This window comes from Kosakonia oryziphila, from assembly GCF_900094795.1.
Classification (GTDB): Bacteria; Pseudomonadota; Gammaproteobacteria; order Enterobacterales; family Enterobacteriaceae; genus Kosakonia; species Kosakonia oryziphila.
Window position 1 is genome coordinate 1 of record NZ_FMBC01000032.1, and the last position, 56131, is coordinate 56131.

General features: G+C 52.3%; 57 protein-coding genes and 5 pseudogenes. 29 read left to right on the plus strand and 33 right to left on the minus strand.

Translation table 11 applies throughout. From position 1 onward, the window contains the following. Window positions 1–261: transposase domain-containing protein (locus GA0061070_RS15335; RefSeq protein WP_208598149.1), on the minus strand; the 261-nt coding region annotated here is incomplete at its 3' end. A gap of 98 nt (window positions 262–359) precedes the next feature. Here GA0061070_RS15335 and GA0061070_RS15340 point away from each other — a divergent pair. Beyond that, entirely contained in the window at window positions 360–884 is a 525-nt protein-coding gene (locus GA0061070_RS15340) for a LysR substrate-binding domain-containing protein (RefSeq protein ID WP_279616095.1), read from the plus strand. Window positions 885–899: 15 nt separating this feature from the next. On the opposite strand, the pseudogene GA0061070_RS15345 reads toward GA0061070_RS15340, so the two are convergent. From GA0061070_RS15345 to GA0061070_RS15355, 3 genes and pseudogenes are all read right to left on the minus strand, one after another. Beyond that, window positions 900–1106: pseudogene (locus GA0061070_RS15345) on the minus strand (hypothetical protein); the annotation flags it as partial. 7 nt (window positions 1107–1113) lie between these two features. Beyond that, window positions 1114–1209: pseudogene (locus tag GA0061070_RS26000) on the minus strand (DMT family transporter); the annotation flags it as partial. A 131-nt stretch (window positions 1210–1340) separates the two neighbouring features. After that, the gene (locus GA0061070_RS15355) at window positions 1341–1667 is read right to left on the minus strand and encodes a hypothetical protein (RefSeq protein WP_244153142.1); all 327 of its coding nucleotides are present in this window, start codon (window positions 1665–1667) and stop codon (window positions 1341–1343) included. A 505-nt stretch (window positions 1668–2172) separates the two neighbouring features. On the opposite strand from GA0061070_RS15355, the gene GA0061070_RS15360 reads away from it, so the two are divergent. The 4 genes from GA0061070_RS15360 to GA0061070_RS15375 all read left to right on the plus strand — a co-directional run bounded on the left by GA0061070_RS15360 (window position 2173) and on the right by GA0061070_RS15375 (window position 6746). Beyond that, entirely contained in the window at window positions 2173–3255 is a 1083-nt protein-coding gene (locus GA0061070_RS15360; protein WP_090136934.1) for an AI-2E family transporter, read from the plus strand. Between the two features lie 551 nt (window positions 3256–3806). Beyond that, on the plus strand, window positions 3807–4160 hold the full coding sequence (gene mdtJ / locus GA0061070_RS15365) for a multidrug/spermidine efflux SMR transporter subunit MdtJ (RefSeq protein WP_090136935.1): 354 nt from the start codon (window positions 3807–3809) through the stop codon (window positions 4158–4160). Continuing rightward, the gene (mdtI, locus tag GA0061070_RS15370; protein WP_090136936.1) at window positions 4147–4476 is read left to right on the plus strand and encodes a multidrug/spermidine efflux SMR transporter subunit MdtI; all 330 of its coding nucleotides are present in this window, start codon (window positions 4147–4149) and stop codon (window positions 4474–4476) included. Before mdtJ ends, mdtI begins: the two co-directional genes overlap by 14 nt. Before the next feature lie 107 nt (window positions 4477–4583). Then, complete coding sequence (locus tag GA0061070_RS15375; protein ID WP_090136937.1) at window positions 4584–6746, plus strand: putative bifunctional diguanylate cyclase/phosphodiesterase; 2163 nt, start codon at window positions 4584–4586, stop codon at window positions 6744–6746. A 1-nt stretch (window position 6747) separates the two neighbouring features. Here the strand turns inward: GA0061070_RS15375 and GA0061070_RS15380 are convergent, their stop codons facing one another. From GA0061070_RS15380 to GA0061070_RS15395, 4 genes are all read right to left on the minus strand, one after another. Beyond that, window positions 6748–7575 carry a trypsin-like serine peptidase gene (locus GA0061070_RS15380; protein ID WP_090136938.1) on the minus strand — a complete coding sequence of 276 codons (828 nt, stop codon included), beginning with the start codon at window positions 7573–7575 and terminating at the stop codon, window positions 6748–6750. A 94-nt stretch (window positions 7576–7669) separates the two neighbouring features. Further along, complete coding sequence (gene ydgU, locus GA0061070_RS26135) at window positions 7670–7753, minus strand: small membrane protein YdgU (RefSeq protein WP_090136939.1); 84 nt, start codon at window positions 7751–7753, stop codon at window positions 7670–7672. Window positions 7754–7847: 94 nt separating this feature from the next. Continuing rightward, complete coding sequence (gene asr, locus GA0061070_RS15390; protein WP_090136940.1) at window positions 7848–8207, minus strand: acid resistance repetitive basic protein Asr; 360 nt, start codon at window positions 8205–8207, stop codon at window positions 7848–7850. 164 nt (window positions 8208–8371) lie between these two features. After that, the gene (locus GA0061070_RS15395; RefSeq protein ID WP_090136941.1) at window positions 8372–9856 is read right to left on the minus strand and encodes a carboxypeptidase M32; all 1485 of its coding nucleotides are present in this window, start codon (window positions 9854–9856) and stop codon (window positions 8372–8374) included. A 122-nt stretch (window positions 9857–9978) separates the two neighbouring features. On the opposite strand from GA0061070_RS15395, the gene GA0061070_RS25545 reads away from it, so the two are divergent. Beyond that, entirely contained in the window at window positions 9979–10080 is a 102-nt protein-coding gene (locus tag GA0061070_RS25545) for a KPN_01571 family protein (RefSeq protein WP_244153148.1), read from the plus strand. A gap of 60 nt (window positions 10081–10140) precedes the next feature. Here the strand turns inward: GA0061070_RS25545 and GA0061070_RS15400 are convergent, their stop codons facing one another. Further along, window positions 10141–11391, minus strand: a complete 1251-nt coding sequence (locus tag GA0061070_RS15400) for an MFS transporter (RefSeq protein ID WP_090136942.1) — start codon at window positions 11389–11391, stop codon at window positions 10141–10143. 119 nt (window positions 11392–11510) lie between these two features. Between GA0061070_RS15400 and GA0061070_RS15405 the strand changes: the two genes are divergently transcribed. From GA0061070_RS15405 to bioD, 3 genes are all read left to right on the plus strand, one after another. Further along, the gene (locus GA0061070_RS15405; protein ID WP_090136943.1) at window positions 11511–12407 is read left to right on the plus strand and encodes a LysR family transcriptional regulator; all 897 of its coding nucleotides are present in this window, start codon (window positions 11511–11513) and stop codon (window positions 12405–12407) included. Window positions 12408–12536: 129 nt separating this feature from the next. After that, the gene (gene mlc, locus GA0061070_RS15410; RefSeq protein WP_090136944.1) at window positions 12537–13757 is read left to right on the plus strand and encodes a sugar metabolism global transcriptional regulator Mlc; all 1221 of its coding nucleotides are present in this window, start codon (window positions 12537–12539) and stop codon (window positions 13755–13757) included. Window positions 13758–13882: 125 nt separating this feature from the next. After that, window positions 13883–14578 (plus strand): dethiobiotin synthase, encoded by a 696-nt coding sequence (gene bioD / locus GA0061070_RS15415; protein WP_090136945.1) that lies wholly within the window; start codon window positions 13883–13885, stop codon window positions 14576–14578. A gap of 270 nt (window positions 14579–14848) precedes the next feature. Here the strand turns inward: bioD and dmsD are convergent, their stop codons facing one another. The 5 genes from dmsD to GA0061070_RS15440 form a co-directional block, all read right to left on the minus strand. Continuing rightward, on the minus strand, window positions 14849–15460 hold the full coding sequence (gene dmsD, locus GA0061070_RS15420; RefSeq protein WP_090136946.1) for a Tat proofreading chaperone DmsD: 612 nt from the start codon (window positions 15458–15460) through the stop codon (window positions 14849–14851). A 91-nt stretch (window positions 15461–15551) separates the two neighbouring features. After that, window positions 15552–16409, minus strand: coding sequence for a dimethyl sulfoxide reductase anchor subunit family protein (locus tag GA0061070_RS15425; protein ID WP_090136947.1), 858 nt, complete (start codon window positions 16407–16409; stop codon window positions 15552–15554). Between the two features lies 1 nt (window position 16410). Next, window positions 16411–17028, minus strand: a complete 618-nt coding sequence (locus GA0061070_RS15430; protein WP_090136948.1) for a DMSO/selenate family reductase complex B subunit — start codon at window positions 17026–17028, stop codon at window positions 16411–16413. A 10-nt stretch (window positions 17029–17038) separates the two neighbouring features. Further along, a complete protein-coding gene (gene ynfE / locus GA0061070_RS15435; RefSeq protein WP_090136949.1) occupies window positions 17039–19477 on the minus strand; it encodes a selenate/tellurate reductase subunit YnfE in 2439 nt (812 codons plus the stop codon). Between the two features lie 153 nt (window positions 19478–19630). Beyond that, window positions 19631–19912: a DUF1161 domain-containing protein gene (locus GA0061070_RS15440; protein ID WP_090136950.1), complete on the minus strand. Its 282-nt coding sequence runs from the start codon at window positions 19910–19912 to the stop codon at window positions 19631–19633. 395 nt (window positions 19913–20307) lie between these two features. On the opposite strand from GA0061070_RS15440, the gene GA0061070_RS15445 reads away from it, so the two are divergent. Continuing rightward, window positions 20308–21018, plus strand: a complete 711-nt coding sequence (locus GA0061070_RS15445) for a YnfC family lipoprotein (protein WP_208598180.1) — start codon at window positions 20308–20310, stop codon at window positions 21016–21018. 18 nt (window positions 21019–21036) lie between these two features. On the opposite strand, the gene speG is transcribed toward GA0061070_RS15445, so the two are convergent. Both speG and GA0061070_RS15455 read right to left on the minus strand, forming a co-directional pair. Further along, window positions 21037–21597 carry a spermidine N1-acetyltransferase gene (gene speG / locus GA0061070_RS15450; protein ID WP_090136951.1) on the minus strand — a complete coding sequence of 187 codons (561 nt, stop codon included), beginning with the start codon at window positions 21595–21597 and terminating at the stop codon, window positions 21037–21039. 51 nt (window positions 21598–21648) lie between these two features. Further along, window positions 21649–21987: a DUF1283 family protein gene (locus GA0061070_RS15455; protein WP_090136952.1), complete on the minus strand. Its 339-nt coding sequence runs from the start codon at window positions 21985–21987 to the stop codon at window positions 21649–21651. Window positions 21988–22135: 148 nt separating this feature from the next. Between GA0061070_RS15455 and GA0061070_RS15460 the strand changes: the two genes are divergently transcribed. From GA0061070_RS15460 to GA0061070_RS15480, 5 genes are all read left to right on the plus strand, one after another. After that, entirely contained in the window at window positions 22136–22462 is a 327-nt protein-coding gene (locus GA0061070_RS15460) for a YnfA family protein (protein WP_090136953.1), read from the plus strand. A 115-nt stretch (window positions 22463–22577) separates the two neighbouring features. Then, window positions 22578–23792, plus strand: a complete 1215-nt coding sequence (gene manD / locus GA0061070_RS15465; RefSeq protein WP_090136954.1) for a D-mannonate dehydratase ManD — start codon at window positions 22578–22580, stop codon at window positions 23790–23792. Between the two features lie 14 nt (window positions 23793–23806). Further along, window positions 23807–24823, plus strand: coding sequence for a Zn-dependent oxidoreductase (locus tag GA0061070_RS15470; protein WP_090136982.1), 1017 nt, complete (start codon window positions 23807–23809; stop codon window positions 24821–24823). A 56-nt stretch (window positions 24824–24879) separates the two neighbouring features. Next, the gene (locus GA0061070_RS15475; RefSeq protein WP_090136955.1) at window positions 24880–26253 is read left to right on the plus strand and encodes an MFS transporter; all 1374 of its coding nucleotides are present in this window, start codon (window positions 24880–24882) and stop codon (window positions 26251–26253) included. Window positions 26254–26432: 179 nt separating this feature from the next. Beyond that, a complete protein-coding gene (locus GA0061070_RS15480; protein ID WP_090136956.1) occupies window positions 26433–27896 on the plus strand; it encodes a mannitol dehydrogenase family protein in 1464 nt (487 codons plus the stop codon). 61 nt (window positions 27897–27957) lie between these two features. Here the strand turns inward: GA0061070_RS15480 and ydfZ are convergent, their stop codons facing one another. Beyond that, window positions 27958–28161 carry a putative selenium delivery protein YdfZ gene (ydfZ, locus tag GA0061070_RS15485; RefSeq protein ID WP_090120089.1) on the minus strand — a complete coding sequence of 68 codons (204 nt, stop codon included), beginning with the start codon at window positions 28159–28161 and terminating at the stop codon, window positions 27958–27960. Window positions 28162–28856: 695 nt separating this feature from the next. Between ydfZ and GA0061070_RS15490 the strand changes: the two genes are divergently transcribed. Next, on the plus strand, window positions 28857–29693 hold the full coding sequence (locus GA0061070_RS15490) for a DUF1796 family putative cysteine peptidase (RefSeq protein WP_090136957.1): 837 nt from the start codon (window positions 28857–28859) through the stop codon (window positions 29691–29693). An 83-nt stretch (window positions 29694–29776) separates the two neighbouring features. On the opposite strand, the gene GA0061070_RS15495 is transcribed toward GA0061070_RS15490, so the two are convergent. Both GA0061070_RS15495 and ydfG read right to left on the minus strand, forming a co-directional pair. Further along, entirely contained in the window at window positions 29777–30463 is a 687-nt protein-coding gene (locus tag GA0061070_RS15495) for a GntR family transcriptional regulator (RefSeq protein WP_090136958.1), read from the minus strand. Between the two features lie 89 nt (window positions 30464–30552). After that, window positions 30553–31302, minus strand: coding sequence for a bifunctional NADP-dependent 3-hydroxy acid dehydrogenase/3-hydroxypropionate dehydrogenase YdfG (ydfG, locus tag GA0061070_RS15500; protein WP_090136959.1), 750 nt, complete (start codon window positions 31300–31302; stop codon window positions 30553–30555). A gap of 187 nt (window positions 31303–31489) precedes the next feature. Here ydfG and dcp point away from each other — a divergent pair, with 187 nt between their 5' ends. Next, window positions 31490–33535, plus strand: coding sequence for a peptidyl-dipeptidase Dcp (dcp, locus tag GA0061070_RS15505; RefSeq protein WP_090136960.1), 2046 nt, complete (start codon window positions 31490–31492; stop codon window positions 33533–33535). A gap of 446 nt (window positions 33536–33981) precedes the next feature. After that, on the plus strand, window positions 33982–34200 hold the full coding sequence (locus GA0061070_RS15510) for a hypothetical protein (RefSeq protein WP_090136961.1): 219 nt from the start codon (window positions 33982–33984) through the stop codon (window positions 34198–34200). Between the two features lie 667 nt (window positions 34201–34867). On the opposite strand, the gene mgtS is transcribed toward GA0061070_RS15510, so the two are convergent. Together mgtS and ftrA are read right to left on the minus strand one after the other, a co-directional pair. Then, entirely contained in the window at window positions 34868–34963 is a 96-nt protein-coding gene (gene mgtS / locus GA0061070_RS15515) for a protein MgtS (protein ID WP_035885781.1), read from the minus strand. Between the two features lie 105 nt (window positions 34964–35068). Then, the gene (gene ftrA / locus GA0061070_RS15520; protein WP_090136962.1) at window positions 35069–36073 is read right to left on the minus strand and encodes a transcriptional regulator FtrA; all 1005 of its coding nucleotides are present in this window, start codon (window positions 36071–36073) and stop codon (window positions 35069–35071) included. Between the two features lie 67 nt (window positions 36074–36140). Between ftrA and GA0061070_RS15525 the strand changes: the two genes are divergently transcribed. Both GA0061070_RS15525 and GA0061070_RS15530 read left to right on the plus strand, forming a co-directional pair. Next, window positions 36141–36554 carry a rhodanese-like domain-containing protein gene (locus GA0061070_RS15525; RefSeq protein ID WP_090136963.1) on the plus strand — a complete coding sequence of 138 codons (414 nt, stop codon included), beginning with the start codon at window positions 36141–36143 and terminating at the stop codon, window positions 36552–36554. 183 nt (window positions 36555–36737) lie between these two features. Beyond that, window positions 36738–37841: a cobalamin-independent methionine synthase II family protein gene (locus GA0061070_RS15530; protein ID WP_090136964.1), complete on the plus strand. Its 1104-nt coding sequence runs from the start codon at window positions 36738–36740 to the stop codon at window positions 37839–37841. Between the two features lie 81 nt (window positions 37842–37922). On the opposite strand, the gene ydeE is transcribed toward GA0061070_RS15530, so the two are convergent. After that, window positions 37923–39110, minus strand: a complete 1188-nt coding sequence (gene ydeE, locus GA0061070_RS15535; RefSeq protein ID WP_090136983.1) for an efflux MFS transporter YdeE — start codon at window positions 39108–39110, stop codon at window positions 37923–37925. 192 nt (window positions 39111–39302) lie between these two features. On the opposite strand from ydeE, the gene eamA reads away from it, so the two are divergent. Beyond that, window positions 39303–40199 (plus strand): O-acetylserine/cysteine exporter, encoded by an 897-nt coding sequence (gene eamA, locus GA0061070_RS15540; RefSeq protein ID WP_090136965.1) that lies wholly within the window; start codon window positions 39303–39305, stop codon window positions 40197–40199. A gap of 69 nt (window positions 40200–40268) precedes the next feature. Here the strand turns inward: eamA and marB are convergent, their stop codons facing one another. From marB to marR, 3 genes are read right to left on the minus strand one after another with little or no spacing between them, the layout of a single operon-like run. Beyond that, window positions 40269–40484 (minus strand): multiple antibiotic resistance protein MarB, encoded by a 216-nt coding sequence (gene marB, locus GA0061070_RS15545; protein ID WP_090136966.1) that lies wholly within the window; start codon window positions 40482–40484, stop codon window positions 40269–40271. 34 nt (window positions 40485–40518) lie between these two features. Further along, complete coding sequence (marA, locus tag GA0061070_RS15550; protein WP_139109777.1) at window positions 40519–40899, minus strand: MDR efflux pump AcrAB transcriptional activator MarA; 381 nt, start codon at window positions 40897–40899, stop codon at window positions 40519–40521. Window positions 40900–40917: 18 nt separating this feature from the next. Next, window positions 40918–41352: a multiple antibiotic resistance transcriptional regulator MarR gene (marR, locus tag GA0061070_RS15555; RefSeq protein WP_090136968.1), complete on the minus strand. Its 435-nt coding sequence runs from the start codon at window positions 41350–41352 to the stop codon at window positions 40918–40920. A 243-nt stretch (window positions 41353–41595) separates the two neighbouring features. Here marR and GA0061070_RS15560 point away from each other — a divergent pair, with 243 nt between their 5' ends. Continuing rightward, window positions 41596–42270 carry a MarC family NAAT transporter gene (locus GA0061070_RS15560; RefSeq protein WP_090136969.1) on the plus strand — a complete coding sequence of 225 codons (675 nt, stop codon included), beginning with the start codon at window positions 41596–41598 and terminating at the stop codon, window positions 42268–42270. A gap of 156 nt (window positions 42271–42426) precedes the next feature. Here the strand turns inward: GA0061070_RS15560 and GA0061070_RS15565 are convergent, their stop codons facing one another. Beyond that, a complete protein-coding gene (locus tag GA0061070_RS15565; protein WP_090136970.1) occupies window positions 42427–43626 on the minus strand; it encodes a sugar transporter in 1200 nt (399 codons plus the stop codon). A gap of 173 nt (window positions 43627–43799) precedes the next feature. On the opposite strand from GA0061070_RS15565, the gene GA0061070_RS15570 reads away from it, so the two are divergent. Further along, window positions 43800–44591, plus strand: coding sequence for a PhzF family phenazine biosynthesis protein (locus tag GA0061070_RS15570; protein WP_090136971.1), 792 nt, complete (start codon window positions 43800–43802; stop codon window positions 44589–44591). Window positions 44592–44666: 75 nt separating this feature from the next. Here the strand turns inward: GA0061070_RS15570 and GA0061070_RS15575 are convergent, their stop codons facing one another. Further along, window positions 44667–45611, minus strand: a complete 945-nt coding sequence (locus tag GA0061070_RS15575; RefSeq protein WP_090136972.1) for an L-lactate dehydrogenase — start codon at window positions 45609–45611, stop codon at window positions 44667–44669. A 235-nt stretch (window positions 45612–45846) separates the two neighbouring features. Further along, window positions 45847–46644 carry a helix-turn-helix domain-containing protein gene (locus tag GA0061070_RS15580; protein WP_090136973.1) on the minus strand — a complete coding sequence of 266 codons (798 nt, stop codon included), beginning with the start codon at window positions 46642–46644 and terminating at the stop codon, window positions 45847–45849. 209 nt (window positions 46645–46853) lie between these two features. Between GA0061070_RS15580 and cfa the strand changes: the two genes are divergently transcribed. The 5 genes from cfa (at window position 46854) to GA0061070_RS25550 (ending at window position 51422) form a co-directional block, all read left to right on the plus strand. Then, on the plus strand, window positions 46854–48002 hold the full coding sequence (gene cfa, locus GA0061070_RS15585) for a cyclopropane fatty acyl phospholipid synthase (RefSeq protein ID WP_090136974.1): 1149 nt from the start codon (window positions 46854–46856) through the stop codon (window positions 48000–48002). A 94-nt stretch (window positions 48003–48096) separates the two neighbouring features. Beyond that, complete coding sequence (locus tag GA0061070_RS15590) at window positions 48097–48816, plus strand: (Fe-S)-binding protein (RefSeq protein ID WP_090136975.1); 720 nt, start codon at window positions 48097–48099, stop codon at window positions 48814–48816. Between the two features lie 9 nt (window positions 48817–48825). Next, on the plus strand, window positions 48826–50259 hold the full coding sequence (locus GA0061070_RS15595; RefSeq protein ID WP_090136976.1) for a LutB/LldF family L-lactate oxidation iron-sulfur protein: 1434 nt from the start codon (window positions 48826–48828) through the stop codon (window positions 50257–50259). Beyond that, window positions 50259–50954, plus strand: a complete 696-nt coding sequence (locus GA0061070_RS15600; RefSeq protein WP_090136977.1) for a LutC/YkgG family protein — start codon at window positions 50259–50261, stop codon at window positions 50952–50954. Before GA0061070_RS15595 ends, GA0061070_RS15600 begins: the two co-directional genes overlap by 1 nt. A gap of 225 nt (window positions 50955–51179) precedes the next feature. Continuing rightward, window positions 51180–51422 (plus strand): hypothetical protein, encoded by a 243-nt coding sequence (locus tag GA0061070_RS25550; RefSeq protein ID WP_244153152.1) that lies wholly within the window; start codon window positions 51180–51182, stop codon window positions 51420–51422. Window positions 51423–51606: 184 nt separating this feature from the next. Here the strand turns inward: GA0061070_RS25550 and GA0061070_RS15615 are convergent, their stop codons facing one another. From GA0061070_RS15615 to GA0061070_RS24815, 5 genes and pseudogenes are all read right to left on the minus strand, one after another. Next, window positions 51607–52071, minus strand: coding sequence for a DUF943 family protein (locus GA0061070_RS15615; protein WP_090136979.1), 465 nt, complete (start codon window positions 52069–52071; stop codon window positions 51607–51609). Continuing rightward, window positions 52061–52906: a YPO3983 family protein gene (locus GA0061070_RS15620; RefSeq protein ID WP_090136980.1), complete on the minus strand. Its 846-nt coding sequence runs from the start codon at window positions 52904–52906 to the stop codon at window positions 52061–52063. The genes GA0061070_RS15615 and GA0061070_RS15620 overlap by 11 nt, the downstream gene beginning before the upstream one ends. Before the next feature lie 152 nt (window positions 52907–53058). Then, window positions 53059–53520, minus strand: a pseudogene (locus GA0061070_RS15625) (IS3 family transposase); the annotation flags it as partial. Window positions 53521–53600: 80 nt separating this feature from the next. Next, window positions 53601–54290 (minus strand): annotated as a pseudogene (locus tag GA0061070_RS15630) (group II intron maturase-specific domain-containing protein); the annotation flags it as partial. Next, window positions 54280–54396 (minus strand): annotated as a pseudogene (locus GA0061070_RS24815) (Mu transposase domain-containing protein); the annotation flags it as partial. The pseudogenes GA0061070_RS24815 and GA0061070_RS15630, both read right to left, overlap by 11 nt. A gap of 100 nt (window positions 54397–54496) precedes the next feature. Here GA0061070_RS24815 and GA0061070_RS15635 point away from each other — a divergent pair. Next, window positions 54497–56011: an integrase catalytic domain-containing protein gene (locus GA0061070_RS15635; protein WP_208598179.1), complete on the plus strand. Its 1515-nt coding sequence runs from the start codon at window positions 54497–54499 to the stop codon at window positions 56009–56011. Window positions 56012–56131 lie beyond the last annotated feature (120 nt).

A 56131-nucleotide genomic window follows, 5' to 3' on the forward strand; every position in this document is an offset into this window, starting at 1 on the left:
AACGAAGGGGCGATTGCCCGGCAGCATGATGTCCAGGCGATTCACAATCTGGTGAAGAGGTTCTTTACGCTCAAGCGCCATGCCAACAATACACCAGACCATCATTTCGAGGGGAAGACGGCGCTTGCGTAGCGTTACTGTACCTGATTCGGCAAGGCAACGAGAGATGAGTTCGGGGTCGAGGTAATCCCCCAGAGAAGTCAGTGGGTTACGCAGAGAATCGTAACGGGATACCAAATCAAGGGCCTGTCCAATGTACATAAAAAAATCCGGAAACGAGTGAGCGTTTCCGGATTCTTACACAGCCACTGGATCGGTCAACTGATCCTTAACTGATCGGCATTACACCGGATGTTGAGATTGATATTACTCTGACCGATCGGGTTATCGATCTGGTTGATGAAGGGATAGACATTGCTTTCAGGATTGGAGAACTGAATGACAGCAGTATGATTGGCAGACCATTAATGCCATACCGTATGGCAGTCTGTGCATCACCGGATTACCTGAATAAATATGGAACACCAGCACATCCTTCTGAACTTATCGAACATCAACTGCTTTCTCTCTCGACATCGTCCCGTTCTCCATGGCGGATGAGCAGAGGTGAGGAAAAAATTGAAATTCCTGTACAGAGTAAACTGACCATTAACAATGGGCAGGCGCTGCGGATGGCGGCCCGGTCAGGGCTTGGGATTGTTATGCAGCCAGAAATACTTCTGTCGGAGGACATGGTCTCGGGGAGACTGGTACGCCTGTTCCAGGATTGGCACATAAGAGAAAGGCAGGTATGGCTGTTATATTTCAGGGATAAAAGAATGACACCCAAAATTCGTGCTTTTATCAATTTTTCACTTGAGAAATTCTCTCCCGGTAAAGTTTGAGTAAATACCGGCCTGTCAGTAATTTGGTGTAACTATCATCGTATTAAGGTGATCGCTCATGCGGTCAGCGAACTCGCTAATAAAACGACGCATTGCCAGCCGCCTGTTCGGGATCGGCATATTCCATTTTTTTGACGCATCTTTGATCGCCCGATAAACAACCTTTCGTACCGAGTCATCCGTCGGGAACACCTTGCGTTTCCTGATGGCCGTACGGATCACCACTCTGTCAGTGCAGAAAACGCGCAGACAGCCTGTCGCCAAACAGCATAATGGCGAGTCCGCCCAGCATGATCAGCATGCCTCCCAGCCTGAGTAACGAAACATGTCCGTTTTACGCCCTGATTCATTCGACAGTGGAAGGGAAGAATGACGCTACTGAAGCCACATGCTATTTATACGGCAGGGATGCCAGGCAGTGTTAACCACAGCCTGGCATCATGCACCGGCGATAAATTAAAAAATCTGCGTCCAGCGGATATCGTTGGCGGGCGGTACCGGGCCGGAAACCGGATCGCTATGACCAAAAATACGCGTGTTATGCCAAATCTGATTATTCTGCGCCGCTATCCGTACATTCGCAGCAAACTCTGCGATGCCCGGGCCGCAAGAGGAAATATAAATTCTTGCCGGAACGGCGTTGTTTGCCATATTTCCCTGGACCAGCGCAAGAAAGGTTTCGGCATTAATATCGACAACGCCCGGGGCTGCGTTACCAATTTCCGTACCATTACCATGGGCAATAACCACAATGGTCGCGCCGTTGATAATATTTAAATTCATGGGATTGACCTGTGCCCACGTATATCTATTCGTGACGGGGTTCCAGGCGGCATTCAGTTGTGTGTTAACAATATCGGCATCGGTAGACATGAGCATTACAATGGTCATACTGTATCTCCTCTTTGTGAAATAGTAACCTCTTGATTTAAAGGTATTTCTATGCTTATCACGAAAACAGACATATAACGGATAAAACAATCCGACAATGCGTTACTGCGTCGTCAATATTAACCAACTTATTTTTCCCCACCAGTTAGCCAGATAGCCGATGCTCTATTCCTGGCGTTGACCGTCGCGATTCGTAGGTCTCATCATAAGTGTCAATATGGCATTGATTTATCGTCTCATTCTTAAATACGCATTTAGTACGTAAATTCTGTTGGCGTTCAGTTGATAAGAAAGGAAAAATTATTATCGACAAACGACCATCAGGGCAGGGGATTGTTTTTACAATCAATGAGTAACGCACTACACTTAGTGGTTGTTTCTCCATTGGACGGCCCGGATGTCAACACTTAAAAGTAATCAATTCTTTTTTATCATTTTATTATTGCTGGTCAGTGTGGCGTTTTTCGTCCTGATCCAGCCCTATTATTCCGCCATTATCTGGGCGATCATTCTGGCGCTGATTTTCTATCCGTTGCGCATGCGGCTCTCGGTGTGGCTGCGTGGGCGTAACGGCACTGCCTCGCTGATCACCGTGTTGCTGATATGCGTGATTGTGTTTATCCCGATGATGATGGTGCTCTCTTCACTGGCCGTGGAGATCAACAGCCTGTACCAGCGTCTGCAAAATAACGCGACCGATCTGCCGCAGCTATTAAGTAACGGTATTGCTCATTTGCCGGAGTGGGCGAAGGGCTATCTGCACGACAACAATTTTGATTCGGTGAATGCGATCCGGGAAAAACTCTCCGGCGTGGCGCTGAGTATCGGGCGTTACCTGGCTGGCAGCGCGGTGATCATCGGTAAAGGCACGTTAGGCATTACCGTTAGCTTCTGTTTGATGGTCTATTTTTTGTTCTTTCTGCTGAAAGATGGTGCCGCACTGGTGCGTCGGATCTACGAAGTCATACCGCTGACGGCAACCATTAAGCGTCGTCTGTTTTTGAAATTCGCCGGTGTGGCGCGCGCCACAGTAAAAGGGACGCTGGTGGTCGCCATCGTACAGGGCACGTTGGGCGGCATCGGGTTCTGGTTTGCCGGTTTCAACGGTAGCTTGCTGTGGGCGGCGCTGATGGCATTCCTGTCGTTAATCCCGGCTGTGGGGACAGCGATTGTCTGGATCCCGGCGGTGATTTTTCTCTATTCAACCGACGAGTTTGCCACGGCAACGATGCTGACGCTCTACTTCGTGATCGTTGTTGGCCTGGCCGACAATCTTTTGCGCCCGCTGCTGGTAGGGAAAGATACCCGCATGCCGGATTATTTGATCCTGCTGACCACGCTGGGCGGCCTGCAATTCTTCGGCATTAATGGGTTTGTCCTTGGGCCAACAATTGCCGCGCTGTTTATCACCTCATGGAATTTGCTGGCGGAAGCGCGGGCCAGCACCGTAAAAAATAACCCACCAGCGCCTCCTCAATAAAGGCGTTGCACGGTAAAGATGCCGTATGGCAAACCGTAACCACGGACCGGGTTGTTTAGCCAGGGCATCTGTCAAGGGAGCGAGGGTCTCTGCGGCGCCGTGCGATTAACAACGATCACTAACCGTGATATATATTTCCTCGTCATGAGCTGTTATCGGCTGATGAGGATTATTTACCGCCTAATATAAAGGCGGCATAAAAATAATATAAACCCCGCAGCAGAGTAAAGAATGGAAAAACTTTTGAGTAAAGTCCTGACCTGTGATAGAAATAAGCCGTGTTTAACGACTGAGGACAATATTCATCCGCACGATGAGAAGCAATTCGCGGATAATTGTAATGATATGGACATTCTGTTCAGCATTGTAAATTCTGTTTTTTCCCGTCATCACTCCTCCTGCTGCCCATTTGCGGGTGAACAATGCTGGCGCTCGGCGCTGTAGTCTCCTCCTGCCTGTTCGGGCGTGCTGCGCCAGGCTGATATCGCTTTTCTGGTTTTCCGCACTGCGGTAAGCCGCGCAAGGATATTTATTCTCAAGCAGGAGAAAAAATGATTTATTGGATGTTACTGGCCTTCGCCATTGTTGCCGAAATAACAGGCACCTTGTCAATGAAATGGGCTAGCGTGAATGATAACCAGTTCGGTTTTATTTTAATGCTGGCAATGATTGCGCTGTCGTATCTTTTTCTGTCATTTGCGGTAAAAAAAATTGCCCTCGGTGTGGCGTATGCATTATGGGAAGGCATTGGCATATTATTCATTACCCTGTTCAGCGTATTTCTTTTTGACGAACAACTCTCAGTATTAAAAGTGACCGGGCTGGCAACGTTAGTGGCGGGCATTGTGCTGATTAAATCCGGGACGCGTAAACCGCGTCAGGAGCGAAATCATGCCGCAGTTTGAGTGGATCCACGGTCTCTGGCTGGCGATAGCTATTGGGTTGGAGATCGTGGCGAATATCTTGCTGAAATTCTCTGACGGTTTTCGTCGCAAACTGTACGGTTGCGGATCGCTGTTGGCGGTGCTGGTGGCGTTTAGTGCGCTGTCACAAGCGGTGAAAGGGATAGATCTTTCCGTGGCCTATGCGCTGTGGGGCGGATTTGGTATTGTCGCTACGCTGGCGGCGGGCTGGATCCTCTTCGGCCAGCGCCTGAATCGTAAAGGCTGGTTCGGTCTGCTGCTATTAATTATGGGTATGCTGCTGATTAAACTCGCATGATGTGAAGCTGTCCGCGTTTGCGGGCAGCGAATTTTGCAGTCTGTATTACGCTTTACTCAATGACTAACGCAACGTGACTTTTTCAGGCCACCTGCGAGGAGCGGTAAATGTTCAATCCGTTTAGCTGGCGCAATATTCCCAGCGCAAGGACGCTATTTGTAATGACCTTCATGGCTGGGATTGGCTTAATCGTCTCGGTTGTGGCACTGCTTTACCTCTCGTTGCATTTAATCAGCAGCAAAGCTAATGAAATTGATGAACACCGCACTGCGCTCTCGGTGCAGGGCGCGATTCAGACTTCAGTTAACCGAACCCGCTCACTGGTGATTGATAACGCGGTCTGGAACGATGCGGTGCGGGAAGTTTATCGACCGCAACTGGATACTCAGTGGTTGTACAACACCTGGGGGGCTGGTTATAAAATAAACAATCTGTATGATGGCACCTTTGTGCTGGATGAGCGATTCAACGTGCTGTGGGGCGCGTTTCGAAGCAAACTTTTTACGCAGCGCGATCTCAATTTTTTTGGCAGCGGCTTACAGGCGCTGATCCGCAGTCATATCCAACGGCTTCAGTCCGGGAAAGAGGCCTACGCCGGGATTACGCAGACCCGGGACGGCGTGGCGTTTATCAGCATCGGACTGATACGCCCAATGGTTGGCCGCCTTGAGGTTTACGACGGTACTCGCCGCTATCTGGTGATTACCCGCCATATGGATACACAGATCCTCAGCGACCTTGGCAAAACCTTCCAGATTACAGACTTACGCCTGTCGCCACAGAAAAACGCCGTAAACAGCGTTCCTCTGCGCGACTCGGCGGGCCATGTGCTCGGTTATCTGAGCTGGACGCCGCGTCTGCCAGGTGCAGAAGCCGCGCGGGCGTCGGCGTCGAATATTCGTCAGATAGCATTGCTGGCGTCCGGATTGATTCTGCTATTTATTGTGCTGAGCAGCGCCGGACTGTACAAGCTGGCGCGCGGGGAAAGGCTGGCGCGTAAAATCGCCCTGACGGACTGGCTCAGTCGGTTACCCAACCGCCGGGCGCTCATCGAAGACATTGAAAAACTGGGTGCGATGGGCGATCCGGACACGATAAGTGTGGTGTTTATCGACCTGGATGGTTTTAAAGATGTGAATGATATTTACGGGCACGATGTTGGTGACCGACTTATTGTCACCATTGCTCAGACCCTGCGCGAGAAAGTACCAACCGATGGCATGCTGGCGAGGATGGGGGGCGACGAATTTGCCATGACCCTGAGCGGGCCGTGGTCGGTGGAGAAGGCCACTGAGTTTGCCAATAACGTCCTGCAATATCTGAATCATCCCGTGCGCATTGGTAAACGCACCATCCATATTGGCGCCAGCATCGGCATCGCCAGTGGCACATTGCTGGAGTGCTCCAGTTCCGAGTTGTTCCGACGTGCCGATATTGCGATGTATCACTCAAAAATTACCGGCAAAGGCAGATTAACGCATTATGATGCGGAGCTGAACAGCGCCCGCGAGCGGCAACTGCTCATTGAAAGTGATATCCGCGACGGGCTGGAGCGCGAGGAATTTGATGTCTGGTATCAACCGATTGTTGATTCCCGAAGTCAGATGATGGTAGGGATTGAAGCACTGGCGCGCTGGCCGCGTCGTCCTGCTGGAGAGTTAAAACCAGATGTATTTATTCCGATTGCGGAGACCAGCGGTTTGATTTACTCGCTGGGACAGTTTGTCTTGCGCCGTGCTTGCAGCGATCTCCAGCCGTTAGAGGATCTGAAATTATCGGTCAATATCTCGCCAGCTCAGTTTCGCGATCCTGAGTTTGAAAACAAAGTCTCCGGCGTGCTGGAGACCTGCCGCTTTCCGGCGCACCGCCTGCAACTGGAAGTGACGGAAACCTACATGCTGGAAAATCCCGAGCGCGCCCGGTCGGCCATTGCCAACTTAAAAGCGCTGGGCACGGCGGTGGCGCTGGATGATTTTGGTACGGGTTACTCCAGCATTGGCTATCTGCGGCGTTTTTATTTCGATACCATTAAAATTGATAAATCACTGGCCGGGATGGTGGATGACGATAAGCAGGCATCGGCGCTGGTAAGCGGGACTATCCGCATCGCTGGCGCGCTGGGTATGCTGGTGGTGGCGGAAGGTGTGGAGAATAAAAAGCAGATGAAACTGTTAACGCAGGCCGGTTGCGACCAACTACAGGGATATTACTTCAGTGAACCGATGCCGCTGCACCATATCCTGCAACTCCGTTTGCAGCGGCTGGGCTGAATCACTCGCTCTCTTTTGCCAGCGCTTCCAGCTTGTCACGAAAACCGGTTACAGAGATGGCGCGGTTATCGGCGCGCCAGCGATCTTTTGCCGCTGGCGCTGAGCTTTGTACGGCAATCAACTGCCAGCCTGCGTCAGTTTTCAGCATCAGCGGTGAACCGCTGTCGCCGGGCAGGGTATCGCACTGGTGCGATAACACGCTACTTTGCGCCCATCCGGTGACTGTACAATCCTGGTGGCTGTAGAGCGTATCCAGATGATCTACCGGGTAGCCTGCCTGCGTCACTTTCCGGTTTGCCGTTTTCAACGCCGCAGTCAGTTCGTCTTTATCGCCAACAAAGATCGGTAGCGGTGTAATGCCGGATGGCGGATAACGCAAGACGATCAGGCCGAAATCCCACGATGCGGCGGCAGAGGGAACGATCCAGCCATCGCCATCGGGTTTCAGCCGATGGCCGAGCGATGCGTCGACACGTCCTTCAATACCGTGAATTTCATAGCGCCAGGTCCCTTTTTGAGAAACAAAGCGCAGCGCGACGGCTTTGTCTGCTTTCCCGTTCGGCGGCGTCAGCAGGCAATGTCCGGCGGTCAGCGCCAGGTGCGGAGAGATAAGGGTGGCAGTACACAGATTACCGCTGGCGGTTTCCAGTTGGCCAATAGCATCCCACGGTGATTTAGTTGGTGTGGGGACCGGGACGCGATCATCGTGACCAAAAAAAAGTGTTTTTACATCGCGAGCGTTAAGCACGTTATCCTCGCCATCGTCAGCATGACCAGCAGCGGGAAACACAAACAGCGATCCCAGCATCAGCACAACAGTTTTTCGCATATCACACTCTGGTGGGTAATTATGATTATTAACGTAAGCCCAGATAAATATAGACGGGACGCGAGGAAAGCGGGAGTAAAATCAGCGTGCTACATCAATAAAGATAAAAACGGAAGGCAATGAGCGCACAAATAATAAGCATTAACAGAATCAGTTCAAAACGATAACGTCGCAGCATATGCCCTCCAGAGAAAAACGGCGCCTCACCCGAAGGGCTCAGCGCCGACTTGTCACAGCGTACCGTTAAGGACGCCGGAATCAGACACGTTTACTTATGCAGCTGGTTGTGCAGCCGGTTTAGTTGCAGTGTGTTTAACGTGTTTTTTGTGTTTTTTAGCAGCCTGAGCTTTCTGCTCTACTGCTGGTTTAGCTGCTTTTTTGTGATGTTTTTTCGCTTTTGCAGCCTGAGCTTTCTGCTCTACTGCCGGTTTAGTTGCTTTTTTGTGATGTTTTTTTACTTTTTTAGCCGGAGCTTTAGTTGCAGTAGCGGCCGGTGCAGTGGCAGCCGGTGCAGCGGTAGTAGTAGTCGGAGCGGCAGCCGGAGCCTGAGTGGTGGCAGCGGTGTCAGCAGCGAATGCAACGGAAGACAGACCCATAGCAGCGGCAACGACCAGAGCTAATACTTTTTTCATTCTGATATCCTCGAATTGGTTTCATCATTCAACCCCACTGCGGGGCCGTTGAAAGAACTATATCCCTGTAAATGCGAGGTTTCCGTGAGTGATTGGTATCGGCATGTAACGGAATGTACAAATGTGATGTACCGCGCCGAAACGGGGGTTACGGCGCGATGCTGTCAGAGATAACGGCGGGTCAAATGCTGGCGGAAATAATCGGCGTTCAACGCTTCTCCTGTTGCATTTTCAATGAGTTGCGAGGTGCTGAAGCGGCTGCCGTGCTGCCAGATATTTTGCCGCAGCCAGTCGAACAGGGCGCTAAAATCACCTTGTGCAATGGCCTCATCAAGTGTTGGCAGGGCCACGCGCGCCGCATGGAAGAGCTGTGCGGCGTACATCGCGCCCAGCGTGTATGAGGGAAAGTAACCAAATCCGCCGTCGGTCCAGTGAATATCCTGCATACAACCATTGCGGTAATTGCCTTCGGTGGAAAGCCCCAGCCAGGCTTGCATTTTTTCATTCCACAGCGCCGGAATATCCTCCACTTCAATATCGCCATCGATCAGCGCGCGTTCGATTTCGTAACGCAGGATCACGTGCGCCGGATAGCTGACTTCATCGGCATCAACGCGGATATAGCCCGGTTTTACCCGCTGGTTCCAGGCAATGAAGTTGCCTTCTTCAAAGGCCGGTTGCATACCAAAGCGCTCGATAATCGCTGGTTGCAGGCGGCGCAGGAACGCGTCGCTGCGCCCTAGCTGCATTTCAAAGAACAGACTTTGCGATTCATGAATCGCCGTGGATCGCGCTTGCGCGATTGGCTGACCAGCCCAGGCGCGCGGCAGGTTTTGTTCGTAGCGGGCGTGACCGGTTTCATGCACCACCCCGAATAGCGCGCTCAGCAGTTCATTTTCGTCGTAGCGCGTGGTAATTCGCACATCTTCCGGCACACCACCGCAGAAGGGATGCGCGCTTACATCAAGACGCCCGCCATTAAAGTCGAAGCCCAGCACCTGCATTGCCTGCAATCCCAGTTCGCGCTGCACAGCCTGCGGAAACGGCCCCTGTGGCGCAATCAGCGTTTGCTGCGCCTGTTTCGCCACCGCGCGGTTCAGCAGGTCTGGCAGCCAGCTTTTCACCTCGCCAAACAGTTCATCCAGACGGGCACTGGTCATGTCTGGTTCGAACTTATCGAGCAGTGCATCATATGGTGAACTGCCTTTGGCCGCCGCGCGTAAGCCGGCCTCTTCGCGGGCAAGCTTGACCACCTCTTTCAGGTTGACGCTGAAACCCGCCCAGTCATTCGCCGGACGCTGCGTGCGCCAGGCGTGCTCGCATTTGCTGCCTGCCAGCGACTGCGCTTCGACCAGCGCTTCCGGGAGCAGTGCCGCCTGTTGGTAGTGACGCGTCATTTCGCGCAGGTTTGCCTGTTCAATATCGTCCAGCGTCTCCTGCTTTGCCGCCTGTAACCACTGCCCGACACGCTTATCCGTCAGAATCTGGTGTTGCAGTACGTTGAGTTCAGCCAGCGCTTCACCGCGTGCGGCACTACCGCCTGGCGGCATCATGGTGAACATGTCCCAGCTGGCGATGGCGGAGAGGTGGGAGAAGCGCGACAGGCGCTGGAAAGTGCGGGTGAGTTGCTGGTAGTTCTGCTTGTCCATAATGCCTCTGCTTTCGTTAGCGTTTTTCTGTAACTACCTGAAACAGTAGCCTGGCTCTCATTTTGCCAGTTTGTACCATAATAGAAGTATAGGGTTTTTACACCCACAGAAGAGACAGCAAAATGACAACCATAAATCCTTTTGTTTGGATCATTTTTGCTCTGATGACGCTGGATGCAGTGCGTGAACTGGTTGGCGCCAGTTCGATTTTTAGCCTCTTTTAACGCACATCTGCATGGAGCAAAAAAGTCCCGCATACGCGAGACTCTTCTTCAGTCGTTGCATTAATGCAAACGAGAGTGGATCCTGCTACCCACCAGAATGGCAATCAGCAGCATCAACGCAATAAAGCCGCCCACGCCATTCCAGCCAAAACTGTGCCAGAAAACCCCGCCCAGCGTCCCGGCCACGCTGGAGCCCAGATAGTAGCAGAATAAATAGAGTGACGAGGCCTGGCCTTTGGCGCGTCGCGCGCGCGGGCCGATCCAGCTACTGGCGACTGAGTGTGCGGCAAAGAAACCGGTGGTGAATAACAGCATGCCCGGAAAAATCAGCCACAGCGAAGAAAAAAGGGTCAGCAGCAGCCCGAACAGCATGATGGCGGAAGAACCGATCATCACTGGGCCTCGACCATATTTGCTGGTCATCGCCCCCGCGCGCGGCGAGCTCCAGGTGCCGGTCAGATAGGCCAGTGACAGCAAGCCGACGACCGTCTGGCTCAGCGACCACGGCGATAGCATCAAGCGATAGCCAATGTAGTTAAACAGCGTAACGAACGATCCCATCAGCAAAAAGCCTTCAAGGAACAGCAGCGGCAGCCCTTTATCTCGCAAGTGCAAATGGAGGTTGATCAGCAAGTTTTTCGGTCGCAGCGACGTGGGGCGAAAATGGCGCGATTCCGGCAGGATTTTCCAGAACATCAGCGCTGACGCCAGCGCAAAGCAGCCAATCACCGCTACTGCAATTCGCCAGTTAAAGAGGTCGGTAAACACGCCGCTAATCAGACGGCCGCTCATGCCGCCAATCGAGTTGCCGCTAATGTACAGCCCCATTGAGAAGGCGACAAAGCTCGGATGGATCTCCTCGCTTAAATAGGTCATCCCGACTGCCGCCACACCGCTCAGCGACAGGCCAAGCAACGCGCGCATCACCAGAATACCGTGCCAGCTTGTCATCATTGTTGACAACAAGGTACAGCAGGAAGCGAGCATCAAGGCGGCAACCATCACCTTTTTGCGCCCGATGGCGTCCGACAGCGGGCCGGTAAACAGCAGGCCAATTGCCAGCATGGCGGTGGAAATCGACAGCGAAATACTGCTGCTGGCAGGAGAGACACCAAATTCATGGGACAGCACCGGCAAAATCGGCTGCACACAATAGAGCAGGGCAAAGGTTGCCAGCCCGGCGGAGAAGAGCGCCAGCGTGACGCGCATGAATTGGGGAGTACCACGTTTAATAAATTGTCCCGGCAACGCGACAGGAATTTCGTTGACAACGCTTGCCGGCTCGGTGTCAACGGTTATTGTGCGACTCACTAGAGATCCTTACATTCCATACCCGTGATTCTGGCGACGGGCTTACCACAGACATAAGGGTATGAAAGGTGTAATATTCTGTCTAATATATTAATAATCTCAAATAATACTTTTAAAATATGAATATTGAACTGCGTCATCTGCGTTACTTTATCGCCGTTGCCGAGGAACTGCATTTTGGTCACGCGGCAGCGCGGCTTAATATCTCCCAACCACCGCTGAGCCAGCAGATCCAGTTGCTTGAACAGCAGGTTGGCGCGCGCCTGCTGGCACGCACCAACCGTAGCGTCGCGCTGACGCCTGCTGGCAAACAGTTTCTTGCCGACAGCCGACAGATTTTAAGCCAGGTCGATGATGCCGCCGCCCGTGCCGCCCGTTTGCATCAGGGGGAGACCGGTGAATTGCGCATCGGCTTCACCTCTTCTGCGCCGTTTATTAAGGCGGTTTCCGATACGCTCTCATCGTTTCGCCAGCGCTACCCGGATGTGCATATTCAGACGCGGGAGATCAATACCCGCGAGCAGATTGCTCCTTTGAATGAAGGCTCGCTGGATTTAGGGCTGATGCGCAATACGCCGCTGCCAGAAACGCTGACATGGGAGGTGATCTTGCGTGAACCGTTGCTGGCGATGATCCACCGCGACCACCCGCTGGCGGCGCATAAGGCGGTGTCGCTGAAGGAACTGGCGCAGGAGCCGTTTGTCTTTTTCGATCCGCACGTCGGTACTGGCCTGTATGACGAGATCCTCGGGCTGATGCGACGCTATCAGCTAATACCCACCATAACCCAGGAAGTGGGCGAAGCGATGACGATCATCGGGTTGGTGGCGGCCGGACTGGGTGTCTCGATCCTCCCGGCTTCGTTTCATCGGTTGCAACTTAATGAAATGCGCTGGGTGCCGATTATTGAAGCGGATGCGGTTTCCGAAATGTGGTTGGTGTGGGCAAAACACCATGAACAAGGGACGGCGGCTGCGCGTTTCAGGCAGCAACTTCTGCGTGCCGCAATCGGCTGATTTTTACGCATAAGTCATTGCAAAATGTGCTGTAACTCACAAGCCGTGGTAAAAATTTGACGGCGCCTGGTGAAGTGCTTCACCATAGCTGAACGTTTATTTCGAAGCGCGAAAATAAGGGAGTCAGAGGTGGTTGCTGATAGTCAGCCTGGGCATATTGATCAGATTAAGCAGACCAACGCAGGGGCGGTTTATCGCCTTATTGATCAGCTTGGCCCGGTTTCGCGCATCGATTTATCGCGTCTGGCGCAACTCGCGCCGGCGAGCATTACCAAAATTGTGCGTGAAATGCTGGAAGCGCATCTGGTGCAGGAAACGGAGATTCAGGAGCCGGGCAGCCGTGGGCGTCCGGCGGTCGGCCTGGTGGTAGAGACCGAAGCCTGGCACTATCTCTCGCTGCGTATTAGCCGCGGGGAGATCTTTCTCTCGCTGCGCGATCTGAGCAGTAAGCTGGTGGTGGAAGACAGGCTTGAACTGTCACTGGTCGATGATATGTCGCTGCTGGATCGCATTATTCACCTTATCGACAGTTTTTTTACCCGCCACCAGAGCCGTCTGGAGCGTCTGACCTCGATTGCCATCACGCTGCCGGGAATCATTGATACCGAGAATGGTATTGTTCATACCATGCCGTTTTATACCGAAGTGAAAGATATGCCGCTGGGTGAAACGCTGGAGAAGCACACCGGCGTGCCGGTTTACGTGCAGCACGACATTAGCGCGTGGACCATGGCTGAAGCGTTATTCGGCGCTTCACGCGGCGCGCGGGATGTGATTCAGGTGGTGATCGACCACAACGTTGGTGCCGGGGTTATCACCGACGGACGTTTACTGCACGCAGGCAGCAGCAGCCTGGTGGAGATTGGACACACGCAGGTGGATCCTTACGGTAAGCGCTGCTATTGCGGCAACCACGGCTGCCTTGAAACCATTGCCAGCGTTGAAAGCGTGCTGGAACTGGCGCAGTTACGTATGAGCCAGTCGATGAGTTCAATGCTGCATCAGAAGCCGTTAACCGTTGAGTGGTTATGTCAGGCGGCACAGCAGGGCGATCTGCTGGCAAAAGATATCATCAGCGGCGTCGGGGCCAATATTGGTCGTATCCTTGCCATTATGGTGAATTTGTTCAATCCGCAAAAAATATTGATTGGCTCGCCGCTGAGCAAAGCGGCAGACATTCTTTTTCCCGCTATTGCCGATTGCATCCGTCAGCAGGCGTTACCGGCATACAGCAAGCATATTTCCGTTGAGAGTACCCAGTTCACCAATCAGGGCACTATGGCCGGTGCCGCGCTGGTAAAAGACGCGATGTATAACGGATCTTTACTTATCCGTTTGTTGCAGGGGTAACATTTTTACATTGTTATCGCAAAAATTGCGCTACCTCAAGCTGGGCCGGTGATACTTATCTTAGACTTTCCCCACTGAATTATTCTCCAGGTTTATATTTTCGTAGAACAACGGTGGAAATCGAGATGCTTAAGCGTTTCTTTGTAACGGGTACAGATACTTCTGTCGGGAAGACAGTAGCAGCCCGCGCGCTTCTTCAGGCGCTGGCTGCCAGCGGCAAAACAGTGGCAGGTTACAAACCTGTTGCTAAAGGAAGCAAAGAAACGCCGGAAGGGTTACGCAATAAAGATGCGCTGGTACTGCAAAGCGTTTCCTCGCTGGATTTACCTTACCAGGCGATAAACCCCATTGCCCTGAGCGAAGAGGAAAGTAGTGTTGCGCACAGTTGTCCCATCAATTACAGCCTGCTTTCCAGCGGCCTGGCCAACCTGTGCGAAAAGGTCGATCACGTGGTAGTCGAGGGAACCGGCGGCTGGCGCAGCCTGATGAATGATTTGCGTCCGCTTTCCGAGTGGGTAGTACAGGAACAGATGGCGGTAGTGATGGTGGTGGGTATCCAGGAAGGTTGCATTAACCATGCCTTGTTGACCGCACAGGCGATTGCCAGCGACGGCCTGCCGCTGATTGGCTGGGTGGCGAACCGCATCAACCCAGGTCTGGCGCATTACGCTGAAATTATCGATGTGCTGAGCAAGAAACTGCCCGCACCGCTGGTGGGTGAGTTACCCTATCTGCCGCGCGCCGAGCAGCGTGATTTGGCACAATATATCAATTTGCAGATGGCGACCGGCATGTTAGTCGCCGACCGCATCCTGGCTTGAAAAAAGCCTCTCATCTGAGAGGCGTTTGCTACGCATCGCTGTAAAGATTCAGTACCGCCACGTTCTGCCCGAACTTAAATACTCTGCGATATATCTTCCTTATTGCGTGCGTTATGGCAACGGGCGTTACGTGCTGTTATGCCGTATTCGGCAGGGGGAATTGACCTGTAGCAAGTATCCAAAAGCATCCCAGTCAGGGCGGGTAAGTGACGTTGTCACGTATAAATGAAAAGAAAATGTGAAAATCCCGGTGGTTGCACCGGGAAAGGATTAACGAAACAGTGGTTTTTGCGCGACCGGGATCAGTAAGTTAGATTGCCACTGCGCGAGCGTCAATTGCGCCAGTTTTCCGGCAGCGCACCAGAATGGATGCTGCGCTTCATCGATAAATACCGTAAGGAAACGCCCGGCCCACGGCAGCAGATGCCAGGCCAGCAGCCGATCGCAGGCGACGCTATTTCCCTCTTCTGCCAGCCACGCCGCCAGTAGTAACAGCGCACCGAAGTGGTCTTCCGGCTCGTTTTGTCGGCTATCAAATGCAATATTGTTTTCCCGCATCCACTGGCGCAGTGCCAGCGTGGAATCGCCAAACAACACCGACTCTTTATCCAGCCATACGGAACCCCACGGCGGAGCAGGAAGCGCCCACGGACCAATAAACAGGCGCTGCCAGGCTGCAAACAGCGATTCATCGCAGGGCGCGGCGAACCCGGCCACCAACGGGGCAAGGTCGGTTTGCGGGAGCGGCCACTGTTCCGCCCAGTCGCCCTGGGTGAACGCAGCAATCAGCGGCTGGCACTGCTCGCTCTGCGGCGGATAGTAAAATAGCGCACCCAGAACACGGGCGGTCACGATAAAATTTTCACAGGTTAAGTCAGTCATATTTGATCCTGAAAAACTGCCGGATGGCGCTGTGTTTCGCCTCATGCGGCACACGCAGGCTGAATGAAGCACGGCCATCCGGCGAATATCGTCAACCGGAAACGGCGACGCCCCCGGTCATATGCAGCCCATAAAACAGACCGCGTCCGATCACTTCCCCGGCGGTGACCAGCACAATGCCAGGCAGCAGGCTGAGCACACGCGGCTGTTTACGCATCACCAGCGGGCAGATCCAGCATCCCAGACCGAGCGCAACCAGCAGCAAGCGAGCCACCTGCAGCGTAGCGTAATACGGTATCAGTGCGACCGCTTGCTGGATGGAGCTGTGGATCTCGCCCAGTTGTTGGCTTTGCAACATCACCACGGCAATGCTGGCGATAAACGCCGCAACGCTTAATGCGGCGAAGCGCGAGGCGCGAAAACGGATACCCGCCAGACGCAGCAGCAGCGCGGCCAGCAACGGGCCGCACACCAGCATGGTCAGGAAAAATGCCGCCGTTGTGTAGCCGTTATGCCAGGTCGGCACGGTGTCGATTTGATAGACCTGCGTCATTGTCCAGACAAACAGCACGCCAAGCAACATGCTGATCGCCAGCCAGATGCGGCTTAAGGCAGCCGGCATTTTCCCCAGCCAGCTTACCAGCCACCAGAAACCGCCTACAGCGAAGAAGAGAGAGCCGGCAGCGATTTCATTACTGAGCGCCGACGCACCAACGCGATTCAGCGAGTTAAATGCGCGCAGCGGCGAACCGAGGTGCATCATCGAAGCGATAAAACCAATACCCATCAGCACCCAAAGGAGAAACTGGCTACGTACAATGCGCACTTGTCCGCTGCGATCGTCGTTGGCGTTCATCCAGACAATACCGCTTACTATCAGGCCGCCAACCACGCACTGGCCCAGTACGGTGAACAGTACCAGTGGCCACTCATGCCATCCGTTTCCCATCTCATACCTCCTGCGGATTAGCCAGATAGCCGGTGGTATCACCCGTCGGGCGGCTATTGGCGTTAGGTTTGATCACGATATTCGGCCGGGTAAAGTGCGCTGCCGGGAAGGGGGCTACGGCAGCAAGCGAACCATGCTGTTTACGCAGTTCTTCGATTGGACCGAAATCCAGTGCGCGCAGCGGGCAGGATTCAACACAGATGGGCTTTTGCCCTTCAGCGACACGATCGTGGCAGCCGTCACATTTGGTCATGTGTCCCTTCGCAGCGTTGTATTGCGGCGCGCCATAGGGGCAGGCCATATGGCAGTAGCGGCAGCCGATGCAGACATCTTCATCCACCACCACAAAACCATCTTCACGCTTATGCATCGCGCCGCTTGGGCACACTTTGGTGCAGGCTGGATCTTCGCAGTGGTTGCAGGAGATCGAAAGATAATAGGCAAAGACATTTTGCTGCCAGATGCCATTATCTTCCTGCCAGTTGCCGCCGGCGTATTCATACACGCGGCGGAAGCTGACATCCGGGGATAAGTCTTTGTAATCTTTACAGGCCAGCTCGCAGGTTTTGCAACCGGTACAACGGCTGGAATCGATAAAAAATCCATACTGAGTTGTCATCGGTTACTCCTCAAACCTTCTGAATGTCGACCAGATTGGTGTGCTGCGGATTGCCTTTCGCCAGTGGCGATGGGCGATGAGTGGTCAGGGTATTCATGCAGCCACCGTGATCGACACGGTCACCTTCCATGTTGGCCTGGTGCCAGGCTCCCTGGCCCATTGCGCTGACGCCCGGCATGATACGCGGCGTCACTTTCGCGGCAATACGCACTTCGCCGCGCTCGTTAAAGACGCGCACCATATCGCCATGCTTGATACCGCGATGCTCGGCATCAATGGGGTTGATCCACACTTCCTGACGACAGGCCTCTTGCAGTACATCAATGTTGCCGTAGCTGGAGTGCGTACGGGCTTTGTAGTGGAACCCGAACAGTTGCAACGGGAATTTTTCCCGCAGCGGATCGTCCCAGCCTTCAAAGGTTGAGGCATAAATCGGCAGCGGACTGATAACTTCGTCTTTTTCCAGCTCCCAGTCGTTGGCGATTTTAGCCAATTGGCTGGAGTAGATTTCAATTTTGCCAGAAGGTGTTTTCAGCGGGTTAGCGATCGGGTCATCGCGGAATTTTTTGTAGGCGACAAAGTGTCCGTTCGGATCTTTGCGCTTATAAATCCCCATCGCTTTGAGCGCTTCATAGGAGGGCAGTTGCGGATCTTTGGCGATCATTTTGGCGTACAGATACTTCAGCCACTCTTGTTGAGTGCGGCCTTCGGTAAACTTCTGGTAGATATCCGGCCCCAGACGACGGGCGATTTCGCTGGTAATCCAGTAGATCGGTTTGCGCTCGAATTTCGGCGCGGTAACCGGCTGTAGGAAGATCAGATAACCCATATTCCCTGCGTAGTCGTTCGGAATAATGTCTTCCTGTTCAACGGTCATCAGATCCGGCAGCAAAATGTCGGCATACATTGCCGAAGAGGTCATAAAGTTCTCAATGACCACAATCATTTCGCATTTGCTTTCATCCTGCAGAATATCATGGGTTCGGTTGATATCGCCGTGCTGGTTAGTAAGGGTATTACCAGCGTAGTTCCAGATGAATTTGATCGGCACATCAAGTTTATCTTTGCCACGCACACCGTCGCGTTTAGCCGTCATTTCCGGGCCGCGGGCAATAGCATCTGTCCAGGAGAAACAGGAGATCGACGTTTTCACCGGGTTTTCCGGCATCGGCATACGTTCGATAGTAATGGTGTAAGTAGATTCTCGCGCGCCGCTGTTACCGCCGTTAATGCCCACGTTACCGGTGAGGATCGGCAGCATAGCGATGGCCCGTGAAGTCAACTCGCCGTTGGCCTGACGCTGCGGCCCCCAACCCTGACAAATATAAGCCGGTTTGGCACTGCCAATTTCCCGCGCCAGTTTAATAATCTTATCGGCCGGGATACCGGTAATGCGCGACGCCCATTGCGGCGTTTTGGCGATACCATCATCGCTCTGACCGAGAATATACGCTTTGTAGTGGCTGTTGGCAGGCGCATCGGCTGGCAGGGTTTTCTCATCATAACCGACGCAATATTTATCGAGGAACGGCTGGTCGACGAGGTTTTCGCTGATCAATACCCAGGCCATGCCCGCAACCAGTGCGGCATCGGTACCCGGACGAATCGGTACCCACTCATCTTCACGCCCGGCTGCCGTGTCGGTATAGCGCGGATCGATAACAATCATCCGTGCATTAGAGCGTTCGCGCGCCTGTTCAAGAAAGTAAGTGATACCGCCGCCGCTCATGCGGGTTTCTGCCGGGTTGTTACCGAACATCACCACCAGTTTAGTGTTTTCGATATCCGAGGTGCTGTTGCCGTCGTTGGAGCCGTAGGTATAAGGCATCGCGCAGGAGATTTGCGCGGTGCTGTAAGTACCGTACTGGTTAAGGAAACCGCCGTATATTGCCATCAGCCGGGCAATGATCGAGGCGGATGGCGAAGAACGGGTAATATTACCGCCGACGATGCCGGAAGAGTAGTTAATGTAAACTGCTTCATTACCGTATTTCTGCACCACGCTTTCCAGGCTGTTGGCAATCGTATCGAGGGCTTCGTCCCAGCTAATGCGCACAAACTTGCCTTCACCGCGTTTGCCCACACGCTTCATCGGGTAGTTAAGACGATCCGGATGGTTGATACGGCGGCGAATTGACCGACCGCGCAGGCAGGCGCGGACCTGATGGTTACCGTAAATATCATCACCAGTATTATCGGTTTCCACCCAGTACACTTCGTCATCGCGCACATGTAAGCGCAGGGCGCATCGGCTACCACAGTTTACTGAGCAGGCGCCCCAGACGACTTTATCGGGCGCGGGTTGCATGGCTTGTTGTACGGCGGCAGCGGCGGAGCGCATGCCGAAAGGAAGGGAGATTGCACCGGCTGCGAGTGCAAGCGATCCTAATGCAGTGGATTTCACCAACGTTCGTCGACTTATTCCGCCCTGATGTTCAGTGTCGGACATAGCTCACTCCATTATTAGTTATAATAAAAAGATATTATCCGCTTAAATTAAAAGCAGGCTAATGAAGTGGTTATGGTAACCATTTGGGGGGAGACAAATTTTAACCATGATCAACTACGGGATAATCCCCCTAATATTCAGGGGGATTATGTTTTATTGCGTGCCGGCGCCCTGATCGTTTTGCTGGGTAGCGCCGCTGTTGCGGGTGTAGAGAATTTTGTAAGTATCATTCGCACAGTGGCCCACCACTTGCGAACCGGCCTGATCTGCCTGGTCATTTGGCACAATCGTCAGGCTGAATCCCGATTCCGGGACGCCGTTATTAATGATGCGCTGCTGGATGTCAGCCTTGACCCGCTCGCATGAATCGGGCGCAGCAAAGGCAGGAACCGCACCTGCCAGTAGTAATGCACATAACCAACGTAAATACTGCATTTTCATCTCCTTTAGTTTTGCCCGTAGTAAGCTTAGCAGTTTCTGCGCCCTGGGACCTGGTAAATATCTGAATTATCAGACGATGTGATCACTGATGCGGTCGTAACGTTATCTGCGGCGGCACATATAAGGGAATAAACAGCCGCAGTAGCGAGCTGACAGTGGCCGGGCACAGGGGCTGGTACTGAAAACGATGAGATGGGTGTTATCACAGCGTTGTTGCCAGGCGGGCATATTGTGTTGTCGTGGTTTTATGGTCATTCCGGCTATTAAATTTGGTGGGCAGTGTGTATTCGCAGGCGGGGTTTGGGTCGTAAGACAAATAAGTGCTTGCCCGAGTATGTAAAGATTTTGCTAAGATAGGCGCAATCCAGAAGAAAAATGTGGTGAACCCATTGAAAAAACAGCTATTGCTCATCGCTGTGGCGGCGTTGCTCGCCGGATGCGATGACGCGAAGGGACCGGTATCGTTTACGCCAGAGATGGCGAGCTTCTCCAATGAATTCGATTTTGATCCGCTGCGTGGCCCGGTGAAAGAATTTAGCCAGACGCTGTTAAATGAGAAGGGCGAAGTAACAAAACGCGTCACAGGAACAATGTCGAAAGAGGGCTGTTTCGATACGCTGGAACTACACGATCTGGAGAACAACAGCGGCGTCGCGCTGGTGCTGGATGCCAATTATTATCTCGATGCGCAAACGAAAGAGAAGCGGCTACGCTTGCAGGGTAAATGCCAGTTAGCTGAGTTTCCGGCTGCGGGCGTGACGTGGGACACCGATGACAATGGTTTTGTCGTGCTGGCGACCGGGAAAGAGATGGAAGTAAAATACCGTTACGATGAGGAAGGTTACCCACTGGGCAAATCCACGACTTCGAAGGACGAGCATCTGACGGTGGTCTCGACGCCCTCCAAAGATAAACGGAAAAAACTCGATTACACATCGCTTAGCACGCTGAATGATAAACCGCTCGGCAGTGTGAAACAGACCTGTGACTACGACAGGCACGACAATCCGTTGAGCTGCACGCTGGAGGTTGTCGATCTGAGCGCTTCCCCGCAGGTCACCCACAAATACAGCATTAAAAATACCATCTCCTATTATTGACGCAGGCACCCGCCGCGCTTACTGCGCGGTGGGTTTTAACAGCGTGACGCCGCCGGATTTATGGTTTTCCAGGTACTGCTGCTGGAAAATACACATGCGGATAGTGTTGCGGTACTCGCCATTAATAAAGAATTCATGAATTAACTCGCCCTCCACCTGGAACCCCAACTTACGGTAGATGTGAATGGCTTTTTCATTCTCTTTATCGACGATCAGATAAAGCTTATACAGATTCAGCACGGTAAAACCGTAATCCATCGCCAGCCTGGCCGCTTTGGTTGCCAGCCCTTTCCCCTGATATTCCGGGGAGATGATTATCTGAAACTCCGCGCGGCGGTGCACATGGTTGATTTCCACAAGCTCGACCAGCCCGGCCTTTTCATCATTACACTCAATGACAAAGCGGCGCTCACTCTGGTCGTGAATATGTTTATCGTACAGATCCGACAGCTCAACAAACGCCTCGTACGGCTCTTCAAACCAGTAGCGCATCACGCTGGCATTGTTATCAAGCTGGTGGACGAAGCGCAGATCCTCGCGCTCAAGGGGACGAAGGCGAACGTTGTGCGCGTCACTCATAAGAGTTCCTTTCTGAAAGTGAAAAGCGGGCGCAGTACGCGCCCGGGAGGATTACTGAACTTGACGACCGGTACGACGATCGAGGCAGCGCTGAGTATTGGCTTCCCAGTACGCGTTAACGTTGCTACTTTTCTGGCAATTATCTTTTGCGTCAAACGCTGCGTCGGTCTTGTCCCACTCTTTTTCAACGCGTTTATTCACTTTTTGACGCAGGGAACGGGTGTCATTCCATTGCTCTTTTTCCATCGCCGCAGATTGACGGGTTTGTGCGTTGTCGCCCGATTCAATAATCAGACGGTTGGTTTCTGCCATTGCGGAGGTGGTGTACACGATGGCACCCAGCGTCAGCATTGCGGTCAGGCACAGGCGTTTGCTAAGTGTAGTTGTCATTGCGATATCCTTAAATTGAGGGAGAAACGGGTAGCCCACATCTCTCTATTTTATGCGATCTCAGCTTGCCGGTATACCGGGGCGGCGTCCAATCTCAGAACATTATCGGGTATGATGGTTCAACCAACCCTTAATAATTGTGCCAGAAATGCTCAAAACGACGCTGCTTTTTTTTGCTACCGCGCTGTGTGAAATCGTTGGTTGCTTCTTGCCCTGGCTGTGGTTAAAACGCGGTGCAACGCCGCTTCTGCTGGTGCCTGCTGCGCTGGCGTTGGCGTTGTTTGTCTGGTTGTTAACGCTGCATCCGGCGGCCAGCGGGCGAGTTTATGCGGCTTACGGCGGCGTATATGTCTGTACGGCGCTTATCTGGCTGCGCGTGGTGGATGGTGTGAAACTGAGTTTTTACGACTGGCTGGGCGCTGTTGTGGCAATGTGCGGTATGTTAATCATTGTAGCAGGATGGGGGCGTGCTTAACTAATCGTTAATATTTTGTGATCAGTAGCGTATTTCCTGATCGTCATACTTGTATGGTAGTTGCTTGATTGCGTAAGTTTTCCGCATTACCTTATGTCAATGCAAGGAAACCCGCATGAAAATCACTGGCGCCGATGTCTTTGTTACCTGCCCGGGGCGCAACTTTGTCACATTAAAAATTACCACCGAAGAGGGGATCGTCGGCCTTGGCGACGCCACGCTGAATGGTCGCGAACTCTCCGTTGCTTCCTACCTGAAAGATCATTTGTGCCCGCAACTTCTTGGCCGCGACGCGCAGCGCATTGAAGATCTCTGGCAATTTTTCTACAAAGGCGCTTATTGGCGGCGTGGTCCGGTGACCATGTCGGCTATCTCTGCTATCGATATGGCGCTGTGGGATATTAAAGCCAAAGCCGCCAATATGCCGCTCTACCAGTTGCTTGGTGGCGCTTCCCGTGAAGGCGTTATGGTTTATTGCCACACCACCGGCCACAGCATTGATGAGGTACTGGAAGATTACTCGCGGCACAAAGAGATGGGGTTTAAAGCCATCCGCGTTCAGTGCGGCGTGCCGGGAATGAAAACCACCTACGGCATGGCAAAAGGCAAAGGTCTGGCGTATGAACCTGCCACCAAAGGCCAGTGGCCGGAAGAACAGCTCTGGTCGACGGAAAAATACCTCGATTTCACGCCGAAACTGTTTGACGCTGTGCGCAGTAAATTTGGTTTCAACGAACATCTGCTGCATGACATGCATCACCGTCTGACACCAATTGAAGCAGCTCGTTTCGGCAAAAGCAGCGAACCTTTTCGCCTGTTCTGGATGGAGGATCCCACCCCGGCTGAAAACCAGGCTTGCTTCCGATTGATCCGCCAACACACCGTTACCCCCATCGCCGTCGGCGAAGTGTTCAACAGCATCTGGGATTGCAAGCAGCTGATTGAAGAACAGTTGATCGACTACATCCGCACCACTATCACCCATGCTGGTGGCATTACCGGTATGCGCCGCATTGCAGATTTCGCCTCGCTCTATCAGGTACGCACTGGCTCGCATGGCCCGTCAGATCTTTCGCCTATTTGTCATGCAGCGGCCCTCCATTTTGATTTGTGGGTGCCCAACTTTGGTGTGCAGGAATATATGGGTTATTCCGAACAGATGCTGGAGGTTTTCCCGCACAGTTGGCGCTTTGATCAAGGTTATATGCACCCTGGCGATCAACCCGGTCTGGGCATCGGTTTTGATGAAAAACTGGCGGCGAAATATCCCTACGATCCCGCATATCTACCGGTCGCGCGGCTGGAAGATGGCACGTTGTGGAACTGGTAACAGAGGAAAACAAAATGAAAAGTGTGGTAATTGAGCAACCCAACCAATTGACGCTCGCTGAACGCCCTTTGCCGCAACCCGCCGCTGGTGAGGTGCGCGTCAAGGTCAAACTCGCCGGGATCTGCGGCTCCGATAGCCACATTTATCGCGGGCACAACCCGTTCGCCAAATACCCGCGCGTTATCGGCCATGAATTCTACGGTCTGATCGATGCCGTTGGTGAGGGCATATCGGCAGAAAGGGTGGGCGAACGCGTGGTTGTCGACCCGGTGATCAGCTGCGGTCATTGTTATCCGTGCTCCGTTGGCAAACCGAACGTCTGTACTGAACTGGTTGTGTTGGGTGTACATCGTGACGGCGGTTTTAGCGAATACGTCACTGTTCCGGCACGTAATGCCTGGGCCGTTCCGGCGGCAATCCCGGATGAGCATGCGGTAATGATCGAGCCGTTTACCATCGCGGCTAACGTCACAGGTCAGGTGAACCCAACGGAGAATGATATTGCGCTGATCTATGGTGCAGGGCCGATGGGATTAACCACGCTGCAAGCACTGAAAAATGTCTACAACGTGCAGCAAGTGATTGTTGCCGATCGTATCGAAGATCGTCTGGCAATGGCGCAGCGTAATGGCGCGGACTGGGTGATTAACAACAGCCAGCAGCCGTTGGCGGAAGCGCTGGCAGAGAAGGGCATTAAACCGACACTGATTATTGATGCGGCATGTCATCCATCGATTCTACAGGAGGCAATTGCGCTGGCCTCGCTGGCCGCGCGTATTGTGATCATGGGCTTTTCCAGCGAACCCTGCCAGATAATCCAGCAGGGCATCACGGGTAAAGAACTGTCTATTTTCTCTTCGCGTCTTAATGCGGGCAAATTCCCGGTGGTGATCGACTGGCTGGCTCGCGCCTTGATCGATCCGACAAAGTTAGTGACGCATAAATTTGATTATCAACATGTCACCGATGCGATTGAACTGTTTGAAAAAGATCAGCGGCACTGCTGTAAGGTCTTATTAACGTTCAATTAATTACAACGAAAAATGCGGTTGAGCGGTACGCATACTTCTTTTTCGAGATAGCCATTATGACGCAAGTTAACGCTGAAAGAACGACCTCTGATCTGGTGAAAGCCGCCGTTTCCGGCTGGCTGGGTACCGCGCTGGAATTTATGGATTTCCAGCTTTATTCGCTGGGTGCGGCGCTGGTTTTTCATGAGATCTTCTTCCCGGAGCAATCAGCGGCGATGGCGCTGATTCTCGCGATGGGAACCTACGGAGCGGGTTATGTGGCGCGCATTATCGGCGCGTTTATCTTCGGTAAAATGGGCGATCGAATAGGCCGCAAAAAAGTGTTGTTTATCACCATCACGATGATGGGCATCTGTACCACCTTGATTGGCGTATTACCGACTTATGCGCAGATCGGCATTTTTGCGCCGGTATTACTGGTCACACTGCGCATTATTCAGGGCCTCGGCGCTGGTGCGGAAATATCCGGTGCCGGAACGATGCTGGCGGAATATGCGCCGAAAGGGAAACGCGGCATCATCTCTTCGCTGGTAGCGATGGGTACTAACTGCGGTACGCTGAGCGCAACGGCGATCTGGGCGGTGATGTTCTTTGCACTGGATCGCGAAGCGCTGCTGTCCTGGGGCTGGCGGGTGCCGTTTATCGCCAGCGTGGTGGTGATGATTTTTGCCATCTGGCTGCGTTTGAACCTGAAAGAGAGCCCGGTTTTTGAGAAGGCGCATGAAGGCGAGCATGCGGCGAAGAGCCAAAGTGCGGAAATGGGGCTGAGCGCAATGTTCAGCAGCAAAACTTTCTGGCTGGCGATCGGCCTGCGCTTTGGTCAGGCCGGTAACTCGGGGTTAATCCAGACCTTTCTCGCGGGTTATCTGGTACAAACCCTGCTGTTCGAAAAACGCATCCCGACCGATGCCCTGATGATCAGTTCAATTATCGGCTTTCTTACCATTCCGTTTCTGGGCTGGTTGTCCGACAAAGTAGGTCGCCGTTTGCCCTATATCTGCTTGTGTATCTCGGCGATCATTCTCGCGTACCCGATGATGGCGATCATCGTCGACAAAAGTTACAACCCCGGCGTGATTATGCTGTCGATCATCGTCATACATAACGTTGCCGTGCTCGGGTTATTCGCACTGGAAAACATCACCATGGCGGAGATGTTCGGCTCTCGTAATCGCTTCACGCGGATGGCTATTTCGAAAGAAGCGGGTGGGCTGGTGGCTGTCGGATTCGGGCCAGTACTGGCAGGGATCTTCTGCAATATGACCGGCTCCTGGTGGCCTATAGTCGTCATGCTGGTGGCCTACTCGCTGATTGGTTTGCTCTCTGCCGTGCTGATGCCAGAAGTGCGCGACCGCGATTTGAATATTCTGCAAGACGCTGCTGAACCACGTGATGCGGCACAGCCAGTGGGAAACCGTAACTATATCTGAAACTCCTTATTAATTACCGGAAGTACTCTCTAAGCCAGGGTTAAATTAAAGGGATTTTGACACATTTGGTTACCATTCTAGTTGGTGTAGTCCGCAAATGCTGTCGTAAATCATAGTCTGATTTGCGACAGCCCGTAATCTATTGAACCACTGTTTCACTTAATAAGATGAGTCCCACCATGGAAAACAGGCTATTAAAGGCGAAAGCCACGTTACCTGATTACGATCGTAACAAACTGGTTCCACGCATTGTGCATTTGGGGTTTGGTGCTTTTCACCGAGCTCACCAGTCAGTGTATGCGGATATTCTGGCCGCAGAGCACGGCAGCGACTGGGGTTACTGTGAGGTTAATCTGATCGGCGGTGAGCAGCAAATTGCCGATCTTAAACAGCAGGGGAATCTATACACTGTGGCAGAAATGTCCGCCGATGCGTGGACAGCGCGGGTGGTCGGCGTGGTGAAACGCGCGCTGCACGCGCAGGTTGATGGTATGGAAACCGTGCTGGCGGCCATGTGCGAGCCCCAGGTGGCGATTGTCTCGCTGACTATCACCGAAAAAGGGTATTGTCACTCACCGGCGACCGGAAAACTGATGCTCGATCATCCGTTAATCGTTGGCGACCTGCAAAACCCACAGCAGCCGAAATCTGCGGTTGGCGTGGTGGTGGAAGCGCTGGCGCGTCGCAAAGCGGCAGGGCTGGCGGCATTCAGCGTGATGTCCTGCGATAACATGCCGGAAAACGGCCATGTTACCCGCAATGTGGTGTGCGCTTATGCCCGTGCGGTGAATGCGGAACTGGCAGACTGGATTGACGCTAACGTGACGTTCCCGTCGACCATGGTGGATCGTATTGTTCCGGCAGTAACGGCTGAAACGCTGGATAAAATCGAACAGCTTACTGGCGTGCGCGATCCGGCAGGTGTGGCCTGCGAACCGTTCCGCCAGTGGGTGATTGAAGATAACTTTGTCGCGGGTCGTCCGGCATGGGAAAAAGCGGGCGCTGAACTGGTCGTCGATGTCGTGCCGTTTGAAGAGATGAAACTGCGTATGCTGAACGGCAGCCACTCCTTCCTCGCTTATCTGGGCTACCTGGCTGGTTATCAGCATATCAATGAATGTATGGACGACGACAACTATCGCCGCGCAGCACACGCGCTGATGCTGAAAGAGCAGGCACCGACGCTGAAAGTGAAAGGCGTTGACCTTGCGCGTTACGCCGATCTGTTGATTGCGCGTTACAGCAACACCGCGCTGCGTCACCGTACCTGGCAGATCGCGATGGACGGTAGCCAGAAATTACCACAACGTATGCTCGATTCTGTACGCTGGCATTTAGCGCATCAGGATCCCTTTGCGCTGCTGGCACTGGGTGTGGCGGGCTGGATGCGCTACGTCGGCGGTATTGATGAGCAAGGCCAGGCAATCGAAGTGTGCGATCCGCTGCTGACGGTGATTCAGGGAGCCGTTAACTCAAGCCAGGAAGGTGAATCGCGCGTGCAGGCACTGCTGGGTATTGAAGCGATTTTTGGCAACGAACTGCCGAAAGAAGCGGCCTTTGTGGCGCAGGTACAGAAAGCGTATCGTTCACTGTTGGAGAAAGGGGCGAAAGCGACCGTGGCAGAATACGCCGCAGCGCTGTAAATCGTCTTAAGAATGCCGCCAGGCGGCATTCTTTTTTGCCTTTATACAGGCATTTTCACCCTTAGTGCAGACCAAGCCGAATCAGTTCAACCGGTTCGAATTTACCTTCACAACCTTCCACTTCTACCGTTTTACTGCGGCGTAGTTGCGCGGCGTTCAGTCCGTCAGCGTGAATGGCAATGATTTTGCCGGTGCGGCCTGTACCGTTAATCATTACGCGGCTGCCGGTGGTAATCGCGTTACGATTACGATCATAAGTCATCATGGTGGTTTCTCCTTGTCGATATCCAAAAAACGAAACGGGGCAGAAGATGTCCCCACTTCGGACGCCTTATAAATACGCTCCTGAGATAACGAGTTTTTGTTTTTGATCAACATCACACTTTTTTGCTGAAAAAAATTTCATATCACGCGATGACAACCGTCTTAAATCAACCTTATAGAGGTATAAACTCCGCGTTTATTTTCCTGAGCTCATTTTTATTTATTAATGAAAATGGATTTTAAGATTTTCCTGATTACTAAATGCCGCGCGATAGCGCGTACACTATGTAACGATATGTTAGTGACTATTTCGGTTTTTTAGCGCGGTACAATTCTGCGCCGGATTTCTTTTGGATAAAAATAGGGTGATTTTTTAATAGAAGCGAAGCAACGAAAGCGGAAAGTAAGCCTGGCTTTTGTTGGCAAGTAATGAAGGAGATAGATTAATTTACGCTGGCTATTCTGCGCAGAGTTCGCCGAGAGTAATAACATAATAAATATATATTTTTGAATTATTACCTGTTGAAATTATTTCGTTAATATCATCTGTTTATTAACAAACAGACGGAGGCTATGAACGCCTTTTATAATGCATGATTATTTTAACTAATTGATAAGCAAGTAAATTTAACTAATAAGATGTTTTATCTCTTCATTTTAATGGTGTTATAACGATACTGATTGGGTGGTGACATAATGAAAAGTGAAGCTATCAAGCAACAGGTGAGAAATCATCTTAAGTCGCTTAAACGTACAATTACGCATCTGAGGAAGAAATGGAAATATCGTCATAGCGGTGATGTGGACGTGTACTGGATTTCTTTGGGAGAGAATTGCCTGGCTGATGATATTCTTCGGCGACACAACAGGAAATCGTTCAGCTCTATTTTTTCCTCCGGGCGATCTAATATAGAATATATTCTTGCGATGGAAAAAGATAATTACCAGAATTTACTGAACAAAACATATCTGCAGCATTTTCCCGATGGCGACCATTCAGTTGTACGCTCCACCTATTATAAGCATTGCGTTGGTCAATACAGCGAAAGACATATGCTGGGATTTGAATTCACGCATCATGATCCCCTCGGCATTTCCGCCGATAAGCAGACATTCAAACGGCGCATCAAGCGTCAACTCGCCTGGCGAGGGAATAAAAATTTTGTCTTTCTTTACCATCATCGCGTCACGGCGAATTCCGATCTTGCGCTGTTAAGAGAACATCTGAATGAGTTGTTGTCGTTGTACAACACGAAAGGCTGCGAGTGTGAAGTTGTGCTTTTCTATCAAAATATCGTCCCGCAGGAGACACAGAAGCATATCGATTTTACGCCGCATCATTCCGGCTTACTGGAGTTCGCCTGTCATACCCATGAGATTTGGGGAGGAGAGGACCAGGATACGTTCTGGGCGCGAAAAGATGACGCTCTTTTTACTGAGATGTTTGACACCGTTGATCGATACAACCGGAGTAAAGGCGGATCCCGTCGTGAACTGGTACCGGTTGCTACAAACACAGGAATGCCAGTTTAACTACTGACGCGAGATGTACTTCAAGTGCGGCGAACGGCCTGTGAGGGTGGCTCACCGCCAGATATCTGTGGACGGCGAGGAGATTAATCCTCGCTGAACCAGTCGCGATTTTCCTGGCGAATGGTTTTTACTGATTCGCTGATCTCCTGCAAGTGCAGGCTCATGGCGTGATCGACTGCGTCAGGGTCACGTTTTTCTAGCGCGGTAAAGATATCCATGTGCTGGCGTAGCAGCATTTCCGGCGGCGAAACGTGGTCAAGGCTCATATAGCGTACGCGGTCGATGGTGGCTTTGATGTTTTCGATGGTGTCCCACGCTAGTTGACAATCGGCGATCAGCGCCAGCTTCTGGTGGAAATTATCATCCAGCTCGAAGAAATCATTCAGTTGCTTGCGCTCGATGGCGGTGCGCTGTTGATTGAGGTTTTGCTCAAGCAGGTAGCAGGCGCTGTCATCAATCAGCGTGGCGGCACGGCGGGCGACGGCACATTCGATCGCCTGACGCACGAAGCAGCCATTACGCACCTGCGTCATGGAAATCTTGTTAACGTAGCTGCCGCGCTGCGGGCGGATCTGAATCAGACCGTTTTCTGCCAGCTTAATAAAGGCTTCACGCACTGGCTGACGCGAAACGTCGAAACGCACCGACACCTCTTTTTCCGACAACGGCGTACCCGGTGGGATCAGGCAATGCACAATATCACGCCGTAGAATACGGTAGATTTGTTGATTTACGGGCTGTACAGGGTTGAGTTGCGTTTCAGCGGCCATTTGCTCTTACTTTTTAAAGGGATAACCCGGCTACCATACCATTTATTAACGATACATCCCATACCCGGCCCGCAGACCGGGTGGGAAATTTAACCCGGACGGTGAACGCTTAAGCCCGCATACGTCTGGCTTACCGGCATCATCTCAAGAGTATTGATGTTGACATGCTTTGGCAGCGTTGCCACCCACCAGACCGCTTCGGTTACATCTTCCGGCGTCAGCGCAGTGGTATTTTCGTAGGTTTTTCCCGCTTTGACGTCATCGCCTTTAAAGCGCACGTTCGAAAACTCCGTACCGCCGACCAGACCAGGCTCGATATTAGTCACGCGAACCGCCGTACCGCTCAGATCGGTACGCAGGTTAAGGCTGAACTGGCGCACAAACGCTTTGCTCGCACCATAGACGTTGCCGCCCGCATATGGCCAGCTCCCCGCCGTTGAACCGATATTGATGATATGGCCGCGATTACGTTCCACCATGCCCGGCAATACCGCGCGTGTCATGTAAACCAAGCCTTTGTTATTGGTATCGATCATCGTTTCCCAGTCATCAACGCTGGCTTTATGAGCAGGCTCAAGCCCCAGCGCCAGACCGGCATTGTTGACCAGCACATCAATGTCGCGCCACTGTGCTGGCAAGGAAGCCATCAACTCATCAATGGCCGCGCGGTTGCGAACATCCAACTGCGCGATGTAAAGGTTATCCCCCAGCTCGTCTTTCAGCTCCTGTAAACGTTCCTGACGACGGCCTGTGGCGATTACTTTGTGACCGTTTTGAATAAAACGGCGCGTGATACCTTCGCCAAAGCCTGCCGTTGCCCCGGTAACCAGAATAATCATCTCACTGTTCCTCAACGCTTTTTGTGGTGTTGAACCCTAGCATGACCGCATGCTTGCAGTAACACAAGTCTTCCCGCCTTACAGTGTGGCAAAAAACGCACGCTTGTGCGGCAGCAGAGAGAGAAAGATTGCGATGCGCGCAGCGGATGCCTACTCTGAGAAGATTCACCATGTTCAGGAGCGAAACATGTCGGTTACCAATCCTTTTTTCTCTGCAAGCCCGCTGCCGTACCAGGCCCCGCCGTTTGATGCGATTACTGATGAACACTACCGCCCGGCGTTTGACGAAGGTGTGCGGCAAAAGCGCGTGGATATCGTCGCCATTACGGCGAACCCGGCTGCCGCCGATTTTGACAATACGCTGCTGGCGCTGGAGCAAAGCGGTCACCTGCTGAACCAGGTAACCAGCGTCTTTTTCGCCATGACTTCTGCGCATACCAATGATTTTTTACAGCAGCTCGATGAGGCGTTTTCCACCGAGCTGGCGGAACTGGCGAACGATATTTACCTTGATGATGCGTTGTTTGCTCGTGTGGAAAGCGTATGGCGCCAGCGTGACGCGCTGGGGCTGGATGCTGAATCGCTGCGACTTGTCGACACGACGTATCAGAAGTTTGTTCTCGCAGGTGCGACGCTGAGCGCAGAAGACAAAACAACGCTGAAAGCGCTGAATACCGAAGCGGCGGCACTGACCAGCCAGTTTAACCAGCGTTTGCTGGCTGCGGATAAAACGGGCGGGCTGGTGGTGGATTATGTTCATCAGCTCGATGGTTTAAGTGCTGAAGAGATCACCTCGGCCGCTGAAGCGGCGAAGGCGAAAGGACTGGAAAACCGCTGGCTACTCACGCTGCTCAATACCACCCAGCAACCAGCGCTGGCTGCGTTGTGTGATCGCCAGACCCGTGAAAATCTGTTTACCGCCGGCTGGCTGCGCACACAGCGAGGGGATGCCAATGATACCCGCGCAATTGTGCTACGTCTGGTGCAGCTTCGTGCGCAGCAGGCGAAACTGCTTGGCTTTAACGATTTCGCTAGCTGGAAAATCGCCGATCAGATGGCCGGTACTCCGCAGGCCGCACTAAGATTTATGCGCGATATCGCACCAGCCGCCCGCGCACGTGCCGAGCGTGAACTGGCTGACATTCAGCAGATGATTGACACCCGGCAGGGTGGCTTTACCGCCCAAGCCTGGGACTGGGCATTCTATGCTGAGCAGGTTCGCCTGGAGAAATATGCGCTGGATGAATCGCAAATCAAACCCTATTTCGCGCTGAACTCTGTGCTCACGGACGGGGTGTTCTGGGCGGCAAGTGAGCTGTTTGGCATTCGGTTCACCGAGCGCTTTGATATTCCTGTCTATCATCCCGATGTGCGCGTGTGGGAGATCTTCGATACTGACGGCCGAGGTCTGGCGCTGTTTTACGGCGATTTCTACGCCCGCGACTCAAAAAGTGGCGGTGCGTGGATGGGTAATTTTGTTGAACAATCGACGCTGAATGGCACGCAGCCGGTGATTTATAACGTCTGTAACTACCAGAAGCCAGCGGCCGGGCAGGCGGCGTTGCTGTCGTGGGATGACGTGATCACGCTGTTTCATGAGTTTGGCCACACACTGCATGGGCTGTTTGCACGCCAGCGTTACGCCACGCTTTCCGGCACCAATACGCCGCGCGATTTCGTTGAGTTCCCTTCGCAAATCAATGAGCACTGGGCCAGCCAGCCGCAGGTTTTTGCTCACTACGCCCGCCATCATCAGAGTGGTGAGCCGATGCCAGAGGCGCTGCGCGAGAAAATGCTGCAAGCCACTCAGTTCAATAAAGGCTACGACATGACGGAATTGCTGAGCGCGGCGCTGCTCGATATGAACTGGCATGCGCTGGCCGATGGCGCCGGGGTGAATGATGTCGATGAATTTGAGCGTGAAGCGATCCGCAAGGAGCAGCTCGATTTGGCGGCAGTACCACCGCGTTATCGCAGCAGCTATTTCGCGCATATTTTTGGTGGCGGTTATGCCGCTGGCTATTATGCCTATTTATGGACGCAGATGCTGGCCGATGACGGCTATCAGTGGTTTGTGGAACAGGGCGGTTTAACCCGTGAAAATGGACAACGCTTCCGTGAAGCCATTTTGTCGCGCGGCAACAGCAGCGATCTCCAGCAACTTTATCGGCAATGGCGCGGCCACGATCCGCAGATCGAGCCGATGCTGAAAAACCGAGGGTTAAGTGATTAATTACGGGTGGAAATGCTTTAAAAAGTTACATAACCAGCAGGGTTATTGACCTGTTTGCGCGAGAGAAATAACGTAACAGATGGTGATGAATCCCCCTGCGCGGAGGGGCAACCAGAAAAACCTTTTTGGGATATCGCGGGTTTCGTGGTCTGGAGCGAACTCACCGGGAGGCACCCGGCATCACCGTAAACTCCTCTGCCAGAGGCCTGCATCATCGGGCCTCGGGCCTTTTACTTTCCCCTCGCTTTACGGCGTTTACTCCCGCTTTTAGCCTACTCAGTTGTTAAAGTGTGCACTATCTCACATTTACTACCGTGGTGTTATGCCGTTCATTAAGCCAAATTAAAGGACCTGATTTGAACGTTAACATTCTGTGGCATAACCCGGGCATTCAGACAATGACTGTGCTAATGTCGAATTAAATTTGAGCAACTGAGGTAACCGACATGACCAAAAATGTAGTGGTAATACGCGCCGGTGGTAAGGTTGAAAATGTGACCGTGGAAGACAATGCTAAATCGGTCTCGTTCAAAAATGAGCAGAGTTCGTTTCTCGAAATTCCGATTGAACCCTGGGAGCTGGATGGCGAAACCTTCCTGGTTGCCCGTTTCTCCGATCTGGTGAGCCAACAGGAAACCGAACAGGCCATCCGGAAATTTTACTGATTGATGACCGCCTGAGGGCGGTTTTTTTACGCCATGTCGCTGCCAGAATTGAACGTTAGCGTTTCGTGCAAATCGCGGGAATAAAATGCGGGTTTGTGCAGTCACCTGAGTTATCACGCAGTATTCAAAAACATAAAAATCAAAAGGCCTCAACGAGGCCCTTTTACATTACCGGTTTTGGCCAGCGTCGGCGGCGTGGCATGGATATACAGGATCTGGCCGTCAGTCTTGTCCCACATACTGAGCAAATTGCACCATGTGGCTGTTGCCGCTCCTGGCAGAATGTGGTGAATAAAAACTTGTGGTTGCTGCAAACCGGGCACTGAAATTTGAGATTGGGGATAACCCCTCCGGTCTGTGGAATGGAGATTCGACGGTAACACACTCTGTTTGCGCTGAAAGATATATCCTCAATAATTTCAATAATAAAACGTTTCGCTGGTGCATTTTTATCGCCAGTTCAGCTTTGTTTAACCTTCATTGAGGCATTAACTGCTAACTTAAACAGTACAGCGTTTACCCAACCCCGTTGAGTGAACGTACAGAACAAAACCAAAATATCCATGCAAGCATTGGCCGCCATTATGGCGGTTTTTTTTGCATGAAGAAAAAGGCCCCTCACGCATTTACGCAAGGGGCCTTCCCGGTGGGGGAGTATCGCTATTCATCAATCGTCCCATTTGTGACTAAAATAAGCAGCAAGGAAACCGGAGAAAAGAATTACTCCCAGTACTGCCATAAAGACGTGCATATTTGCCATCATTTTAAACCTCCATCTAATTAACCAACTTGCCTCTCTTACCTTAATTATTTAGCCGCGATGGAGAGATAGTAACATGGTGAACCTAAATAAAGGTTGAATGGCTCGTTATTTCGCCGTTTTGGTAAAGCTCTTCCGGTACATCACCGGGGGCATGCCGTACTGCTGATGAAAATGGTGGCGCAACGACGCAGCATTACCAAATCCTGACTGCCCGGCGACCAAATCAATACGCAGGCGGGTTTGTTCGAGCAATGTCTGGGCGTACTGTAACCGTGCCTGCAAAATCCAGCGTGCCGGCGTGGTGCCTGTCGATTCCTGAAAGCGGCGTAAGAAGGTGCGCGGACTCATGCCAACCCGCAGCGCCAGTGACTCCACGGTATGATTCTCCGCAAGTTGCAGATGGAGGAAATCAAACAGTTGCCCCAGTAGGCGGCTTTCGCGCGTGCGGGCTACCGGGCGGATAAGCTGCTGCGTCTGCGAACCATCGCGGTGTGGCTGAACCACCAGCCGCCGGGCGACCATGTTCGCCGCGTCAAGGCCAAAATCCTCACGTACCACGTGCAGACAGAGATCGATCCCCGCCGCGCTGCCAGCGGATGTCATCACATTCCCTTCGTCGTAATAGAGCGCATCCTCCAGCACCATAATGGCCGGATAGCGCTCGCGCAGCCCGTCGATATAACGCCAGTGGGTGGTGGCTTTGCGCCCGTTTAACAGGCCTGCCGCTGCCAGCACAAACACCCCGGAACAGATGGAGATAATGCGGCAACCCCGCCGCCAGGCTTGCTGGAGCGCAGCGCACAAATCAGCCGGAACAGGCGACTCTGCGCCACGCCAGCCGGGCACGACAATGGTTTGCGCGTCGGCCAAAAGCTCCAGTCCGCCTTCGGCCGTCACGCGAATACCACCGGTCGCCCGCAGTTCTCCGGCATCCACTGCCGCAACGGCGAAGTGGTACCAGTTATCGCCCATTTCCGGGCGCGGCAGACCGAATATCTCCACCGCGACGCCGAACTCAAAGGTGCAAAGCCCATCATAGGCGAGGGCAACGACACGGTGCGGTGCGGAGGAATGTCGTAATGTTGTCATTATCCTGGTGTTATCTGGCATAGAACGGTGCAGTGAAGTTGTCCTGTTTTGGTTAGATTACTGTTAACACAAACAAGGAGAAAGCACGATGAGCTACGTTACTGATTTTCCCGTCGCATCCCCTGAACAAGCCGCCAGCCATTTTCTACGCCGCCTGAGCGTTGAAACAGATTGCGCCGATGTGCATGACGCTATCACCCATAACGACAAAGATTTTGTCCTGTTGCATGTGGTTGGTAGCCCGGAGGCATTCGCTCGTCGTCACGTTCCCGGTGCATTGCATCTGCCGCATAGCATGATAACTGCCGAGCGCATGGCTGCCTGGCCGTCGGAGACACTATTTGTGGTGTACTGCGCCGGGCCACACTGCAACGGTGCCGATCGCGCGGCGCTGAAACTGGCGCGGCTGGGGCTGCCGGTCAAAATCATGATTGGTGGGCTCACTGGCTGGGAAGATGAAGGTTATACCTTCGCCAGCGGCCAGAGCGAAGCGGATTTCTAGTCCTTTTTTATCCTTACTGCGCCATCGTGAAACTTCCTCATATATGGTGAAATTTTCTCTGTTGCTGCACTCTGCCCGGCATGAGATTTTATTTAGATATTTAGCCATCCAGAAGGCTGTAAATTCAAATAATGAATTATCACGCCGGGTAATCATCTGCTCCGGCGTTCGAGGAGAATAATCATGCAACGACATCAGCCCCCTTTCCGCGCAGACGTAGTCGGTAGTTTCTTACGACCGGATGCCATCAAAAATGCCCGCCAGCAGTTTGCACAGGGCGAGATCACCGCACAGCAGCTCCGTAATGTCGAAGATGACGCTATCAGTTATGTGGTTGAAGAGCAGTGCGCCTGCGGCCTGCATGTGGTAACGGATGGGGAGTTTCGTCGCGCCTGGTGGCACTTTGATTTCTTCGACGGTCTGGAAGGGGTTGAGCGTTACGATGCGGAGAAAGGTATTCAGTTTAACGGTGTGCAAACCAAAGCCCACGGCGTTCGCGTCACTGGCAAATTGCGTTTTGGCGATCATCCGATGCTGAACGATTTCCGCTATCTGAAGAGCATCAGTGGCAGCGCGCAGCCAAAGATGACCATCCCCAGCCCGAGCGTGCTGCACTTCCGTGGCGGGCGTAAAGATATTGATGCGACCGTTTATCCGCAACTGGATGCCTATTTTGATGATCTGGCGACCACCTGGCGCGATGCCATCCACTCCTTCTATGCTGCCGGTTGCCGCTACCTGCAACTGGATGATACCGTCTGGGCCTATCTGTGCTCTGACGATCAACGCCGTCAGATCCGCGAACGCGGTGACGATCCGGATGAACTGGCGCGCATTTATGCCCGCGTACTCAATAAAGCGCTGGAAGGTAAGCCGGAGGATCTGACCGTCGGGCTACATGTCTGTCGTGGCAATTTCCGTTCGACCTGGATTTCCGAAGGTGGCTACGAGCCGGTGGCAGAAGTGTTGTTCGGCAGCGTCAATGTTGATGCCTTCTTCCTCGAATATGACAACGATCGTTCCGGTGACTTCTCACCGCTGCGTTTTGTTCGTCCTGGTAAACAGCAGGTGGTGCTGGGACTTATTACTACCAAAAACGGCGAGCTGGAAAACCCGGAAGGGGTGAAAGCGCGTATCGCGGAAGCGGCAAAATACGTGGATATCAACCAGATTTGCCTTAGCCCGCAGTGCGGTTTTGCTTCCACTGAAGAGGGCAACTCGCTAACACCAGAACAGCAGTGGGACAAAGTGCGTCTGGTGACGAATATCGCCGAACAGGTGTGGTGAGTGCGCAAACCGTTATAGGCCTGATAAGGCGAAGCCGCCATCAGGCACTATAAAGAAGTACTATAAAGAAGGTGCTGACATTTATTGCGCTGGCACCGCGCCCCATTGCCGTACCTGCATCCCTTTTACCAACATCAGCCATGCTATGCCAATGGTGACGATCAGGATCACGAACAGCGACCAGGCAGGCAGTGTGGTGAGTATGATGCCGGTCAGCAGCGGGTTCATTGCCGCACCCAGCCAGCCCAGCGCCTGAGCGGAAAAATAAGTGGCCTTCATCCCCGGCGGCGCGATGTTATCAATCAGTAAATATTCTCCTGGGGCATAAATCACTTCGCCCAGCGTAAATACTGCGGCGGAAAGCCCCCACAACCATAAATTGTTGCCGGAGAGCATAAAACCAACCAGTCCCACGACGAAACAAAGTGTGCCGACCCCCATTAACGGACGCAGGTTGGTGGCGGTCAGTTTGCGCCCGACAGCGTATTGCAGCGAAACCACGATAGCGGCGTTGACCGGCAGCACGACGGCCACCACTTTTTCAGCAAAACCGCTGTCCGCTACGGTCATCACGTACTGGGAAAGGCAGGAGGCGAAAGAGCCACAAACGAAGGAAGCAAGCAGGTTTGACAGGGTAAACCAGCCGAGCGCTTTATCTTTCAGCAGCACCGATGGCGACCAGGGAACGGCAGGCTCCATGCCACTACCCACGGCCACGCGGCGGACAAAAAACTGGATAAAGACCAGCGGGAATGCCGCGCAGACAGCCGCCAGCCAGAACGGCAGATTAATGCTTTGCATCACCAGCAGCGTGCCCAGCGGCGGGCCGACGGTCCAGCCGATGTTAAGAAAGGTGTAGTTAAGTGAAAAGACTTTCGCTTTCGCCGTTGGCGTGAGCGTATCGGCAAAATAGGCTTTCAGCACCGTGGAGAAGACCGAATAAGCGCAGTTGATCAGGGCAAAAAAGAGTACCACCAGCCCGGCGTGATGCGTCAGCGGGATCGCAGCAAAACCGGTAATAAAGGCGACGATCGCCAGCAACATATAGCGTTTTTTATCGAACTTATCCGCCAGCATGCCGAAACCAAGGCTGAAGACAACACCAATAGTCAGCGCGACGGACATAGCATAACCGACCTGATCGACGGCCATATCATACTGGCGATTAAGGTAGATGGTCATAAACGGCAGCGTTGCGCCGCGACCAATGGTTAATAACAGAGAGGATGCCAGTAGTGCGACGGTGGAGCGTGTTTGTGGTGTGGTCATGTTTTGCCCGACATGCTGGTTGTTATAGTTTTTTGTGATGTATACAGCAATAACATGCATAAACTGCTATGTACAACGGTTGATGTGGCTACAAATGCCAAAACTGACCTACCGAATTTAATGATCTGTTGCGGTACTATTTTTTGCGTTACCGTAAATTTTTTACAAAAGTTGAAATAACAGGGGCGGAGAATGACGCGTAAAGATGTACTGCTGGCAATGCTGGTGGTCGTAGCGTGGGGACTGAATTTTGTGGTGATCAAAGTTGGTCTGCACAGTATGCCGCCGTTGATGCTGGCAGGTTTACGCTTTGTGTTCGTGGCATTCCCCGCTATTTTGTTCGTCGCGCGGCCCAGCATTCCGCTGCGTCTGTTGCTGGGTTACGGGCTGACGATCAGTTTCGGTCAGTTCGCCTTTCTGTTTTGCGCGATCAAATTCGGCATGCCTGCCGGGCTGGCATCGCTGGTATTACAGGCGCAGGCCTTTTTCACCATTATTCTCGGCGCAGGCGTATTTGGCGAGCGGCTGCAATCAAAACAGTTGATCGGCATTTCACTGGCAGTACTGGGAGTGTTGGTGTTGATCGAATCGAGCCTTAATGGGCAGCACATTCCGCTGGTGGGTTTTGTGCTGACGCTGGCGGCTGCATTCAGTTGGGCCTGTGGCAATATCTTCAACAAAAAAATCATGCAGCACGGTTCGCGACCGGCAGTCATGTCGCTGGTGGTGTGGAGCGCCTTAATCCCGATTGTGCCCTTTATGGTTGCTTCGCTGGTGTTAGATGGCCCGGCGCTGATGCTGCGAAGTCTGGTAAATATTGATACCACCACGCTGCTGTCGCTGGCCTATCTGGCGTTTGTCGCGACCATTATCGGCTACGGTATCTGGGGTTCACTGCTGGGGCGTTATGAAACCTGGCGCGTCGCGCCGCTGTCGCTGCTGGTGCCGGTCGTCGGCATGGCAAGCGCGGCGATTCTGTTGGAAGAAACCTTATCGACGTTGCAACTGGCAGGTGCGGTGCTGGTGATGGGCGGTCTGTATATCAATGTCTTTGGTTTGCGTCTGCGCCGTGCGGTGCGGGCTGGATAACAAGGAAAAGCGCTATTCAGGACGGGGCAAACAAATAAAAAAAGCCCCACATTGTGTGGGGCAAAACGATTAGCCGTGCTGATTATAATAGGGCACGCCTAATGCGTCGGATTTATCACTGCCCACACCCATATGGTTAAAATCATACGGCGATGTTTGTTGGGTGGTGGGTAAAATCATCGCGTCGCGGGGATCCTGCGGCGCCGGATGATTGAATTGCTCCGCATAACTCTGGCCGGAAAAGAGAACCATCAGCGTGATGGCGGCACAGGCAATACGTTTCATACATTCCTCGATACGTCTTTAAAACAGGCGATAATTAACAAGCTTGGTTTAGCGGATAGAGATACCTTGATTCAGCAGGCATATCTGTTACGCGGAATTTATGCGGCGGCACGTCAAAATAGTTTTTGAACGTGCGGGTCAGGGTTTGTTGTGATTCAAACCCATAACGTTCCGCCAGATACAGGATCGGTTCGTTGCTCTCCTTGAGCTTTTGCGCAATTTCCGTCAGCTTGCGGCTGCGAATGTATTGGCCCAGCGAATGACCGGTCTCTTTTTTAAACATCCGTTGCAGGTGCCACTTGGAGTAACCTGAACGTTCTGACACTTTTTCCAGTGACAGCGGCGATTCCAGGTTATCCTCGATCCAGTCCAAAATGCTGTGAATGGTGATAGCGTCAGTATTGCGTCTGGACATCGTCATACCTCTTTGTTTTTACGGCAATATTTTCCTGAGCAAATACTCAAGGGTTGCCACTTCTTCTGCCGTTAAGTTTTTCGTTAATTCCTGGTGCAGATCTTTCCCTACTAATTGATGACATTGCTCACAAAGCGCCGCGCCGTCGGGCGTTAATTGCACCAACACGCCGCGTTTGTCATGCGGATTCGGGTTACGTACGATCCAGCCTTTGCATACCAGTCTGTCCAGCATGCGGGTCAGGGCGCCGAGATCGACGGAGAGAATTTTTTTTAGCTCTACCGGAGTAATACAAGTCTGGCAGCGGATAGAACACAGCACCTTAAACTGGGTGGCGGTGATATCCAGCGGCGACAAATAGTCGTTGAGTGAACGATCTTTTTTCTGGTTAACCAAATGGATTAAGCGGCCTAACGGAATGATATCGTTAAACAGATCATTCGTGCTTTTCACAATGGTTGCCCCGGCAAGTAGATTAATCACGGCAGATATTATTGCTCAGGCAAATATAAGTCAACAAAATGGATTCCCGGATGCCACTATTTGCTAAAACGTTTCATATTGGTAAAATTTTACACCACATAAGTAACTGAATCAGTTGGTGTTAAGGTGCGGTTACCGACCCTCAAACCTCCCATTGCCGCTGTGTTAACGCTATACTGCCTGAGCTTCGACCACACAGGAGTGTCGCGCATCATGCTTGAATTGTTTAAAGCTATCGGTCTGGGGCTGGTGGTGTTACTGCCGCTGGCGAACCCGTTAACCACCGTCGCGCTCTTTTTAGGGCTGGCGGGCAACATGAACAGCGCCCAGCGTAATCAGCAAGCGCTGATGGCGTCTGTGTATGTCTTCATCATTATGATGGTGGCGTATTATGCCGGGCAGTTGGTGATGAACACTTTCGGCATCTCGATCCCGGGTTTACGGATTGCTGGTGGATTGATTGTCGCCTTTATTGGTTTTCGTATGCTGTTCCCGCAGCAAAAATCACACGAATCGCCGGAAGCAAAAACCAAATCTGAAGAGTTGGAGGAGGAGCCCGGCACCAATATAGCCTTCGTACCGTTGGCGATGCCCAGTACCGCCGGGCCGGGAACTATCGCTATGATCATCAGTTCGGCGTCCACGATCCGCCACAGCTCGCCGTTTCCCGATTGGGTGGTTTTGTTTGCGCCGCCGCTCGTCTTTGCCGTCGTGTCAGTGATTTTATGGGGGAGTTTGCGCAGCTCCGGCGCGATCATGCGGCTGGTCGGCAAGGGCGGAATAGAAGCGATCTCCCGGTTGATGGGCTTTTTGCTGGTCTGCATGGGTGTGCAATTTATCATCAACGGCGTGCTGGAAATCATTACCACTTTCCACGGAGCCGCCTGATGGGCAGAGGGAGGCGCTGGAGGTCATGATGTTGATGCTGGCAGATTGTCAGCATCAGCACCGCTGTGATCCGGCGAGCCGCTTATCTGGCCACGCTTCAGGATGCATCATTCCCATAGGCCGGATACGGCGGCAAAGCGTGCCCAAAGACCGGGTCTAATGGCTGTGGCTTACCTGTTCTTCCAGTTTTACCGGCCAGCGGCGGAAAATCACCACCGCCCACACCAGCGCGGCGAGCGCTGGGATCGCACCTGCATAGCCGATGATATCCATCGACCAGCGCAGGCTGATCTGGTTGCCTACCAACGCACCGGCACCAATACCGATATTAAAAATGCCGGAAAACAGCGACATCGCCACGTCAGTGGCATCGGGTGCCAGCGCCAGGACTTTCACCTGCATGCCGAGGCCGATAATCATGATCGCGATGCCCCAGAACACGCTCAGCACCGCCAAATGTGTCTCGCTGCCGGAAGCGGGCAGCATTAACACCAGCGATAGCACCAGCAGGCCAATCGCGCTGCACACCAGACCGGAGGCGTGCTGATTGCCCAACTTACCGAACAAGATACTGCCGAGAATGCCCGCGCCGCCCAGGATAAGCAGCAGCACGGTGGCGAAACCGGCGCTAAAGCCCGCCACATTCTGCACGAAAGGCTCAATGTAGCTGTACGCAGTGTAATGGGCGGTCACCACCACTACGGTCAGCAGGTAGATAGACATCAGGGCCGGACGACGGAACAGCAGCGGTAGGCTTTTCAGCGAGCCGGAGTGTTCGCTCGGCAGGGACGGCAGCAGTTTTATCAGACAAACCAGCGTGATGAGCGCGCCGAGACCGATGGCAAAGAAGGTGGTGCGCCAGCCAAAAAATTGCCCGACAATGCGGCCAATTGGCAGACCCAGCACCATTGCCAGCGCAGTACCGGTGGCGATCAGGCTCAGTGCCTGCGCGCGTTTACCGGCGGGGGCCAGGCGGATTGCCAGCGAGGCGGTGATCGACCAGAAAATCGCATGGGCGAAAGCAATACCGACACGGCTTATCACCAGCACCTTAAAGTTCCACGCCAGGAACGACAGCACGTGGCTGGCAATAAACAATACAAACAAACCAATCAATAGCTTACGACGCTCGATCTGGCTGGTCAGCAGCATAAAGGGCAGTGACATCAGCGCTACAACCCAGGCGTAGATGGTCAGCATAATCCCCACCTGCGCGGTCTCCATGCCGAAGCTCTTGGCGATATCCGAAAGTAGCCCCACAGGCACGAACTCGGTGGTATTAAAAATGAAAGCAGCGACGGCGAGCGTAACGACCCGAAGCCACGCGACTTTTCGAGAAACCGTATTCGTAGTCATAACGTGTTCTGGTTCGGTTAGAAAAAGGAAGAGGAGAGCGATCTTAAAGCTATTGTTGGCGAAAATACAAACATTTTGTGATGTAGATCTCATTTCTAATTCAGCAAATAAATACCGATTGCATCGGTTGACAATAGCGTTCAGAAACAGAAAACAATAAAGAGGAAATGGCTATGCAAACAATTGACTTTTATATGGTGGACGCATTTAGCGACCAAACTTTTGGCGGCAATGCTGCTGCCGTATGCCCGCTTACCGAATGGCTTCCTGACGATCTGTTGCTGAAAATGGCGCAGCAGCATAATCAATCCGAGACAGCGTTTTTTGTCCGCAATGACACCGGGTTTGAGTTGCGCTGGTTTACCACGCAGGTGGAAATTAACCTCTGCGGGCATGCCACCCTTGCCGCCGCGCACGTGATTTTTGAGTATCTGAATTACCCGGAAACGGAAATTCTCTTCGCTACCCGTTTTGTCGGCCCACTGACAGTAACACGCAAAGGCGACTGGCTGACGCTCGATTTTCCGGCCTGGGAGACGCAAGAAATAAGTACGCCGCCGGAACTGTTGTTGCAAACGCTGGGCATCAGCACGGCGAAAGAGGTACGTGTGGCGCGGGATTATCTGGTTGTGCTGGAGAACCAGGCGCAGGTGGAAGCTTTGCGGCCGGATATTGCCGCCATGAAGCCGCTGGAAAAAATGGTCTGCGTGACCGCGCCTGGGGATGATTACGATTTTGTCAGCCGTTTTTTCTGTCCGGGCGAGTCGGTGGCGGAAGACCCAGTGACCGGCTCGGCACACAGCATGTTGATCCCGTACTGGGGCGATAAGCTGAATAAAACGGTGATGCAGGCACGGCAAGTCTCTGCACGCGGCGGCGATTTACGCTGTGAATGGCGCGGCGACCGCGTACTCATCGGGGGCCAGGCGACGCTCTATCTACTGGGGAAAGTCTTTCTGCGCTAAGTTCAGCCCCGAGATCCGCCAGTAGCTTGCGGTGTTGCCTGTGCGGTTAACCATTGCTGGTTAACCGCACAGGCTTCAGGGCAGGCGGGCAATATTGGCTTTAATGACTGCGACGGAGTGATTGAATTTCGCCACTTCGTCACCTGCCAGTTGTAACTCAATAATCTGCTGAACACCGCTTTGCGTCAGCACGGCTGGCACGCCAATTGCCACATCTTGTACGCCGTATTCTCCGTCGAGAATGCAGGAGATCGCCAGTGCACGGTGGCTGCCAGTAAAGATATTACGGCAGATCTCGGCGATAGTCCCTGCAATGCCGTACTCGGTGCAACCTTTGCGGTTGTAGATCTCAAAGCCGTGGCGGCGTACTTTGTCTGCCAGTGCGTCGAAATCTAAGGGTTGCCCGGTTTTGCGCAGGTAGACATCGGCAATCGGCGAACCGTACACCGACGAGTGCGACCACACCGGAAATTGTGTATCGCCATGTTCGCCGAGAATAAACGCATCAATACTTTGTGCACCAATATCCAGCGCTTGCGCCAGCGTACGACGCAGGCGTGTGGTATCCAGCCAGACGCCGGTACCGATCACCTGGCTGCGCGGCAGACCGGAGAGCTGCCACACCTGCCAGGTAATGATGTCGCACGGGTTAGTGGCGACGAGGAAAATACCGTTAAAACCGTTGGCCATCATGGACGGGACGATGTTTTTGACGATCCGCGCAGTACTGGTCAACTCATCCAGCCGCGTCTGGCCCGGCTGTAATGGGCCGCCAGAGACAGTAATGACCGCAATGTCGATATCGGCACACTCTTCCACCGGGCGTGTGGAGATGGTCATCATGCCGGGCATATACGCGGCGGCATCCGCCAGATCCTGAACGTGGCCTTCCACGCGCTGCTGGTTGAGATCGACAAGGATCAACTCCTCGCAAATGTTTTGGTTCAGCAAGGCATATGCAGCGGACGCGCCCACATTTCCTGTGCCGATAATCATCACCTTACGGGCTTTGGTATTCATCAAGTTCCACTCTCAGAGTTAGATATGGGCGTAAATTACCGTTACTTCTCCCCGTAATGCAATGCTGCGCCAGAGATATAAATTATCCCTATGAAAGAGTCCGGGCTTTGCGCTGTATCAGCCGGATCCGCTGAGCATTTTTATGGAGAAAGCGCTGAGCTGAATGCCTTGCCGCGCAGGCGGTCAGGCCTCAGGAAGCCCGGTTTGTGGCGTTGTTGTCATTAACGCCAATCTATTAATATCGCGTAGGTGGCACGCCGAACATGGCGCGAAAAGCAAAGGTAAATGCGGCCGGGCTTGAATAGCCAAGATCAAGCGCGACCTGCGTGACGCTACGGTTGTTTTTTAACATCACCACTGACTCAAGCAAGCGCACGCGTTTTTTCCATTCGCTGAACGCCACACCGGTCTCCTTTTTGAAACGGCGCGAAAACGTGCGCACCGACATCCCGCTACAGGAGGCCCACTGCTCAATGCTGTGCGCTTCACCCGGCGTTTTTTGGATCTGGCTACATACCTTTATCAGCAACGGCGATCCTGGCCATGATATCGACAGACCGGCATCCGGCAACTGCCGAAGTAACGAAATCAGTACCTGTACAAGCTGTGAATCTTCGCCTTCACTATCATATAGTTCCGGCACATTTTGCGTCGCGTAATGGATATACTCACGCACGAAATCGCTGACCACCACGACTTTGCTGCCGCTGAAGTCTATGGTCGCGAAATCGGCTTCCACATAGAGGCTTTCCAGCAACACGTCGCTACTGGCAAGAATACGGTGCGGTACATGGGCTGGTATCCAGACGCCAAAAAGAACGGGAACCACCAGCGTCTTGCCTTCAATTTCCACGCGCATATTTCCTTTCCGCGCATAAAGAAACTCCGCGAACGGATGCTCATGTCTGTCCACTCCCGTATCGCCCGTCAAGGGATAACTTCGAAAGTAAACCGGGCGAGGCAAGGTCAATAGTACCGGCGCGGGTTGGCCACAAATGGGCTGACGCGGTGGGAACACTAACTTAGAGCACATAATAACCTGACCTCTATTCGATGAAGTTTGTCTTGATAGCACAGCGCAGCCAGGGCGGGTTTACTGAATAATGAAGGGGTCATAAAAATGTTTCACCCGTCATGCATAATTTACCAGCCATCTGCATGAGCGATAAGCCTTTTCTCACGTATTGACTGGATTGACGGGGATATTTACGGCTGGCAACATGCTATGTTGAAGGAAAGATGATGGCTAACGAATGTACCGTCGATGCGATCGGCAAACCAGATCATTGGCTGCGGATCGTGCAGGAATTGCTATCGCAGGCAGGCATTGTGATTAATGGGGCTGAACCCTGGGATATCCGGGTACACGATACGCGCTTTTTTAAGCGCGTATTACAGCAGGGATCTCTCGGCCTGGGAGAAAGCTATATGGATGGCTGGTGGGATTGCAAACAGCTCGATGTGTTTTTTGACAAGCTGCTCCGCGCACAGCTCGACGAACAGCGGCCTGCCAGTTTTGCCGATCTTCTTCGCATCGCATTTGCGCGGCTCGCGAATCCTCAGTCACGCAAGCGCGCCTGGCAAGTTGGCGAAGCGCACTATGATCTGGGTAATGATCTGTTTAGCCGTATGCTCGATCCCCATATGCAATATTCCTGCGGCTACTGGAAGGACGCCGATGAGCTGTGTACGGCCCAGGAGGATAAGCTGGCGCTAATCTGTGAAAAACTGCACTTAAAGCCGGGTATGACACTACTGGATATTGGCTGCGGATGGGGTGGTTTGGCTGAATATGCGGCACGGCATTATGGCGTAAGCGTGGAAGGTATTACGATTTCGGCAGAACAAAAAGCCTACGCCGAAAGCCGCAGCGCCGGGCTGGATATTCGCATCTTGCTCCAGGATTACCGCGATCTGGATAGGCAATATGATCGTATCGTCTCGGTCGGCATGTTTGAACATGTTGGTCCGAAAAACTACGCCACCTACTTTCAGACTGCGGATCGCTGTCTGAAACCTGAAGGCCTTTTTTTACTGCACTCCATCGGATCAAATAAAACTCAACATAACGTTGATGCCTGGATCAATAAGTATATATTTCCTAACGGCTGTCTGCCCTCGGTGAAACAAATCGCTGAAGCCAGCGAGCCTTATTTTGTCATCGAAGATTTACATAATTTCGGTGCCGATTACGATAAAACCCTAATGGCATGGCATCGCCGCTTTAATCAGGCCTGGCCACAATTATCAGGCAATTACTCAACGAAATTTCACCGTATGTTCAACTACTATCTCACCGCCTGTGCGGGAGCATTTCGCGCCAGAAATATCCAACTCTGGCAACTGGTGTTAAGCCGTGGCGTCACCGGCGGGCTGCGTGTGGCTCGCTAAATACAATATTTAGAAGGCGAGTAAAAACGCCATCACCGTCTGTTTGAATTAAAAAAAGAGACTCTGTCGTTATATTCATTGGAAGATAAATAATATGAACATTAATTTCTTTGTTACCTGCATTGGCGACGCGCTCAAATCGCGCATGGCCCGCAACAGTGTATTGCTGCTCGAACAGTTAGGTTGTCATGTCCAGTTTCCGGAAAAGCAGGGGTGTTGTGGTCAACCGGCAATTAATAGCGGCTACATTACCGATGCGTTGCCGGGCATGAAAGCGCAAATTGCTGCGCTTGAGATCAACGAAGATCCCATTATTTCTCCCGCCGGATCCTGTATGAACGCGATTCGCCACTATCAGGACTGGCTGAGCGATGAACCTGAATGGGCAATGCGTGCGGCAAAAGTTGCCAGTCGGATGGTCGATCTGACCTCATTTATCGTTAACCAGCTTGGTGTGACGGATGTCGGCGCGCGCCTGCCGGGACGGGCTGTTTACCATCCTTCATGCAGTCTGTTTCGTAAGTTGGGCGTACGCGATGAACCACTGGCGTTGTTACGTGAAGTGCGTGAGCTGGAAATTATCCCCTTTAGCGCTCAGGAAACCTGTTGTGGTTTTGGCGGCACTTTTTCGGTCAAAATGGCCGAGATTTCCGGTGAGATGGTGAAGGAGAAGGTTGCGCATCTCATGGAAGCGAAACCGGATTATGTGATCGGCGCAGATGCCAGTTGCCTTATCAATATTGGTGGACGCTTGCAGCGCGAAGGCTACAACGTTCGTGTGCTCCACATTGCTGACGTGCTGATGAGCCGCTAAGGAAGCAACATGTATCTTAAAACCAGTAACCTCCCTTTTTATGATCGGGTTCAGCAGCAAATTGACGATCCGGTGATGCGCCATGCCGTCGCTAACGCGCAGGATCGCATTGGCATCAATCGACAAAAAATGGTCGATGAACTTGAAAACTGGCCTGACTGGCGTTCACGCGCTGCTGAGATCCGCGCCCATGTGCTCGATAATCTGGATGCTTATCTCTACCAATTGAGTGAAAAGGTTAGTGCGAATGGCGGTCATGTATTTTTTGCCGACACTCGTGAGGATGCTACCCGTTATATTTTGCAGATTGCGCAGCAAAAGCATGCCCGCAAAATCGTCAAATCAAAGTCGATGGTGACCGAAGAGATCGGGATGAATGTCGCGCTGGAGAACGCAGGTATAGAGGTCGTGGAAACCGATCTGGGCGAGTATATCCTGCAACTGGCCAAAGATGCCCCCTCGCATGTGGTTGTCCCTGCCATACATAAAGACCGCCATCAAATTCAGCGCATTTTACGGGAAAAACTGGGCTACGAGGGCCCCGAAACGCCGGAAGCGATGACACGCTTTATTCGCCAGAAAATCCGCGCTGATTTCCTCAACGCCGATATCGGCATCACCGGATGCAACTTTGCAGTAGCAGAGACCGGGACGATCAGTCTGGTGAGTAACGAAGGCAATGCACGGCTCTGTACCACTGTGCCACGGACACATATTGCCGTGATGGGCATGGAGCGCGTGGTTCCCACCTTTGCTGAGCTGGATATCATTCTGACCATGCTGGCCCGCAACGCGGTGGGCGCCCGGCTTACGGGTTACAACACTTGGCTTACCGGGCCTAAAAAGAGCGCGGAAAGTGATGGACCTGAAGAGTTCCATCTGGTGATCGTTGACAATGGTCGCTCGCGGGTGCTGGGTTCTCCTTTTCAGGATATCCTGCGCTGTATACGCTGCGGCGCCTGCATGAATACCTGCCCGGCCTACCGTCATATTGGCGGGCACGGCTACGGCTCGATTTATCCAGGCCCTGTTGGCGCGGTGCTCTCGCCGTTGCTCGGCGGCTATGACGACTTCAAAAACCTGCCTTATGCCTGCTCGTTATGCACAGCCTGTGATGACGTCTGTCCGGTTCGTATTCCGTTGTCTTCACTGATCCTTCAGCATCGCCGCACGCTGGCTGAAAGTGGAATGACGCCCGCGATGGAGAGACATACTGTACATCTGTTCAATTACGTTAACCGCCATCACTCGCTGTGGAAGGTCGGTATGGTAGCGGGCGCACGCGCAGCGCAACTGATGATTCACAACGGGAAGACGCCTTTTAGCATCGCGGCTATCCGCAAATGGACGGAAGCCCGTGATCTGCCTGAAGCGGATGGCGCAAGTTTTCGTAGCTGGTTTAAAACACATCAAAAGCAGCATAAAAACGGGGAGGAAGCATAATGGAAAACCGCGATGCCTTCATGCAAAAGCTTGCTCAACGGCTCGGCCGCGAACCGCGTCAAATCCCTCAACCATTGCCCACGGCGCACTCTGCACCGCTGAAAAGCCGCTATGCCGGGCTGATTCAGCAGCAGCCTTGCGACAGCTTCATCGAATATGCGACACAGGTGATGCAGGCTCACTGCGAAGTGGCCCCGCTGGCTACACTTCCTCAGGTTGCTGAACGGCTCTGTAAACATTACGGTGGCGGCCCGGTATTGATGAGCGGCGACGCCAGGCTGGCAAATGCGGGCATTACGGCGCATTTGCAGAACATTTTCCCGACAACATGCTGGGCCTCGCCAGATAGTGAAGAAAACCTGCACAAAGCCGCCGCAGCCAATATTGGTGTGGTCTTCGCCGAATATGGCCTTTGCGAAACCGGCGGCGTAGTCCTGTTTTCTGCTCCTTTACAGGGACGAGCCATTAGCCTGCTTCCTCCAACCACATTATTTATTCTTTATAAGAGCCGCTTGCTGCCTGGCGTTACACAACTGGCTCAGGTTCTGCATCAGCGGGTACAATCAGGTGAATCTCTCCCTTCCTGTATCAATCTTATCGCCGGGCCAAGCTCGACGGCGGATATTGAGCTTATTAAAGTTGTGGGCGTTCATGGGCCATTGAATGCGGTCTATTTGATTATTGAGGATTGCTAAGGCCATTAACAGGGTGGCTGAGATTTTATATCAGCCACCATAATAAGGTGATAATGATTTGTTAGAACCTATCTCATTAGGCTATTTTATTTGCTGGTTTGGCCCTGGGCAGTACTCAAAATCCTCACGTACTACCTGTACGCTCCGGTTTTTCCGCGCTGTCCGTGTCCAAACCACCAGTAACAATTACGCCTACTGGGATAGGCTCTTAGTCAGGGATATCTATTGTATGACAATGATTTCCCTGACACTGCCAATAAAGAAGGTCTAAAAATGGGAAAAGAAAGCTCATTATATCTGATGAGTTTAACCATCCAGGATATTCTCCAGTGGATAGAGTGCAATATTGCAGAGCCATTGTCGCTGGGCGTGTTAGCGCAAAAATCAGGATATTCTGCGTGGCATTTTCGGGGGCGATTGTCACTTTCCGTTTTCTACTCTAACTTTTCTTTAGTTGATTCCTTTTGATTATGCCTCCCCGATAGTCATGCTCCCCCTTAACTCATTTAAAGGGGGTTGAGGCAGGCGGTAAAGCGTTGCCGCTTTTCTCTCCATCGAGATAGCCTCCTGAGCATTTTGATACTTATGCATGGCTGGTGCAAGCCGGGCAGGGGATGATTTTATTGCTGTCTCTACGCGAGAGTGAGCGGTTCTATTCATCTTTAAGTTTTATTATTTTCCCATCTTTTCCTGTGCGATATTCGCCGTCATCTATTGTAAATATAATTCCTCTATTTTTGCTATAACTCACCCAAAAAACTCGCTCCTTTTCTATGCAATTAATCGGTGATCGCATATCTTTAAAACAGAGCCTGTCATATTTTCCTTCCTCTTTATAACCCTCACCAAACAACCAGAAGCTTACAGTGTAATTACCATAGGGGGCCGGTTTGGGAATGTCATAACGTTGTTTCAGTATTTCCTTGTTCTTTAGCCACCAGTCAATTTTGCCTCTGATAGTGAGCGGAAAATGATTCACTAAAACATCGCTAAAATTATCTTCCTGATGGACGGCGGTGATTTCTATCGGGCGTGAGGTTAACCACAAAAAATAGCCCATCAACACACCGCCAGCGACAATAAGAATCAGCAGAGTTTTTTTGAGGTTAACTTTCATTACGGCCCCCGGTAATCTCTACAGTGGCTTCCATATTGGTCATGAATGGCTTGAAGCCAAATTGATTGCACCGCTGGAGAACAAACCAGATGCGAAAGAAATGAAACTGGCTGAATTTTGTTTTCAGTATATCGTCGCTGTCGAGGCCAAAGTGATCCTGTACCTTGTAATGCACCACTGCCCGATAACGATCATTATCAATTTGTAGCGATTTTAAGGTGATATGTGTTGCCCAAGTATCATGGACGGTAATCCCCATGCCATTAAAATTATCCTGAAACCTGTCAAATTTAGGTAGTTTTCCCCTGAGAATAGCTTTTCGTAATTCTTCATTTACATTGGCAAAGTAAATACTATTTTCCCAGTCTATATTATCTTTAAGTGATTTTCTCAATAATAAACGAGTGCTGTTTTCAGTTTTGTCGCTAAGAATCTGCTCTTTCAATGCCCGGCTCAGCGACATATCTTGAAACGGCGTACCGTTGCCGTTCTGCATGTGAGTGATCATCTTTTCGATCAGGTGGCTGTACGGGCCATAAATAGAAAACTTGCTGGATAATGAACGGAACTCGTCAAACAGCATTGCGGTACACTGCTGGCGGGTAATCTTTTCACCCTTGCCACGTAGATTACAGCAGAACATGGACTGGGGACGATCCATCGAGGAACGCCGGGTAAGCGTCCAGGGATCAACGCGGCCAGAAATATAGTCCAGCCGGTACTGGGATTTTAACTGTGCTTCGGTCAGATCGCCGCAGCGCATATCACTGGCGCTGTAGTCGTCCATCCATTTTTGAGTTTTGAATATGGTGCAGGGAAACTGTAAGGCGGTCATCTTGATACATTCCTTGTGTAATCGTCCGTTGAAGTCTTCACAGGGAATAATACGCGGTGAAAGTTCAGAGTGTAAACATTGTACAGCCCCTGCCTGTAATTTTTTGCCACGTTCCGGGCAGGTGATCCTACCCACGTAATGTGGACACAGCCCTAAGCGAGGTTTTTGTTTTCAAACTGTTCCGGGCTGAGACCGCCACAGGCACTGTGACGACGCCACCGATTGTAATCACACTCAACATAATTAAATACAGTCATCCGCATTATTTCCCGGCTGATAAAGTGTTCCCCGTGGATACATTCCACTTTCAGTGAGTGGAAGAAGCTTTCCGCACACGCATTATCGTAGCAACAACCTTTTGCGCTCATGCTTCCGTGCAGGTTGTGCCGCTTCAGCAATGCCTGATAATCCGCTGAACAGTACTGCCCGCCGCGATCCGTGTGAACGATAACGTTTTTCGGGCGTTTACGCCGCCAGAGTGCCATCTGTAACGCATCGCAGGCCAGTTTTGCTGTCATTCGTGAGGACATCGACCAGCCAATAACGGCACGAGACCACAGGTCAATCACCACCGCCAGATACAGCCAGCCCTCATCCGTGCGAAGTAGAGTAAGAGGCAGGGCGTAGTCGGACTATTTACCTGCCTCTCCTCCCCGAACCGGACGTGCACCTTTCAGCGCATCCGGCTCTCCGTTTAAACGCTGGCGAACGCCATTGCCACTTCAGTAAAACGTGATGTATACGTGTTTCTGGCTTCCATCCTCAGGTAAGGGTTACTTTCAGGCAGACACCAGCGGAACAGCTTCTTGCCTTGCCCGACCAACCGGTACAGCACTTCACCGCTGAGCTTGCCGTGATTGGTTTTACCAAATAAACCCCACGTTTTGCTCTGACCCTGTTTTGGTGATTTACACCACCACCTCATCAGGGTAGCGATGCCTGTACGGTATTTTCGGGCCATCCAGTGAGCCATTTTCCAGAACACCACTCGGTCAATATAACTGAAGACTTTAGCCTTAAAATCAACGAACTGGTAGAACGCGGCCCAGCCTTTCAGTTTTCGGTTGAGTTGTTCAGCCATATCGACTTTACTTTCACTGTAATTGCCTGATAACAGTGCTGTCAGCGATGCGGCGAAGTTTCTGGCCCTATCGTGTGGGATTGTCGATGCTACCCGCATATCGCCGTAACGACTGCGTTTGCGGATGATCCTGTGACCCAGAAAGATAAAACCGTCGTTTACATGGATGATTTTAGTCTTGTCCATGTTCAGCCTGAGCTTCAGACTGTCTTCGAGCACGCCCCGGCACTCCTCCCTGATGGCTTCCGCCTGCGCTTTGGTGCCTTTGACGATAAGCACGAAGTCATCGGCATACCTGCTGCTCATTACTGTAGATCCGCAACTCATCATCCAGCGATATTCGTATCGAGACCGGCTGGCCACACAGCGTTTCGGGAACGCTGTAACGATTGCCGCCAACTTCTATATAGCTCGCATTGACTCAGCATTTTTGTTACCGAACGCGCACTGTTGCCTCATCAAAATTGTTACTTTGGCTGAGTGATAAACAATCAGCCAGAGGTGCACCTATGAGCAATGCATTGTTGCCTATGGATACCCGTCGCCAGCTGCTGCGGGCGCTGAAAACACGCTATCAGGCAGCCAGTAAGGCAGAGAAAACCCGGATCCTCGAAGAGTTCATACTGATCAGTGGGTACCATCGTAAATCAGCAATCCGGTTACTGAACGGGGCCGTCACTAACGGTAACCAACAGAGTCGCTCAGCCACGGCTCGTTCGATTTATGGCGCAGCCGTTCAACAAGCTCTGATTGTTCTCTGGGAAGCTTCAGATCGCTTGTGCGGCAAGCGTCTCAGAGCGTTACTGCCCCAGCTTATTCCAGCTATGGAGAAACATGGGCATCTCAGTCTGAATCCGACACTCCGCGAACAACTTATGAAAATCAGTGCGTCCTCTATCGATCGCCTGCTGAAAGAAGCACATACCACCGCCGGTAAAAAACGTAACCGGGTGGTTAATCGCGTCAGTAAAAATATCCCGGTCAGGATGTTTACTGAGCATGAGCGACATTCACCAGGGTTTATGGAGATGGACCTCGTGGCACATTGTGGCCGGCATCTCTCTGGTACCTTTTTGTGGACGTTGTCGCTGACCGATATCGCCAGCGGGTGGACAGAATGTGTGGCGCTGCCGGCACGCAACGCAGAATTGATCATCCGGGCAGTTGATAAGGTTCAAAAGATCCTGCCATTCCCGCTTCTCGGCCTTGATGTTGATAACGGCGCTGAATTTATCAACGAAGCTTTATTTGAATACTGTTCTGCCAGATGTATAGCACTAACGCGTTCCCGACCATACCGGAAAAACGATCAGGCCTGGATAGAACAAAAAAATGGCTCAGTGGTCAGAAAGCTGGCGGGATATGGTCGTCTTGACGGTGAGCACGCAGTAAAAGCGATGAACCAGATGTACATGGCTAATCGATTGTTTATTAACTTCTTTCAGCCATCGTTCAAGCTTCTGGAGACGCAACGTATTGGTGGGAAAACGGTTCGCAGGCATGACGCTCCCAAAACGCCCTATAACCGTCTGATAGAACTACATACCCTGCGTGCTGAGCTTCGGGGCCATTTTGGCGATATCATCCACGCACTTGACCCTTTGAAATTGCTGGAAACCATTCGACTCTATCAGCACCAGTTGGCACGAATAGCCGTCGGGGATCCCGTCGGAGACAAAAACAGCGATTTAACCGCATTTTTGCAGAGTCTCTCCGTAGCCTGGCAGGAGGGTGCGGTGAATCCTTTACATCATCCCGCACCATCAAAACCCCGTCACTGGCGAACCCGGGCAGATCCCTTTGCGGAAGTCTGGAACGAAATAGAATTCTGGCTGAAAGCGGAGCCGCAGCTGGGCAGTACCGAATTACTTCTTAAGCTTGAAGACGCCCATCCGGGTAAATTCACCGAAGGCCATCGCAGAACACTGCAGCGCCGGTTACAGGAATGGCGGGTCAGAGTGGTAAGAGAGCTGGTTTACGGAACTCGTGCCGATGGTAACATTTTAGTTGAAGCAAGAAAGTAACATTAACTGGTGAGGCAACACGTCGGCAAAACTAGTTGACGTCTAATAACCACCTGCGGCTGGCAGTTTCAGATTGAGTCTCACGACTCGCTCTTACGGATAACCCGTGGCTACGTTGTC

Excerpts from the sequence above, each read along its gene's own strand:
- marB (WP_090136966.1), bottom strand. The coding sequence starts at position 40,484 with ATGAAACGTATTGCCTGTGCCGCCATCACGCTGATGGTTCTCTTTTCC.
- GA0061070_RS15595 (WP_090136976.1), top strand. The coding sequence starts at position 48,826 with ATGTATCTTAAAACCAGTAACCTCCCTTTTTATGATCGGGTTCAGCAG.
- GA0061070_RS15455 (WP_090136952.1), bottom strand. The coding sequence starts at position 21,987 with ATGACAACTACACTTAGCAAACGCCTGTGCCTGACCGCAATGCTGACG.
- GA0061070_RS15440 (WP_090136950.1), bottom strand. The coding sequence starts at position 19,912 with ATGCAGTATTTACGTTGGTTATGTGCATTACTACTGGCAGGTGCGGTT.
- speG (WP_090136951.1), bottom strand. The coding sequence starts at position 21,597 with ATGAGTGACGCGCACAACGTTCGCCTTCGTCCCCTTGAGCGCGAGGAT.
- ydfG (WP_090136959.1), bottom strand. The coding sequence starts at position 31,302 with ATGATTATTCTGGTTACCGGGGCAACGGCAGGCTTTGGCGAAGGTATC.
- GA0061070_RS15575 (WP_090136972.1), bottom strand. The coding sequence starts at position 45,611 with ATGAATACCAAAGCCCGTAAGGTGATGATTATCGGCACAGGAAATGTG.
- GA0061070_RS15360 (WP_090136934.1), top strand. The coding sequence starts at position 2,173 with ATGTCAACACTTAAAAGTAATCAATTCTTTTTTATCATTTTATTATTG.
- GA0061070_RS15490 (WP_090136957.1), top strand. The coding sequence starts at position 28,857 with ATGAAAAGTGAAGCTATCAAGCAACAGGTGAGAAATCATCTTAAGTCG.
- ynfE (WP_090136949.1), bottom strand. The coding sequence starts at position 19,477 with ATGTCCGACACTGAACATCAGGGCGGAATAAGTCGACGAACGTTGGTG.
- GA0061070_RS15560 (WP_090136969.1), top strand. The coding sequence starts at position 41,596 with ATGCTTGAATTGTTTAAAGCTATCGGTCTGGGGCTGGTGGTGTTACTG.
- ydgU (WP_090136939.1), bottom strand. The coding sequence starts at position 7,753 with ATGCTGCGACGTTATCGTTTTGAACTGATTCTGTTAATGCTTATTATT.
- GA0061070_RS15615 (WP_090136979.1), bottom strand. The coding sequence starts at position 52,071 with ATGAAAGTTAACCTCAAAAAAACTCTGCTGATTCTTATTGTCGCTGGC.
- mdtI (WP_090136936.1), top strand. The coding sequence starts at position 4,147 with ATGCCGCAGTTTGAGTGGATCCACGGTCTCTGGCTGGCGATAGCTATT.
- GA0061070_RS15380 (WP_090136938.1), bottom strand. The coding sequence starts at position 7,575 with ATGCGAAAAACTGTTGTGCTGATGCTGGGATCGCTGTTTGTGTTTCCC.
- ftrA (WP_090136962.1), bottom strand. The coding sequence starts at position 36,073 with ATGCCAGATAACACCAGGATAATGACAACATTACGACATTCCTCCGCA.
- GA0061070_RS15375 (WP_090136937.1), top strand. The coding sequence starts at position 4,584 with ATGTTCAATCCGTTTAGCTGGCGCAATATTCCCAGCGCAAGGACGCTA.
- GA0061070_RS15530 (WP_090136964.1), top strand. The coding sequence starts at position 36,738 with ATGCAACGACATCAGCCCCCTTTCCGCGCAGACGTAGTCGGTAGTTTC.
- eamA (WP_090136965.1), top strand. The coding sequence starts at position 39,303 with ATGACGCGTAAAGATGTACTGCTGGCAATGCTGGTGGTCGTAGCGTGG.
- GA0061070_RS15565 (WP_090136970.1), bottom strand. The coding sequence starts at position 43,626 with ATGACTACGAATACGGTTTCTCGAAAAGTCGCGTGGCTTCGGGTCGTT.
- GA0061070_RS15635 (WP_208598179.1), top strand. The coding sequence starts at position 54,497 with ATGAGCAATGCATTGTTGCCTATGGATACCCGTCGCCAGCTGCTGCGG.
- GA0061070_RS15580 (WP_090136973.1), bottom strand. The coding sequence starts at position 46,644 with ATGTGCTCTAAGTTAGTGTTCCCACCGCGTCAGCCCATTTGTGGCCAA.
- GA0061070_RS15355 (WP_244153142.1), bottom strand. The coding sequence starts at position 1,667 with ATGAATTTAAATATTATCAACGGCGCGACCATTGTGGTTATTGCCCAT.
- GA0061070_RS15430 (WP_090136948.1), bottom strand. The coding sequence starts at position 17,028 with ATGACAACTCAGTATGGATTTTTTATCGATTCCAGCCGTTGTACCGGT.
- GA0061070_RS15480 (WP_090136956.1), top strand. The coding sequence starts at position 26,433 with ATGGAAAACAGGCTATTAAAGGCGAAAGCCACGTTACCTGATTACGAT.
- bioD (WP_090136945.1), top strand. The coding sequence starts at position 13,883 with ATGCTTAAGCGTTTCTTTGTAACGGGTACAGATACTTCTGTCGGGAAG.
- ydeE (WP_090136983.1), bottom strand. The coding sequence starts at position 39,110 with ATGACCACACCACAAACACGCTCCACCGTCGCACTACTGGCATCCTCT.
- GA0061070_RS15425 (WP_090136947.1), bottom strand. The coding sequence starts at position 16,409 with ATGGGAAACGGATGGCATGAGTGGCCACTGGTACTGTTCACCGTACTG.
- GA0061070_RS15510 (WP_090136961.1), top strand. The coding sequence starts at position 33,982 with ATGACCAAAAATGTAGTGGTAATACGCGCCGGTGGTAAGGTTGAAAAT.
- asr (WP_090136940.1), bottom strand. The coding sequence starts at position 8,207 with ATGAAAAAAGTATTAGCTCTGGTCGTTGCCGCTGCTATGGGTCTGTCT.
- dcp (WP_090136960.1), top strand. The coding sequence starts at position 31,490 with ATGTCGGTTACCAATCCTTTTTTCTCTGCAAGCCCGCTGCCGTACCAG.
- GA0061070_RS15525 (WP_090136963.1), top strand. The coding sequence starts at position 36,141 with ATGAGCTACGTTACTGATTTTCCCGTCGCATCCCCTGAACAAGCCGCC.
- GA0061070_RS15570 (WP_090136971.1), top strand. The coding sequence starts at position 43,800 with ATGCAAACAATTGACTTTTATATGGTGGACGCATTTAGCGACCAAACT.
- GA0061070_RS15495 (WP_090136958.1), bottom strand. The coding sequence starts at position 30,463 with ATGGCCGCTGAAACGCAACTCAACCCTGTACAGCCCGTAAATCAACAA.
- manD (WP_090136954.1), top strand. The coding sequence starts at position 22,578 with ATGAAAATCACTGGCGCCGATGTCTTTGTTACCTGCCCGGGGCGCAAC.
- mgtS (WP_035885781.1), bottom strand. The coding sequence starts at position 34,963 with ATGATGGCAAATATGCACGTCTTTATGGCAGTACTGGGAGTAATTCTT.
- GA0061070_RS15460 (WP_090136953.1), top strand. The coding sequence starts at position 22,136 with ATGCTCAAAACGACGCTGCTTTTTTTTGCTACCGCGCTGTGTGAAATC.
- dmsD (WP_090136946.1), bottom strand. The coding sequence starts at position 15,460 with ATGACTGACTTAACCTGTGAAAATTTTATCGTGACCGCCCGTGTTCTG.
- GA0061070_RS15620 (WP_090136980.1), bottom strand. The coding sequence starts at position 52,906 with ATGACCGCCTTACAGTTTCCCTGCACCATATTCAAAACTCAAAAATGG.
- GA0061070_RS15600 (WP_090136977.1), top strand. The coding sequence starts at position 50,259 with ATGGAAAACCGCGATGCCTTCATGCAAAAGCTTGCTCAACGGCTCGGC.
- GA0061070_RS15405 (WP_090136943.1), top strand. The coding sequence starts at position 11,511 with ATGAATATTGAACTGCGTCATCTGCGTTACTTTATCGCCGTTGCCGAG.
- mdtJ (WP_090136935.1), top strand. The coding sequence starts at position 3,807 with ATGATTTATTGGATGTTACTGGCCTTCGCCATTGTTGCCGAAATAACA.
- GA0061070_RS25545 (WP_244153148.1), top strand. The coding sequence starts at position 9,979 with ATGACAACCATAAATCCTTTTGTTTGGATCATTTTTGCTCTGATGACG.
- GA0061070_RS15475 (WP_090136955.1), top strand. The coding sequence starts at position 24,880 with ATGACGCAAGTTAACGCTGAAAGAACGACCTCTGATCTGGTGAAAGCC.
- GA0061070_RS15395 (WP_090136941.1), bottom strand. The coding sequence starts at position 9,856 with ATGGACAAGCAGAACTACCAGCAACTCACCCGCACTTTCCAGCGCCTG.
- marA (WP_139109777.1), bottom strand. The coding sequence starts at position 40,899 with ATGTCCAGACGCAATACTGACGCTATCACCATTCACAGCATTTTGGAC.
- GA0061070_RS15470 (WP_090136982.1), top strand. The coding sequence starts at position 23,807 with ATGAAAAGTGTGGTAATTGAGCAACCCAACCAATTGACGCTCGCTGAA.
- GA0061070_RS15590 (WP_090136975.1), top strand. The coding sequence starts at position 48,097 with ATGAACATTAATTTCTTTGTTACCTGCATTGGCGACGCGCTCAAATCG.
- ydfZ (WP_090120089.1), bottom strand. The coding sequence starts at position 28,161 with ATGATGACTTATGATCGTAATCGTAACGCGATTACCACCGGCAGCCGC.
- cfa (WP_090136974.1), top strand. The coding sequence starts at position 46,854 with ATGGCTAACGAATGTACCGTCGATGCGATCGGCAAACCAGATCATTGG.